This window comes from Streptomyces sp. NBC_01334, from assembly GCF_035983595.1.
GTDB classification, from domain to species: Bacteria; Actinomycetota; Actinomycetes; order Streptomycetales; family Streptomycetaceae; genus Streptomyces; species Streptomyces coriariae.
Map to the genome: position 1 here is coordinate 5,829,128 of NZ_CP130718.1, position 53,050 is coordinate 5,882,177.

Here is a 53,050-nt window from a genome sequence, read left to right on the forward strand (position 1 = left end):
GACGCCCGCACCGGCCACCGTCCCCGCCGGGCCCGACGGGCCGAGGGGGAGCGCGAGCACGAGCGCGGTGGCGAGGTCATTCCGCTTCCCTATGTCGAACTGCTGCGCCCTCCCTCCGCATGGACGCGCGTGGAGGAACGCGGTGAACGGGAACGTTCGGTGGCGGACGGAACCCCGGTGCCGTCGCCTGCCCCGGCAGGGCAGACGGACGGGAGCGAGCAGGCTCCTTACGGCGACCCGGGCACGGCCAACGTTGTCGGGACGACGAGCCCGACCGGCCCGACGAGCGCGAGCAGCCCGGCCAGGGGGTCGCACGAGGAGGACCGGGACGTCGAGGACGAGGCCGACGGTGCGGGCGAGGCCGGTGGGGCCGAGGCCGGCTCCGGCGCCGAGGGGGACATCCTGCTCTCCGCCCGTGAGGTGCGGGGGAAGCGCGTCATGCCCTCCGAACGGCGGCCGGTGGTCCGGCGCAACGGCCGGCCGAGCGTCCCCCCGCTGGCCCTGCCCGGCGAGAGCGGAGCCACCGGACGGGAGAGGGCGCGCAGGCCGGACGGCGCCGGGACCGCGGAACGGCCACCGCGGGAGCGGCCCGAACGGACTGAGCAGTCCGAGGAGCCCGAGGAGCCCGAGCAGCCCGCTCAGCCCGCTCAGCCCGCTCAGCCCGAGCGGGCTGAGCAGACGGACGACGTCGAGCGGTCGCAACCGGTCGAGCCGGTCGACGAGCCGGTCGAGCCGCAGGGCGTGCGCGACGAACCCCGGCCCCGGCTGCTTTCGGACAGAGCCCGGGACCTCGCGGACGAACTGGAGGGCCGGGCCGGCGGCCGGCGCCGGGACGAGCAGAACGGCCCGTCGGGCTCCCGCTGAGCGGAGCCGACGGGCACGCCGTGACCGACCGTCCGGCGGGTGACCGGGCGACCGGGGTAGCCGGGTGACCGGGCGGATCAGCCGAAGAAGCGGGCCAGTTGGAACGCCGACGGCGCCTCGTCCGGCCCGGGTCCCCGTGACCCGTCCGCCGTGGAAACCGCCCCCGGGGCGGACCGCCCGACGCCCCCGGAACGCGCGCCGGCTTCCTCGTACCCCGCGTGCACCCCGTGGTCCTCCTGCTCCTCGTACGCGTCGCCCGCGCCGTGGGTGCCGTCCGCGGCCGGTTCCGTCGGACGCGGCACCGGAGCCGGGGCGTCCGGCTGGTCCCCCTCCTCCGAGTTGACGCAGGCGAACATCCAGTTGGCGGCCGCCAGATGGTCCACGACGGCGGCCAGCAGATGGTCGGTCACCGACCACTCGGCCGCCTCGCCGTGCAGTTCGCGGTTCAGCGCGCTGTCGCGCGGCAACTGCTTGACGAGCACCGCGAGCCGCCGCGCGGAGAGGCGCTCACGGTGCCAGTCGAGCAGATCGATCCCGTAATAGCGGAGCAGGTCCGCTTCGAGGGCCTCGGCGTGTTCGTCGACGAACCCGACGAGGCTCAGCCTTCCCCCAGGCCGAGCCCGGTCTCCTTGCCGTAGGCCTCCAGGATCGCTGCGATGTCCTGCATGGTGACCTCGTGCCGCTCGAAGCGGGCGAACTGCTGCTCGCCCATGAGCAGCCCGAGCAGCCCGTCCACGTCGTTGTCGTCGAGCTCGCGCAGCGCCTTCGCGGTGGCGCGGGTCAGCTCCGTGGGCAGGGTGAAGCTCTCGTCGTCCAGCTCGAACGACCAGGTGCGGCCGAGGGCTTCGAGGCGCTGGGCGCGGGCGGCGTTGACGTCGAATCGGGCCATGGCGATGGGTGCTCCTTGGGTCCTTGGGTCTGTTGCCTTGGGGTTTGGGTCTTTGGCCTTGGGGCTGTGGAAAGGCGGTGCGGGTCCGGGGCGGGGCGGGTCGGCCGGTGCCGGCCGACCCGCCCCGCCCCGGTGGGTCAGGACGCCGCGTACGCGGCGTCCTTCATCACGAAGCTGGCCAGCGCCGAACCGTCGGCGGCGGCCATCGCCGTGTAGGTGATGCCGAGCTGGGCCGCCGACTTGCGGGCCAGCTTGATGTCGTCCGCCGCCGTGACCTGGCCGCGCGGAACACCGAAGCGGTAGGTCACCGTGGCGCCGTCGGAGGCGCGGACGTCCGTGAACTCCAGGCCGAGGGCGCGCACGTCGGCGTACGGGCGGTCGGCGATCTCGTACTTGTAGACACCGGTCGAGCCGGTGACCGCCTCGACCGCGCCGCCGCCCATGAAGAACGGCAGCGTGTCCTCGTTGAACTGCATCAGCGAGAACTTCAGGGTCAGGTCGCGGTCCGAGTACACGAAGTGCACCGGGCTCACGGCCTGCCACACGTCGACCGGCTCCAGCTTGTCCTTCTTGCTGAAGGTGACGCCCTCACCGGAGGTGAAGCCGAGGTTCTTCCAACCGGTGGCCCAGTCGGTGGACGGGTCGGTGGAGAAGGTCGTCGGAACCTTGGTGTCGGCGGCGGCGACGTAGAGCCGGCCGACACCTGCGATGCGGATCTCGGAGGAGTTGGTTCCTGCCATGGATGGGTCTCCTTACAGAGGGGTGTGACGGGGTGTGGAGTGGTGCGGTGTTGCTGGGTGCCGTCGCCCGGTGGACAAGCGCTCCGGGTACGGCGAAGGCCCCGCCGTACGGACGGCGGGGCCTTCGGTCGGTGGGGCGCGGAGCGGGAACCGCCCGCGCGGGGTGTGTCGGCGGATGGCCGGCGGATGTCTCGGTGGACGTCTCAGTGGACGTCCAGGAACACCTTGACCACGCCGACGTAGCGGTTGGCCGCGGAGTAGAGGTAGTCGGGCAGCCAGCGCGGGCCGTCCTGCTCCTCCACCTCGGTGATGAGGTTCGTGCCGTACCGGTTGCCGGCCGCGGCCAGCAGCGCGCGGCGGGCGGAGTTGGCCAGGACGTGCGCGGCCTGTTTGGTCGGGCCGTACACCTCCAGCTCGATCAGGGGCTGGTCGACGTGCAGCTCGCCGATCCAGGCGCCGCCGCGCCGGTTGACGAGGACGGCGGCGGTCGTGCCGTCGAAGTTCGCGGGCGGTTCGACGGCGACGAGCGCCGTGGAGAGCGCCGAGTCGGCCTCCAGGATGTCGACGACCAGGGCCTCGACGTCCGGGAAGGCGCTCGGTGGGGTGGGTGTGGTCATGCCGGGTCACCTCGCCGTGAAGAAGGGGAAGTCGCCGGGCGGGCGCCGCGCGGGGGCGGGGAAGGGGAGGCGCGCGGCGCCTCGGCCCGGCGTACGGCGGCGGGTGCGGCCCGCTGGGGGCTCGCGGGCACAGCTCCGCCGCTGCACCAACTGTGACAGACGAGCGTGCGCGCACGCAACTAAAACGGCGAGAGAGATGGGAAAGGAGATACGGGAGGGGCGGGAGCGCAGGCCAGGAGGGGGGAGAGGGGCGGGAGGGAGAGCGGGGAGAGAAGGAGGAGAGGGGAGAGTCGGAGGGGGAGAGCAGGCATAAGGGGGAGAGCGGGCGTAACCCGAAACGCGGGCGAGCCGTAACGCCCTCGACCGGAGCTCCCGTCGGCCCACGGGTGCCCCTTGATCGGATCCGGCACGGCCTCGTAACAGGTACGCGGTGCGGCCGGTAGACGTGCGACCGGTACGGCATGCGACCGGTATGGCATACGACCGCTGGTTCGGCTCGCTGGTTCGGTTCGGTCAGTCGGCGGTGGGTGCGGCCGCGGCCGTCTCCACCAGGACGCGCCGGTCCTCACGCACCTGCGCCACGCCGGCCTCGGCCTCGCTCGGCAGGAACTGCTCCACCACCCGGACGAACATCTCCCGCCGGTCGGCGGGCACGCCCAGCAGGTCGGCTACCTCCTCCAGCGTGGGGCGGCGGCCGAAATCCGCGCTGGGCGCGGGCGAGGCCAGGTAGTCGTGCGGGTCGGCCAGCTCCTCCGCGGTCAGTCGGCCGGAGCGGATGAGCATGTCGCGGACCGGCACCCCGAGCACGCGGGCGAGCCTGCGGGTGGTCTCGAGGTCCGGCATGCTCTGCCGCTGGAGCAGACGGGTGACCGCGGCACGGTGCACGCCGGCTTCGTCCGCGATTCTCGACTTGCCGCCGCCGCGTGGACTGTCGATGTCGTAGCCGCGTTCGCGCATGAGGTCTTCGACCCACGCGGCGAATGCGTCCAAGCCCTGGTTGGTCATGTCTTTCTCTCTTCCTTCGGGGGTGGGCAAGAGTTTAGCTTGCTTGCGCGCGCGGAATTACGTGCTCTCGAGCAAGCACTGAGGAAAGTTTGTGCGGTTCGTGGAGATTCGAGGGACGCCGCGAGCCCTGGCCGCTCTGAATTTCGTTGCGGGCGCGCACGCAATCTGTAAGTCTGGAGGGCGTTCACCCAGTACGGCTCGTTCCCGAACCCAGGGGGGTCCCATGTCCACGCCCGAAACGAGTTCCTGCCCATCAGCCCCCGGTTGGCAGTCCGCGGCCGCCTGTACCGGGCTCTCCCCGCGGGTCGTCTTCTCCAAGAAGGCCAAGGTCGCCGCCCCCGCGCTCCGGGCCTGCGCCGGCTGCCGCGTGCGGCGGGCCTGCGAGCAGGCGGTGGCACCGGCCGACAACTGGTTCGACGGCGTCTGCGGTGGCCGTCTCTGGCGCTCCGGCCGCCCGGTCCCCGTGCCCGCGCATCTCCTCCCGCCGGCTCCGGCTCCGGCCGCCGGCCTCGCCCACCTCCCGGCCCAGGGAGGCACCCGTGGCTGACGGCTGCCAGGACCGCCCCACCGCCCAGGCCGCGCTCTGGATCGGCACCCTCCTCCAGCAGTTCCCCGAGCTGTCCACGGAACTGGTCCCCGGCCGCACGACCTCCGCCCACCGCCCCGCCGCGTCGACGCCCCCCGCCGATCTCGGCGCCCGCCTGCGCGAGGAGCGCGAGGAGCAGCTGCTGCTCCAGCAGCGGCACGGCCTCGTGGCGCCCGGCCACGGCGCGGCCCCGCTCCGCCTGCATGTCTCCGACGCCATCCGTGACATCACCGACGGCGTGCTCGAACTGGAGGAGGCGGTACGCGACCGGCTCGGACTGCCCCGTCCGCGCCGCGCCTCCGTGCCCGAGCGGCTGCGTCGGATCGCGTCCCTCCTCGACCGCGTGGCCGCCGACACCGTCCTGGCCGCGCATGTACGCGACGAGACCCGCCGGATGGCCCGCCGCTGCGCCCGCGCGCTGGGCGACACCGAGACCGTCGTACGGGTCGCCGGCCGCTGCCCCTGGTGCGACTCCGTCTCCCTGCGCGCGTTCCCCGACCGCGCGGCCGTCCTCTGCGTCAATCCGGCCTGCCGCTGCCCGGAACCGGACTGCGGCTGCCACGACGACCCCGCCTACCGGCACACCTGGGACGAGGGGGAGTGGGCGCGCGCATGAGCACCGCCGACCGACGCACCGCCGACCGACGCACCGCGGATCGAAGCACCGCCGGGCGACCGACCCTGATTCCCGGCCCTCTCGCGGCCCAGGAGGTCGGTGTGGCCCCCGCCACCATTCGCAAGTGGGTCCAGCTGGGGCATCTCGAGCCGGCCGGCAAGGCGGGGCGGGCCCAGCTGTTCCGGCTGGAGGACGTGTTCGCCGCCGAACGCGCCACCCGCCGGGCCCGGTGACCTCCGGCCCCTTCACCACACCGGATCACCGTGCCGGGGCAGTGCACGGATCACCGCACCGGGTCTACGGAATGCCCAACTCGAAGATCACGTAGTGCGCGTACCACCCCGACGCGAGGGCCGCCGTCCCGAAGAACACCGCCAGGCTCGGCCACTTCAGCCGGCTCAGTGCCGCCGCCGGGGCCAGCAGCAGCGGGAAGACCGGCAGCAGGTAGCGCCCCGTGTTGCCGAACATCTGCTGGGTGCCCAGCACGGTGATCACGCTCGCCAGGGTGTACGCGACCAGCACCAGCGGCGGCTTCTTGCGGAGCATCAGCGCGATCAGGAAGGGCAGCGCCAGCACCAGTTGGACGCCGAGGAGGTCGGGGACCGAGAACGCGAACAGGTAGTTGTGGCGACCGATCGCCGTGTTGCCCAGCACGTCGAGGGTGTAGGAGCCGAAGTCGAAGTAGTGCGCCCAGCCCTCGCGCTGGAGCGTGAAGTACGCGGTGAGGTCGCCCATGCTGAGGCCGACCCAGGTGATGTAGGTGAGCAGGCCGAGCGGCGCGGCGAACATGGCGTACAGGGGTCCCGAGATCCCGTGCTCGCGCCTGCTCTCCCGCCGGGCCAGGGCGACGATCGCGGCCAGTCCGACCGCGCCGATGAGCGCGGCGGAGGTCGGCCGGTTGAGCCCGGCCACGAAGGCGAGCAGCCCCGCCGCGACCCACCGTCGCTTCATCACGCAGTAGCAGCACCAGGCGGCGATGGCGACGAAGAGCGACTCCGAGTAGACCGCCCACTCCACGCCCGCGCCGGGTGCCACCGCCCACAGCCCGGCCGCGATCGTGCCCGCGCGCACCCCGGCGAGCGTCGAGACCACGGCGTAGATGCCGGCGGCCGCGACGAAGGAGGCGAGCACCGAGACCAGGATCCCGGAGCCGTACAGCCCCAGCCCGGTGATCTCGGAGACACCCCGGATCAGGCCCGGGTAGAGCGGGAAGAAGGCGACCGAGTTCTGCTTGACGGTGAACAGCCCGCCCGGGGCGAGCTGCTCCAGCGGGCGCGGGTCGTACCCCTTCTCGGCGACCTGGAGGTACCACCAGCCGTCCCAGGTGGCCAGGACGTCCCACCAGTGGGCGCCGCCGCCGAAACGCGGGTTCTTCTTCTGGTATTCGTCGGCCGACTCCAGGAGCCAGGCGAACACGGTCAGGCCCACGAGCTTCGTGACGCCGTAGAGGAGCAGCGGAGCGAGGTACGGTCGTACACCGTCCGGCAGGGTGAGGCGGCGCGGTCTCCGCGAGCGCTCCTCCGGCCCGTCGGGCACGGCGGGGCCCGTCGCCGTGTCGCTGGAAGCCGTGCTCATCGCTGGGGTCCCCCCTCGACCGATCGCCGGACACCAGGGGCGGCACCGCTGTCCGGATGATCGTGAAGTGTGGTCATAAGAGTGTGGTCATAAGATCGCAACAGAGTCGCACATGTGCGCCACAGGTTGGGGGAGGACGGGTGACCGAAGCGCCGAACACCACGGCCACGGCGACCGTCTTGTCGGTCGTCATACCCATGTACAACGAGGAAGAGGTTCTGCCCGCGCTGGTCAGCCGGTTGCGCCCGGTCCTGGCGGAGCTCGGCGTCGGCTACGAGGTCGTCGCGGTCGACGACGGGAGCACCGACCGCACGGCCGAGCTGCTGGCCGCCTTCCGGCTCGGCTGGCCGGAACTGCGGGTCATCGGCCTGCGCCGCAACTCCGGCCACCAGGCCGCCCTCACCGCGGGCCTGGACCGGGCGCACGGCGCGTACGTCGTCAGTATCGACGCCGACCTCCAGGACCCGCCCGAGAAGATTCCCGAGATGCTCGCGCTGGCCCGCACCGAGGGCCTCGACATCGTCTACGGCATCCGTGCCGACCGGGCCAGCGACACCGGCTTCAAGCGGTGGACGGCGGGCCTGTACTACCGGCTCGTCCGCCGGCTCGCCGGACCGTCGGTGCCGGCCCAGGCCGGTGACTTCCGGCTGCTGAGCCGGGCCGCGGTGGACGCCTTGAAGGCCCTGCCGGACCAGCAGCGGGTCTACCGCCTTCTCGTGCCCTGGCTGGGCTTTCCCAGCGGCGAGGTCCGCTACGAGCGCGCCCCGCGGCCGGCGGGCCAGAGCAAGTACCCCCTCGGCCGGATGATCCGGCTGGCCGTCGACAGCGTCACGGGCTTCTCGGCGGCGCCCCTGCGCATCGCCACCTGGCTGGGCGGCTTCGCGTTCCTGGTCTGCCTGGCCCTGATGGTCTACACCCTGAGCGCCCACGCCTTCCAGCACACCGTCCCCGGCTGGACGTCCCTCTTCATCGGCGTGCTGTTCATCGGCGCGGTCCAGCTGGTGTGCGTGGGCCTGCTGGGCGAGTACGTCGGCCGCATCTACACGGCCGTGCAGAACCGTCCGACGTACTTCATCGGTCACGACACGGCGGCGGGCGCCGCGAAGGGGCCGTTCCGGGCCGGCGGCGACCCGACCGTGCCGTCCCCGGCGTCGCCCCCGGGAGGTTCCGCGGACTCTGCGGGGCCGGTATCACAGGGGCTGGGGCGGCGCTCGTAAACGTCCGGCGTGTCGGGGGCGGGGCTTCTGTTTTGACCGGAGTGAATGCGCTAGGTACGCTCAGACCTTGTGCCTGGGGTGTGCCCTGGCCCTCGTGCGTGTCTTCAACCGCACACGGGGCCTAGCTAGCGGCCACCGTGATCTGCGCCTCTTCCTGCCTCGCGGCGGAAGTCCGCCGGATCCGACACACCCGACCGCGTGGGTCGGCGAAGTTCCAGGTTAGCTTCACCATTCGGCACACAGAAACCGGAGAAGTAGTGCCTACGATCCAGCAGCTGGTCCGGAAGGGCCGGCAGGACAAGGTCGAGAAGAACAAGACGCCCGCACTCGAGGGTTCGCCCCAGCGTCGCGGCGTCTGCACGCGTGTGTTCACGACCACCCCGAAGAAGCCGAACTCGGCCCTGCGTAAGGTCGCGCGTGTGCGTCTGACCAGCGGTATCGAGGTCACTGCTTACATTCCGGGTGAGGGACACAACCTGCAGGAGCACTCCATCGTGCTCGTGCGTGGTGGCCGTGTGAAGGACCTGCCCGGTGTTCGCTACAAGATCATCCGCGGTTCGCTTGACACCCAGGGTGTCAAGAACCGCAAGCAGGCCCGCAGCCGCTACGGCGCCAAGAAGGAGAAGTAAACAATGCCTCGTAAGGGCCCTGCCCCGAAGCGCCCGGTCATCATCGACCCGGTCTACGGTTCTCCTCTTGTCACGTCGCTCATCAACAAGGTGCTGCTGAACGGCAAGCGCTCCACCGCCGAGCGCATCGTCTACGGCGCCATGGAGGGCCTGCGCGAGAAGACCGGCAACGACCCGGTCATCACGCTGAAGCGCGCTCTCGAGAACATCAAGCCGACCATCGAGGTCAAGTCCCGCCGTGTCGGTGGCGCGACCTACCAGGTCCCGATCGAGGTCAAGCCGGGTCGCGCGAGCACCCTGGCGCTGCGCTGGCTCGTCGGTTACTCCCGCGCCCGTCGCGAGAAGACCATGACCGAGCGCCTCCTCAACGAGCTTCTCGACGCGTCCAACGGCCTCGGCGCCGCTGTGAAGAAGCGCGAGGACACCCACAAGATGGCCGAGTCCAACAAGGCCTTCGCGCACTACCGCTGGTAGTCGCTACCCACATCGAGACCGAGAGAAGACGAAAGCCTTATGGCTACCACTTCACTTGACCTGGCCAAGGTCCGCAACATCGGGATCATGGCCCACATCGACGCGGGCAAGACGACCACCACCGAGCGGATCCTGTTCTACACCGGCGTCTCCTACAAGATCGGTGAGGTCCACGACGGCGCCGCCACGATGGACTGGATGGAGCAGGAGCAGGAGCGTGGCATCACGATCACCTCTGCTGCCACCACCTGTCACTGGCCGCTTGCCGATGTCGACCACACCATCAACATCATCGACACCCCGGGCCACGTCGACTTCACCGTCGAGGTGGAGCGTTCGCTGCGCGTGCTCGACGGTGCCGTGACGGTGTTCGACGGCGTCGCGGGTGTCGAGCCCCAGTCCGAGACCGTTTGGCGTCAGGCGGACCGCTACGGCGTCCCGCGTATCTGCTTCGTCAACAAGCTCGACCGGACCGGTGCCGAGTTCCACCGCTGTGTCGACATGATCAGCAGCCGCCTCGGCGCGCAGCCGATCGTCATGCAGCTGCCGATCGGTGCCGAGGCCGACTTCAAGGGCGTCGTCGACCTGGTCACGATGAAGGCCTTCGTGTGGTCCGCCGAGGCGGAGAAGGGCGAGATGTACGACGTCGTCGACATCCCGGCCACCCACACCGAGGCTGCCGAGGAGTACCGCGGCAAGCTCGTCGAGACCGTCGCCGAGAACGACGACGAGATCATGGAGCTGTACCTGGAGGGCCAGGAGCCTTCCGTGGAGCAGCTGTACGCCGCGATCCGTCGCATCACCATCGCGTCCGGCAAGTCCAACGACACCACGGTCACCCCGGTGTTCTGTGGCACCGCGTTCAAGAACAAGGGCGTTCAGCCCCTGCTCGACGCGGTCGTGCGCTACCTCCCCTCCCCCCTGGACGTCGAGGCCATCGAGGGCCACGACGTCAAGGACCCGGAGGAGATCGTCAAGCGCAAGCCGTCCGACGACGAGCCGCTGTCGGCGCTGGCGTTCAAGATCATGAGCGACCCGCACCTCGGCAAGCTCACCTTCGTCCGGGTTTACTCGGGCCGCCTGGAGTCCGGCACCGCCGTGCTGAACTCCGTCAAGGGCAAGAAGGAGCGCATCGGCAAGATCTACCGCATGCACGCGAACAAGCGTGAGGAGATCGCGTCGGTCGGCGCCGGCGACATCGTCGCCGTCATGGGTCTGAAGCAGACCACGACCGGCGAGACGCTGTGCGACGACAAGCAGCCCGTGATCCTGGAGTCCATGGACTTCCCGGCTCCGGTCATCCAGGTCGCCATCGAGCCCAAGTCGAAGGGCGACCAGGAGAAGCTGGGCATCGCGATCCAGCGCCTGGCCGAAGAGGACCCGTCGTTCCAGGTCCACTCGGACGAGGAGACCGGCCAGACCATCATCGGTGGCATGGGCGAGCTGCACCTCGAGGTGCTGGTCGACCGTATGCGCCGTGAGTTCAAGGTCGAGGCCAACGTCGGCAAGCCGCAGGTCGCCTACCGCGAGACCATCCGCAAGGCGGTCGACCGGGTCGACTACACGCACAAGAAGCAGACTGGCGGTACCGGCCAGTTCGCGAAGGTGCAGATCGCGATCGAGCCGATCGAGGGCGGCGACGCCTCGTACGAGTTCGTGAACAAGGTGACCGGTGGTCGTATCCCGAAGGAGTACATCCCTTCGGTCGACGCCGGTGCGCAGGAGGCCATGCAGTTCGGCATCCTCGCCGGTTACGAGATGACCGGCGTGCGCGTGATCCTGCTCGACGGTGGCTACCACGAGGTGGACTCCTCCGAGCTCGCGTTCAAGATCGCCGGTTCGCAGGCCTTCAAGGAGGCCGCGCGCAAGGCCAGCCCCGTGCTGCTCGAGCCGATGATGGCCGTCGAGGTCACCACGCCCGAGGACTACATGGGCGAGGTCATCGGCGACATCAACTCCCGCCGTGGTCAGATCCAGGCCATGGAGGAGCGGGCCGGTGCCCGCGTCGTCAAGGGCCTGGTGCCCCTGTCGGAGATGTTCGGCTACGTCGGCGACCTCCGCAGCAAGACGTCGGGTCGCGCAAGCTACTCGATGCAGTTCGACTCCTACGCCGAGGTTCCGCGGAACGTCGCCGAGGAGATCATCGCGAAGGCCAAGGGCGAGTAACACACTCGGTTTACACGCCGTAGGCTTGACTCCGGAGCCTCAAGGGGCAAACAACCGCATCCCCGGATGTTTGCCCCCTGGACCCGGGCTTTCCAGCAAAGATCACCTGGCGCCGATGAAGCAAGGCGTTCCAGAACCACTCCCAGGAGGACCCCCGTGGCGAAGGCGAAGTTCGAGCGGACTAAGCCGCACGTCAACATCGGCACCATCGGTCACATCGACCACGGTAAGACGACCCTCACGGCCGCCATTACCAAGGTGCTGCACGACGCGTACCCCGACCTGAACGAGGCCTCGGCCTTCGACCAGATCGACAAGGCTCCCGAGGAGCGTCAGCGCGGTATCACGATCTCGATCGCGCACGTCGAGTACCAGACGGAGACGCGTCACTACGCGCACGTCGACTGCCCGGGTCACGCGGACTACATCAAGAACATGATCACCGGTGCCGCCCAGATGGACGGTGCGATCCTGGTCGTGGCCGCCACCGACGGCCCGATGCCGCAGACCAAGGAGCACGTGCTCCTGGCCCGCCAGGTCGGCGTTCCCTACATCGTCGTCGCCCTGAACAAGGCCGACATGGTGGACGACGAGGAGATCCTGGAGCTCGTCGAGCTCGAGGTCCGTGAGCTCCTCTCCGAGTACGAGTTCCCGGGCGACGACCTGCCGGTCGTCAAGGTCTCGGCGCTCAAGGCGCTCGAGGGCGACGCCGAGTGGGGTCAGTCGGTTCTCGACCTCATGGCTGCCGTCGACGAGGCGATCCCGACCCCCGAGCGTGACGTCGACAAGCCGTTCCTCATGCCCGTCGAGGACGTCTTCACGATCACCGGTCGCGGTACGGTCGTCACCGGCCGTATCGAGCGTGGTGTCCTGAAGGTCAACGAGACCGTTGACATCATCGGCATCAAGCAGGAGAAGACCACCACCACGGTCACCGGCATCGAGATGTTCCGCAAGCTGCTCGACGAGGGCCAGGCGGGCGAGAACGTCGGTCTGCTCCTCCGTGGCATCAAGCGCGAGGACGTCGAGCGCGGCCAGGTCATCATCAAGCCGGGTTCGGTCACGCCGCACACCGACTTCGAGGCCCAGGCCTACATCCTGTCCAAGGACGAGGGTGGCCGCCACACGCCGTTCTTCAACAACTACCGTCCGCAGTTCTACTTCCGTACGACGGACGTGACGGGCGTTGTGACCCTCCCCGAGGGCACCGAGATGGTGATGCCGGGTGACAACACCGAGATGAAGGTGGAGCTCATCCAGCCCATCGCCATGGAAGAGGGCCTGAAGTTCGCCATCCGTGAGGGTGGTCGCACGGTGGGCGCCGGCCAGGTCACCAAGATCACCAAGTAGTTCTTGCTGATCGATCTGGTAGCTCCAGCCTGAGCTGAGCACCTGAGAGGGCCCGTACGACTTCGGTCGTACGGGCCCTTTCGCGTGCTGTTGTCGCCTCAGTGGCTCAGTTCCGGTCGCCGGCCTTGTCGACGACGACGGTGGCGACACGGGTGGCCGTGCCGAGAACCGTCCCCTTCGCCACGAACGGTCCTCCGGAGGCCTTGCCTCCCACGTAGTAGCTCACTCCGGCCACCCAGCGGACACCGCGGTAGGCGAAGGTGTGCGGGTCGAGCATTACCTGCATGCTGTTGCGCTCCCAGGCGTAGTCACGGAAGTTGCCGTCGACACCGATCGCCAGGACCTCCCGTCCCGCGCCGTCGGTCGCCCTGACCGGCTCGGTCGCCCCCTCCAGGCCCGTGATGATCCGGTGGATCGTCCGAGCCTTGTCGGGAGGGACGGCGGAGGCTCCCGAGAGCACCTCGACCACCTCGTCGAAATCGCGCTGGGCCTGGGTCAGCCGCCAGGCGCTGGTGTTGCGGGTGGGGACGGACTTCCTGAGGATCGACCTCAGCGCGGCGTCGGGGTCGTCGGGCAAGGAGGCCAGCAGGGCGTCCGTTTCCCGGGGCGCGAGCATCGTCCTCGACGACGGTCTGCTGGGGTCGTCCCACACCGACACGTCGTCCGGATCGCCGGTGTTCTGGATCGGCGCGGCCGTGGACAGACCGTCGTAGCGGATCCAGCGGCTCGAGTCGATCGACGTCCTCGTCGCCGTGTTCGTCTTCGTGTCGCACGGTCGCTTTCCGACCGGTGACAGCTGGAGCCCGCCGGCCTCGCTGTACACGAAGGTACTCATGCCCACGTCGCAGACCATGTCCAACCGCACCTGGTGGAACACCCACGAGGTCGGCCGGGGGGTCGCCGTCGGAACCGGCTGCGTGGGTGTCCTGTCGTCCTCGTGGAGTGTCAGGGTGGAGAGGAGCGCCGCTGCCGTCACCGCCGCGACCGCTCCGGCCGCCTTGAGCTTCCATCCGGCCCTTCCGTGCCGGGGTCGTCCCTCGATCTCGTCCAGCAGCCGCCGACGGGCCGGGGCGAGCCGGGCGAGGTCGGGCACGGGGGCGTCGGCGCGCAGCTGCCGGACCGCTGTCATCTCGTCCATCGCCGGTTCAGCCATGGCCGATCACCTCCGGGGAGTCGCGTACGAACGTGGGGTCGACGTCACCGAGTGCGCGGCGGACCTTTCTGCGGGCCCGGTTGAGGCGCGACCGCACCGTGCCCACCGGGATGGACAGCGCCTCGGCGACCTCCTGATAGCCGAGGTCGGCCCAGGCCACCAGCAGCAGGACGTCCCGGTCGCCGCGCGAGAGACCGGCCAGCGCGCCCGCCAGGCGGCCCTGCGCGGCCTGCGCGGTGACCCGGCTGTCGCTGCGGTCGGTCCAGGAGTCGGCCACCGGGTCGCGGCCCGTGCGGGCCAGGGCCCTGAGCGCCCGCACCTCGGTACGGCGCTGTTTGCCGATCAGGTTGGCGGCGATTCCGTAGAGCCAGGGCCGTGCGCCGACGCGTGCGACGCCGTAGCGCCCCCGTGCTCGGAACGCGGCCAGGAAGGTCTCGGCGGTGATGTCCTCGGCCGCGTCCTCACCCAGCCGGCGGGCCGCGTACCGGTGGATCACCGCCGCGTGCCGGTGGTAGATCTCCCCGAACAGCTCGGGTCGGGTCAGGGAGTCGGCGATGACGGAGGCGTCCTCGTCATGTCTGCCAGGGGGCTGTTCACGCGGTCTCCGTGTCTGCCGTCGGTCGGATGCACCCGTTGTTACCCGCAGCCCTCGAACGGGTTCACGGTGACCGACCTCACGTCCGGGCGCGGAAAGGCCCGTACTCGACCGGGTGAGCGTTTGACCTACGTCACGTCCGGGGTATTGTCTCCGGCTCGATTGGCGGAGGCAGTGCCCCATATGGCAGACTGTCGGAGTTGCTCGGTCGAGTGTTGATGTTGCGCGCCTCCCGCCGGGAGGACCGAAAGCGAGTCCCACAGTACTCGTCGCCCTAACTGCCTGTTGGCAGCGCTGGGGCGGACGTACGGGAATCTTTCGGGAAGTGTCAATAGAGCGCCGACCAGGCACCCGGTGGACCTTTCGTCCCCGGCTTGCGGTTCCGGAAGGGCCGTGCTTTCCCAGCAGGGATGTTCGAACAAGGGGCATCTGTGTCGGCGAGAGCGCGACACACCCGACCGCGTGGGTCGGAGAAACGAAGTAAACGGACCATCTGGTTCCAGAGCGTTAGAAGAGACAGGACTACTGAGTAGCCATGGCGGGACAGAAGATCCGCATCCGGCTCAAGGCCTACGACCACGAGGTCATCGACTCCTCGGCGAAGAAGATCGTCGAGACGGTGACCCGCACTGGTGCGTCGGTCGCGGGCCCGGTGCCGCTGCCCACTGAGAAGAACGTGTACTGCGTCATCAAGTCGCCGCACAAGTACAAGGACTCGCGCGAGCACTTCGAGATGCGCACGCACAAGCGCCTGATCGACATTCTCGACCCGACTCCCAAGACCGTTGACTCTCTGATGCGACTCGACCTCCCGGCCGGTGTCGACATCGAGATCAAGCTTTAGGGGCCGGTGATCTGAAGAATGGCTAAGCAGATCAAGGGCATCCTGGGCGAGAAGCTCGGCATGACGCAGGTGTGGGACGAGAACAACCGTGTTGTTCCCGTCACCGTCGTCAAGGCCAGCCCCAACGTCGTGACCCAGGTCCGTACGAACGACAGTGACGGCTACGAGTCCGTCCAGATCGCCTTCGGCGAGATCGACCCGCGCAAGGTGAACAAGCCCCTCAAGGGTCACTTCGCCAAGGCCGACGTCACCCCCCGTCGCCACCTCGTCGAGATCCGCACCGCGGACGCCTCCGAGTACACGCTGGGCCAGGAGATCACCGCTGAGGTGTTCGAGGCCGGCGTGAAGGTCGACGTGACCGGCAAGAGCAAGGGCAAGGGCTTCGCCGGTGTCATGAAGCGTCACAACTTCAAGGGCCTCGGCGCCGGACACGGCACCCAGCGCAAGCACCGCTCGCCCGGTTCCATCGGTGGCTGCGCCACCCCGGGCCGCGTGTTCAAGGGCCTCCGCATGGCGGGTCGCATGGGCAACGAGCGTGTCACCACCCAGAACCTGACCGTCCACGCCGTTGACGCGGAGAAGGGTCTGCTGCTCATCAAGGGCGCTGTCCCCGGTCCGAACGGCGGCCTCGTCCTGGTCCGCACTGCGGCCAAGGGGGCCTGAGGTACCGATGAGCACTGTTGACATCCTTTCGCCTGCAGGCGAGAAGACCGGAAGCGTCGAGCTCCCCGCGGAGATCTTCGGCGTGGAGAAGATCAGCATCCCGCTGATCCACCAGGTCGTCGTCGCGCAGAACGCGGCTGCCCGCCAGGGCACGCACAAGACCAAGCGCCGCGGTGAAGTCCGCGGTGGCGGTAAGAAGCCTTACCGTCAGAAGGGCACCGGCCGCGCGCGCCAGGGCTCGACCCGCGCGCCGCAGTTCGCCGGCGGTGGCGTCGTCCACGGCCCGCAGCCGCGTGACTACTCGCAGCGGACCCCGAAGAAGATGAAGGCTGCCGCTCTGCGTCACGCCCTCACCGACCGGGCCCGCCACAACCGCATTCACGTCGTCACCGGCGTGATCGAGGGCGAGGCTCCCTCCACGAAGGCCGCTCGCACGCTGTTCGGCAAGATCTCGGAGCGCAAGAACCTGCTCCTGGTCGTCGACCGCGCCGACGAGGCCGCGTGGCTGTCCGCCCGCAACCTGCCCCAGGTGCACATCCTGGAGCCGGGCCAGCTGAACACGTACGACGTGATCGTCTCGGACGACGTGGTCTTCACCCAGGCCGCTCTCGAGTCCTTCGTCGCCGGCCCGCAGGCCAACGACACCGAAGGGAGTGACGCCTGATGGCTACGCGTCACCCGAGCATCGCCTCCAAGGCGGCCAAGGTCGCCAAGGCCGCGCGCGTCGCCAAGGCGAAGCGCCACGCCACCGAAGGCAAGAACACCGTCGTCACCGCGCCCAGCAAGGCGTTCACGGACCTCCGTGACGTGCTGCTGAAGCCGGTCGTGTCGGAGAAGAGCTACGCGCTCCTCGACGAGAACAAGTACACGTTCATCGTCGCCCCGAACGCCAACAAGACCCAGATCAAGCAGGCCGTCCAGGCGGTCTTCTCGGTCAAGGTCACCGGCGTCAACACGATCAACCGCATCGGCAAGCGCAAGCGCACGAAGACTGGTTTCGGTCAGCGTGCCGGCACGAAGCGCGCGATCGTGACCCTTGCCGAGGGCGACCGTATCGACATCTTCGGCGGTCCGACCGCCTGAGGGCGGTCCGGATCGTCCGATATCGGACGAGGACTGAATAATGGGAATCCGCAAGTACAAGCCGACTACGCCGGGCCGTCGTGGCTCCAGCGTCGCCGACTTCGTCGAGGTCACGCGGTCCACGCCGGAGAAGTCGCTGGTCCGCCCGCTGCACAGCAAGGGCGGCCGTAACAACGCCGGTCGTGTGACCGTTCGCCACCAGGGTGGCGGACACAAGCGCGCCTACCGAGTGATCGACTTCCGTCGTCACGACAAGGACGGCGTGCCGGCGAAGGTCGCGCACATCGAGTACGACCCCAACCGCACCGCGCGCATCGCGCTGCTGCACTATGCCGACGGCGAGAAGCGCTACATCCTCGCGCCGCGCAACCTGTCGCAGGGCGACCGCGTCGAGAACGGTCCCGGGGCCGACATCAAGCCGGGCAACAACCTGGCGCTCCGCAACATCCCGGTCGGTACCACGATCCACGCGATCGAGATCCGTCCCGGTGGCGGCGCCAAGTTCGCCCGCTCCGCCGGTGCCTCGGTGCAGCTGCTCGCGAAGGAGGGCACGATGGCCCACCTTCGTATGCCGTCCGGTGAGATCCGTCTGGTCGACCAGCGCTGCCGCGCCACGGTCGGCGAGGTCGGCAACGCCGAGCAGAGCAACATCAACTGGGGCAAGGCCGGCCGTAAGCGCTGGCTGGGCGTCCGCCCGACCGTTCGCGGTGTGGCGATGAACCCGGTTGACCACCCCCACGGTGGTGGTGAGGGCAAGACCTCCGGTGGTCGCCACCCGGTCAGCCCCTGGGGTCAGAAGGAGGGTCGTACTCGTTCGCCGAAGAAGGCTTCGAACAAGTACATCGTCCGCCGCCGCAAGACGAACAAGAAGCGCTAGGAGCGGGTTTAGATGCCGCGCAGTCTCAAGAAGGGGCCCTTCGTCGACGGACACCTCGTAAAGAAGGTGGACGCCCAGAACGAAGCCGGTTCCAAGAACGTCATCAAGACCTGGTCCCGTCGCTCGATGATCATCCCGGCCATGCTGGGTCACACGATCGCGGTGCACAACGGCAAGACCCACATTCCGGTGTTTGTCACCGAGTCGATGGTCGGCCACAAGCTCGGCGAGTTCTCGCCGACGCGCACCTTCCGGGGTCACGTCAAGGACGACCGGAAGTCGAAGCGCCGCTAACGCGGGGTGGAATGACCATGACAGACACTGGAAGGACAACCATGGAAGCCAGGGCCCAGGCGCGGTACATCCGCGTCACGCCCATGAAGGCCCGCCGGGTGGTGGACCTTATCCGTGGCATGGACGCCACGGAGGCTCAGGCGGTCCTGCGTTTCGCCCCGCAGGCCGCGAGCGTGCCGGTCGGCAAGGTGCTGGACAGCGCCATTGCCAACGCCGCGCACAACTACGACCACACTGACGCCGACAGCCTCTTCATTTCCGAGGCGTACGTCGACGAGGGTCCGACCCTGAAGCGGTTCCGTCCGCGTGCCCAGGGCCGTGCCTACCGGATCCGCAAGCGGACCAGCCACATCACCGTGGTCGTCAGCAGTAAGGAAGGAACCCGGTAATGGGCCAGAAGGTTAACCCGCATGGGTTCCGGCTCGGCATCACCACGGACTTCAAGTCCCGTTGGTACGCCGACAAGTCTTACAAGGAGTACGTCGGCGAGGACGTCGCCATCCGTCGGATGATGACGTCCGGCATGGAGCGCGCCGGTATCTCGAAGGTGGAGATCGAGCGCACCCGTGACCGGGTCCGCGTCGACATCCACACCGCGCGTCCGGGCATCGTCATCGGCCGCCGCGGCGCCGAGGCCGACCGTATTCGTGGCGACCTGGAGAAGCTGACCAAGAAGCAGGTCCAGCTGAACATCCTCGAGGTCAAGAACCCCGAGGTCGACGCTCAGCTGGTGGCTCAGGCCGTCGCCGAGCAGCTCTCCTCCCGCGTCTCCTTCCGTCGCGCCATGCGTAAGAGCATGCAGTCGGCGATGAAGGCGGGCGCCAAGGGCATCAAGATCCAGTGCGGTGGCCGCCTCGGTGGCGCCGAGATGTCCCGCTCGGAGTTCTACCGCGAGGGCCGTGTGCCCCTGCACACGCTCCGCGCGAACGTGGACTACGGCTTCTTCGAGGCCAAGACGACCTTCGGCCGCATCGGCGTGAAGGTCTGGATCTACAAGGGCGATGTCAAGAACATCGCCGAGGTCCGCGCCGAGAACGCTGCTGCCCGCGCCGGCAACCGCCCGGCCCGTGGCGGCGCTGACCGCCCGGCCCGTGGTGGCCGCGGTGGCGAGCGTGGCGGTCGCGGTCGCAAGCCGCAGCAGGCTCCCGCTGCCGAGGCCCCCAAGGCCGACGCTCCGGCTGCCGCTCCGGCTGAGAGCACCGGAACGGAGGCCTGACCGACATGCTGATCCCCCGTAGGGTCAAGCACCGCAAGCAGCACCACCCGAAGCGCCGTGGTCAGGCCAAGGGCGGTACGACGGTCTCGTTCGGCGAGTACGGCATTCAGGCCCTCACGCCGGCGTACGTGACCAACCGCCAGATCGAGGCGGCCCGTATCGCGATGACCCGCCACATCAAGCGTGGTGGCAAGGTCTGGATCAACATCTACCCGGACCGCCCGCTCACGAAGAAGCCTGCCGAGACCCGCATGGGTTCCGGTAAGGGTTCTCCCGAGTGGTGGATCGCGAACGTGCACCCGGGTCGGGTCATGTTCGAGCTGTCCTACCCCAACGAGAAGATCGCCCGTGAGGCCCTCACTCGCGCAGCCCACAAGCTGCCGATGAAGTGCCGGATCGTCAAGCGCGAGGCAGGTGAAGCGTGATGTCGGCCGGTACCAAGGCGTCCGAGCTGCGCGAACTGGGTGACGAGGAGCTTCTCAACAAGCTCCGCGAAGCCAAGGAAGAGCTGTTCAACCTCCGCTTCCAGGCGGCGACGGGTCAGCTCGAGAACCACGGTCGGCTGAAGGCCGTCCGCAAGGACATCGCGCGGATCTACACCCTGATGCGTGAGCGCGAGCTGGGCATCGAGACGGTGGAGAGCGCCTGATGAGCGAGAGCAACGTGACTGAGAACACCCCCGAGGCGCGCGGTTTCCGCAAGACCCGTGAGGGTCTGGTCGTCAGCGACAAGATGGACAAGACCGTCGTCGTCGCCGTCGAGGACCGTGTGAAGCACGCGCTGTACGGCAAGGTCATCCGCCGTACGAACAAGCTCAAGGCTCACGACGAGCAGAACGCCGCGGGCGTCGGCGACCGTGTCCTCCTCGCGGAGACCCGGCCGCTGTCCGCCACGAAGCGCTGGCGCGTCGTCGAGATCCTCGAGAAGGCCAAGTAGGTAGTTCCCGCAAGGGAATTCCAGTAAGTCGGCCTGCGGGGCATCCCTCGCAGGACAGTTCCGCCAGGCTCCGCAGGGGTCCTCTCACGAGGCCCCTGCGGGGAACCGGCAGACACACAGGAGATAGACGTGATCCAGCAGGAGTCGCGACTGCGCGTCGCCGACAACACTGGTGCGAAGGAAATCCTTTGCATCCGTGTGCTCGGTGGCTCCGGTCGCCGCTACGCGGGCATCGGCGACGTCATCGTCGCCACCGTCAAGGACGCGATCCCCGGCGGTAACGTGAAGAAGGGTGACGTCATCAAGGCGGTCATCGTTCGCACCGTCAAGGAGCGTCGCCGTCCGGACGGCTCGTACATCCGCTTCGACGAGAACGCCGCTGTCATTCTGAAGAACGACGGCGACCCTCGTGGCACCCGTATCTTCGGCCCGGTCGGCCGGGAGCTGCGCGAGAAGAAGTTCATGAAGATCATCTCGCTGGCTCCGGAGGTGCTGTAAGCATGAAGATCAAGAAGGGCGACCTGGTTCAGGTCATCACCGGTAAGGACAAGGGCAAGCAGGGCAAGGTCATCGCGGCCTTCCCCCGTGAGGACCGCGTCCTGGTCGAGGGTGTCAACCGGGTCAAGAAGCACACCAAGGCCGGCCCGACCGCAAAGGGTTCGCAGGCCGGCGGCATCGTCACGACCGAGGCGCCTGTCCACGTCTCCAACGTCCAGCTGGTCGTTGAGAAGGACGGCAACAAGGTCGTCACGCGTGTGGGTTACCGCTTCGACGACGAGGGCAACAAGATCCGCGTTGCCAAGCGGACGGGTGAGGACATCTGATGGCTACCACCACCACTCCGCGTCTCAAGACGAAGTACCGCGAGGAGATCGCGGGCAAGCTGCGTGAGGAGTTCTCCTACGAGAACGTCATGCAGATCCCCGGCCTCGTCAAGATCGTGGTCAACATGGGTGTCGGTGACGCCGCCCGTGACTCGAAGCTCATGGACGGTGCCGTCCGTGACCTGACCACCATCACCGGTCAGAAGCCGGCCATCACCAAGGCCCGCAAGTCCATCGCGCAGTTCAAGCTGCGTGAGGGTCAGCCGATCGGTGCCCACGTCACGCTTCGTGGCGACCGCATGTGGGAGTTCCTGGACCGCACCCTGTCGCTCGCGCTTCCGCGCATCCGCGACTTCCGTGGTCTGTCCCCCAAGCAGTTCGACGGCCGTGGCAACTACACCTTCGGTCTCACGGAGCAGGTCATGTTCCACGAGATCGACCAGGACAAGATCGACCGTGTCCGGGGTATGGACATCACCGTGGTCACCACGGCGACCAACGACGCTGAGGGCCGTGCGCTCCTTCGTCACCTCGGCTTCCCCTTCAAGGAGGCGTGAGCGAGATGGCGAAGAAGGCTCTGATCGCAAAGGCTGCTCGTAAGCCTAAGTTCGCTGTGCGGGCGTACAACCGCTGCCAGCGTTGCGGCCGTCCCCACTCCGTGTACCGCAAGTTCGGCCTCTGCCGTGTGTGCCTTCGTGAGATGGCTCACCGCGGCGAGCTGCCGGGCGTGACCAAGAGCTCCTGGTAAACCCCCTTTTTAGGGGTTCCAGAGGCTCTCGGTAAGCAATGGGCGTGTCAGGTGCCCACCTCTTCATGGCTTAGGCTTGGAGGGTTGGGCACCTGATGGTCGCCCGTACGACTTACTACGCCGTAGGTCCACCGCGCCGCACCCGCCCCGTCTCGGATCGGGGAGAGGGATGGCGCACCAGGAAACCCCGGCGAGAGAGGCCACAGGCCAATTCATGACCATGACTGATCCGATCGCAGACATGCTGACGCGTCTGCGGAACGCGAACTCGGCGTACCACGATTCCGTGACGATGCCGGCGTCCAAGATCAAGTCTCACATCGCGGAGATCCTCCAGCAGGAGGGCTTCATCACGGGCTGGAAGGTCGAGGACGCCGAGGTCGGCAAGGACCTCACCCTCGAGCTCAAGTTCGGCCCGAACCGCGAGCGCTCCATTGCGGGCATCAAGCGGATCTCCAAGCCCGGTCTCCGGGTTTACGCGAAGTCCACCTCCCTGCCCAAGGTGCTGGGCGGCCTCGGCGTGGCGATCATCTCCACGTCGCACGGTCTCCTCACCGACAAGCAGGCCGGCAAGAAGGGCGTAGGCGGAGAAGTTCTCGCCTACGTCTGGTAGCGGAAGGGAACGGAGGAAACAGCTATGTCGCGCATTGGCAAGCTCCCCATCACGGTTCCCGCCGGCGTGGACGTCACCATCGACGGCCAGACGGTTGCGGTCAAGGGCCCCAAGGGCTCGCTGACCCACACCGTCGCTGCGCCGATCGAGATCGCCAAGGGTGAGGACGGCGTTCTGAACGTCACCCGCCCCAACGACGAGCGTCAGAGCAAGGCCCTGCACGGCCTGTCCCGCACGCTGGTGGCGAACATGATCACCGGCGTGACCCAGGGTTACGTGAAGAAGCTCGAGATCAGTGGTGTCGGTTACCGCGTGACCGCGAAGGGCTCGAACCTCGAGTTCGCGCTCGGTTACAGCCACCCGATCACCGTCGAGGCCCCCGAGGGAATCTCCTTCAAGGTCGAGAACCCCACCCGGTTCTCGGTCGAGGGCATCGACAAGCAGAAGGTCGGCGAGGTTGCGGCCAACATCCGCAAGCTGCGCAAGCCCGACCCGTACAAGGCCAAGGGTGTCAAGTACGAGGGCGAAGTCATCCGCCGCAAGGTCGGAAAGGCGGGTAAGTAAGCCATGGCATACGGACAGAAGATCCTCAAGGGCGACGCTTACAAGCGTGCCGCGATCAAGCGTCGCCACATCCGGATCCGTAAGCACATCTCGGGTACGGCTGAGCGTCCGCGCCTGGTCGTGACACGCTCGAACCGCCACATCGTGGCTCAGGTCATCGACGACATCAAGGGTCACACCCTGGCGTCGGCGTCGACCCTGGACACGACGATCCGCGGCGGCGAGGGCGACAAGTCCGCGCAGGCCAAGTCGGTCGGCGCCCTGGTCGCCGAGCGCGCCAAGGCCGCCGGTGTCGAGGCTGTCGTATTCGACCGTGGTGGCAACCAGTACGCCGGGCGCATCGCCGCCCTGGCGGACGCCGCCCGCGAAGCCGGACTCAAGTTCTGAGTCGCCCGTCGCGCTAGCGACCTAGGTCGCTGCGTAGCTAGCGGAAAAAGAGAGAGGTAATCCAATGGCTGGACCCCAGCGCCGCGGAAGCGGTGCCGGTGGCGGCGAGCGGCGGGACCGGAAGGGCCGTGACGGCGGCGCTGCTGCCGCCGAGAAGACCGCGTACGTTGAGCGCGTCGTCGCGATCAACCGTGTCGCCAAGGTTGTGAAGGGTGGTCGTCGCTTCAGCTTCACTGCGCTCGTCGTAGTGGGCGATGGCGATGGCACCGTGGGTGTCGGTTACGGCAAGGCCAAGGAGGTGCCGGCCGCCATCGCCAAGGGTGTTGAGGAGGCCAAGAAGCACTTCTTCAAGGTCCCCCGTATCCAGGGCACCATCCCGCACCCGATCACGGGCGAGAAGGCCGCGGGCGTCGTCCTGCTCAAGCCTGCTTCCCCCGGTACCGGCGTTATCGCCGGTGGCCCGGTGCGTGCCGTGCTCGAGTGCGCCGGCGTTCACGACATCCTGTCGAAGTCGCTCGGCTCGTCGAACGCGATCAACATCGTGCACGCGACCGTGGAGGCCCTGAAGGGCCTGCAGCGTCCCGAGGAGATCGCGGCTCGCCGTGGTCTGCCCCTCGAGGACGTCGCTCCCGCGGCTCTGCTTCGTGCGCGTGCCGGGGCTGGTGCGTAATGGCTCGCCTCAAGATCACGCAGACGAAGTCGTACATCGGCAGCAAGCAGAACCACCGCGACACTCTGCGTTCGCTCGGGCTCAAGCGCCTGAACGACGTGGTCGTCAAGGAGGACCGCCCCGAGTTCCGCGGAATGGTGCACACCGTCCGCCACCTCGTGACGGTTGAGGAGGTCGACTGATCATGGCGGAGAGCAACCCGCTCAAGATCCACAACCTCCGTCCCGCCCCGGGCGCCAAGACCGCCAAGACCCGTGTCGGTCGTGGTGAGGCGTCGAAGGGTAAGACGGCCGGTCGTGGTACCAAGGGCACGAAGGCCCGTTACCAGGTTCCGGAGCGCTTCGAGGGTGGGCAGATGCCCCTCCACATGCGTCTTCCGAAGCTCAAGGGCTTCAAGAACCCGTTCAAGACCGAGTTCCAGGTCGTGAACCTCGACAAGCTGGCGGCGCTGTACCCCGAGGGTGGCGAGGTCACCGTCGAGGGCCTCGTCGCCAAGGGCGCCGTTCGCAAGAACAGCCTCGTCAAGGTCCTCGGCCAGGGCGAGATCTCCGTGGCGCTCCAGGTGACGGTCGACGCCGTCTCCGGGTCCGCCAAGGAGAAGATCACCGCCGCCGGCGGTACCGTCACCGAGCTCGTCTGAACATCACAGGCGTCTCGATGACTTGAGCGATCCCGACCGGGGATACCCCACATTTGGGGTATCCCCGGTTGGTCGTTCCTACGGCGGCACTCTCGCCGGTAAGGTGACCTGCGCTGCCCACTTTCACAAGATGCTTCCCATGGGGCACCTTGAGCGGCAGTCGACCGTTACACATGTCGTTGTCGTTGTCGTTGTTCTTATTGGACCCTCAAGACCGTCACCCTTGACGCAGATGCGCGGGGGTCGCAGGAGGCACCGTGCTCACCGCGTTCGCCCGGGCGTTCAGGACGCCCGACCTGCGCAAGAAGCTGCTCTTCACGCTCGCCATCATCGTGATCTACCGGCTCGGAACGCATATTCCGATTCCCGGTGTCGACTACACGTCCGTTCAGCGGTGTGTGGACGAGGCGTCCGGCAACCAGGGCCTCTTCGGTCTGGTGAACATGTTCAGCGGCGGCGCGCTGCTCCAGATCACCATCTTCGCGCTGGGCATCATGCCGTACATCACCGCGAGCATCATCCTTCAGCTGCTGACCGTGGTGATCCCGCGTCTGGAAGCCCTCAAGAAGGAGGGCCAGGCCGGCACCGCGAAGATCACGCAGTACACCCGCTACCTCACGGTGGCGCTCGCCATTCTTCAGGGCACCGGCCTGGTGGCCACCGCCCGCAGCGGCGCCCTGTTCTCCGGTTGCACGGTCGCCTCGAGCATCGTCCCGGACCGCGCGATCTTCACCACCATCGTCATGGTCATCTGCATGACCGCCGGTACGGCCATGGTCATGTGGCTCGGTGAGCTCATCACCGACCGCGGTATCGGCAACGGCATGTCGATCCTCATGTTCATCTCGATCGCCGCGACCTTCCCCTCGGCCCTGTGGGCCATCAAGAAGCAGGGCACGCTCGCGGGCGGCTGGATCGAGTTCGGCACCGTCATCCTGGTCGGCCTGGTCATGGTCGGTCTGGTGGTCTTCGTCGAGCAGGCCCAGCGCCGTATCCCCGTGCAGTACGCGAAGCGCATGATCGGCCGCCGGTCCTACGGCGGTACCTCGACGTACATCCCGCTGAAGGTGAACCAGGCCGGTGTGATCCCGGTCATCTTCGCCTCGTCGCTGCTCTACATCCCGGCTCTCGTCGCCCAGTTCTCCAGCGGAACGTCCACCTGGAAGACCTGGATCGAGACCAACCTGACCAAGGGTGACCACCCGATCTACATCAGCATGTACTTCCTGCTGATCGTTTTCTTCGCGTTCTTCTACGTGGCTATCTCCTTCAACCCCGAGGAAGTAGCCGACAACATGAAGAAGTATGGTGGCTTCATCCCGGGCATCCGGGCTGGCCGACCGACCGCTGAGTACCTCTCCTACGTACTCAACCGGATCACCTGGCCGGGTTCGCTGTATCTGGGTCTGATCGCTCTTGTACCGACGATGGCGTTGGTTGGCTTCGGGGCAAGCCAGAACTTCCCGTTCGGTGGTACCAGCATCCTGATCATCGTGGGTGTCGGTCTCGAGACGGTGAAGCAAATCGAGAGCCAGCTCCAGCAGCGCAATTACGAAGGGTTCCTCCGCTGATGCGTATCGTCCTCGTCGGGCCGCCGGGCGCCGGAAAGGGAACGCAGGCCACACGTCTGGCCGAGAAGCTCCGCGTTCCGCACATCTCCACGGGCGACCTGTTCCGCGCCAACATCAGCCAGCAGACGGAGCTCGGGAAACTCGCGAAGTCCTACATGGACGCCGGCAACCTTGTCCCCGACGAGGTCACCATCGCCATGGCCAAGGACCGCATGGAGCAGCCGGACGCCGAGCGCGGCTTCCTGCTGGACGGTTTCCCGCGCAACGTCTCGCAGGCCGAGGCGCTGGACGAGCTCCTCACCATCGAGGGCATCAAGCTGGACGCGGTACTGGACCTGGAGGCCCCGGAGGAGGAGGTCGTCAAGCGGATCGCCGGTCGGCGCATCTGCCGTAACGACTCCTCGCACGTCTTCCACGTGACGTACAAGAAGGCCGCCAAGGAAGGCGTCTGTGACGTCTGCGGCGGCGAGCTGTACCAGCGGGACGACGACTCCGAGGAGACGGTCCGCACGCGGCTCGAGGTCTACCACACGCAGACCGAGCCGATCATCGACTACTACAAGTCGCAGGGCCTGGTCGTGACGATCGAGGCCATGGGACCGGTGGAAGAGGTCACCGCCCGTGCGCTGGCCGCACTGAAGCGTGAGGGCGACGACCAGTAGTCGTCGCTCCCCGTACGGCCGTGGAGTCCTTCGGGACACCACGGCCGTACTGTTGTGTGCATACGTAACCCGACCGACCTGAGTGACGGAGAGCGCAGGCCCCCCATGGTGCAGATCAAGAGCCCCGAGCAGATCGCCAAGATGCGTGAGGCGGGGCTGGTCGTCGCCGCCATCCACGCGGCCACGCGCGAAGCGGCGGTGCCGGGGGCGACGACGAAGGACCTGGACGACGTCGCCCGCAAGGTCCTGGCGGAGAACGGCGCGAAGTCGAACTTCCTCGGCTACGGCGGCTTCCCCGCGACGATCTGCACCTCGGTGAACGACGTGGTGGTGCACGGCATCCCCTCCGACGAGGTCGTCCTCAAGGACGGCGACATCATCTCCATCGACTGCGGCGCGATCGTCGACGGCTGGCACGGTGACGCGGCGTACACGGCGTTCGTCGGCTCGGGGCACGCTCCGGAGCTGATCGAGCTCTCCCGGGTCACCGAGGAGTCGATGTGGGCCGGCATCGCCGCCATGAAGACGGGCGGCCGGCTCGTCGACGTCTCCCGCGCGATCGAGACGTACATCCGGCGTCAGCCGAAGCCGGGCGGCGGGCGCTACGGCATCGTCGAGGACTACGGCGGCCACGGCATCGGCACCGAGATGCACATGGACCCCCATCTGCTGAACTACGTCGACCGCAGGCGGGGCAAGGGGCCGAAGCTGGTCCCCGGCTTCTGCCTGGCCATCGAGCCGATGGTGTCCCTGGGCACCCCGCGGACCGAGGTGCTCGAGGACGACTGGACGGTCATCACGACCGACGGGACCTGGTCCTCGCACTGGGAGCACTCGGTGGCGTTGACGGAGGCGGGTCCGCTGGTGTTGACGGCTGTCGACGGTGGTAAGGCGAAGCTGGCGGAGCACGGGGTCGTGGCGGCGCCGGACCCCCTCGCCTGAGGTTCCCCTCCCGGGGCGCGCTGTGGGGTTTCTCGCCCCCGCCGCCCCCGTCCTTACCCGTCCCTGGGGGGCGCGCCCCCAGACCCCCCCTCTCGGCCTGGACGGCCTCGTCCTCGAACGCCGGACGGGCTGAAGGCACGTCGGGTCGGGCTGGGATGCCGGGTGGGGCCGGGGCTTCGCTTAAGGATCTCCTCTGTGGGGCAGACTTCAGGATTCGTGTTTCCGCGGGGCCTGACGTAGACTGACTCGTCGGCTCTCGTGCACCCGCATGTCTGCATGCACCCTTAGGGGAAACGCAGGGGAGTCGATCAAGGTAGTCGATTCGAAGGGCGAAGCGTGGCCAAGAAGCAAGGTGCCATCGAGATCGAGGGCACTGTCGTCGAGTCTCTTCCGAACGCCATGTTCAAGGTCGAGCTCCAGAACGGCCACCAGGTCCTGGCACACATCAGCGGCAAGATGCGTATGCACTACATCCGTATCCTCCCTGACGACCGGGTCGTGGTGGAGCTGTCTCCGTACGACCTGACGCGTGGCCGGATCGTCTACCGCTACAAGTAGATCTTGCCCAAGGTCTTCGTGCGCCCGGTCGGGCGTTCGGGGCTGTCGGCAACTGACCCGGAGAACCTCACCCAATGAAGGTCAAGCCGAGCGTCAAGAAGATCTGCGACAAGTGCAGGGTGATCCGCCGTCACGGTCGGGTCATGGTCATTTGCGAGAACCCGCGCCACAAGCAGCGCCAGGGCTGATCGCTTACAGATCACACCCTCTGCATCGATATCGCAGAGACTTCGCGCGACGCGAGCTGAATTTGTTCATACGCAGATCCCAGGCGGGTTCTCCCTCCTGATACCCCCGGCTCGGAGGCCGGGGACCCATTCGTACCTAATCCTCGGTCGCTCAATGAGTGACATGAGGAGGCCGGCGGATGGGAGTCGGTTCTGCGGAAGACCTCCGAAGATCAACTGGAGCCATTGAATGGCACGCGTTTCCGGTGTCGACATCCCGCGCGAAAAGCGTGTGGAGGTCGCCCTCACCTACGTGTTCGGCATCGGCCGGACCCTCTCCCAGGAGACGCTGGCAGCGACCGGCGTCGACCCGAACACCCGCGTTCGCGACCTCTCCGAGGAGCAGCTCGTCGCGATCCGCGAGTACGTGGACGCCAACATCAAGACCGAGGGTGACCTTCGTCGCGAGATCCAGGCCGACATCCGCCGCAAGGTCGAGATCGGTTGCTACCAGGGTCTCCGTCACCGTCGTGGTCTGCCTGTCCGCGGTCAGCGCACCAGCACGAACGCTCGTACCCGCAAGGGCCCGCGTCGCGCCATCGCCGGCAAGAAGAAGCCGGGCAAGAAGTAGTCCTCAGCGGGACAACGCTTCATCAGCGGTCTTCGCTGTAGGACCGACCACCTCCCCGTAGGAGTTTGTAGATGCCCCCCAAGGGTCGTCAGGGCGCTGCCAAGAAGGTGCGCCGCAAGGAAAAGAAGAACGTCGCGCACGGCCAGGCGCACATCAAGAGCACGTTCAACAACACGATCGTGTCCATCACGGACCCGGCCGGAAACGTGATCTCGTGGGCCTCCGCCGGCCACGTCGGTTTCAAGGGCTCGCGCAAGTCCACGCCGTTCGCCGCGCAGATGGCCGCCGAGTCGGCTGCCCGTCGCGCGCAGGAGCACGGCATGCGCAAGGTCGACGTCTTCGTCAAGGGCCCGGGCGCCGGTCGTGAGACCGCCATCCGTTCCCTGCAGGCGACGGGCCTCGAGGTCGGCTCCATCCAGGACGTCACCCCGACTCCGCACAACGGCTGCCGTCCGCCCAAGCGTCGCCGCGTCTGACGCACGGTTGTCTCAGGTTTGACCGGGGTCCGGGCGGTACGTCTCCTCGGAGGCGTGCCGCCCGTACCCTTGCATTAACAGCAGGGCGTCAAATAGCGGGCGTCCATGACTGAAGGATCGCAACATGCTGATTGCTCAGCGTCCCTCGTTGACCGAAGAGGTCGTCGACGAGTTCCGCTCCCGGTTCGTGATCGAGCCGCTGGAGCCGGGCTTCGGTTACACCCTCGGCAACTCCCTCCGCCGGACCCTCCTGTCCTCGATCCCGGGTGCGGCGGTCACGTCCATCCGTATCGACGGCGTGCTGCACGAGTTCACCACCGTGCCGGGCGTCAAGGAGGACGTCACCGACCTGATCCTCAACATCAAGCAGCTGGTCGTCTCCTCGGAGCACGACGAGCCGGTCGTGATGTACCTGCGCAAGCAGGGCCCGGGTCTGGTCACCGCCGCCGACATCGCGCCCCCGGCCGGTGTCGAGGTGCACAACCCCGACCTCGTCCTCGCCACGCTCAACGGCAAGGGCAAGCTGGAGATGGAGCTGACCGTCGAGCGCGGTCGCGGTTACGTCTCCGCCGTGCAGAACAAGCAGCTCGGTCAGGAGATCGGGCGCGTCCCGGTCGACTCGATCTACTCGCCGGTTCTCAAGGTCACGTACAAGGTCGAGGCCACGCGTGTCGAGCAGCGCACCGACTTCGACAAGCTGATCGTCGACGTCGAGACCAAGCAGGCGATGCGTCCCCGTGACGCCATGGCCTCCGCCGGCAAGACGCTGGTCGAGCTGTTCGGTCTCGCCCGCGAGCTGAACATCGACGCCGAGGGCATCGACATGGGCCCGTCCCCCACGGACGCCGCCCTCGCCGCTGATCTCGCCCTGCCGATCGAGGAGCTCGAGCTCACCGTCCGGTCGTACAACTGCCTCAAGCGTGAGGGCATCCACTCCGTGGGTGAGCTCGTCGCCCGCTCCGAGGCCGACCTGCTGGACATCCGCAACTTCGGTGCGAAGTCCATCGACGAGGTCAAGGCGAAGCTGGCCGGCATGGGCCTCGCGCTCAAGGACAGCCCGCCCGGATTCGACCCCACCGCAGCGGCGGACGCGTTCGGCGCGGACGACGACGCGGACGCGGGATTCGTGGAGACCGAGCAGTACTAGTCGCTCCGCGAATCGGCCGGATGTGGGCTGCGGGACCGTCTTGGCTGGTCGCGCAGCTCCCCGCGCCGCTTCCAGGCCCCTTCGGGGGTCTGGATCTTCGACAGACAACCGTCTGCTCGGATACTGACCCCGGTACCTGATACGGCCGGGGCAGACACCTAGGAGAAAGACCATGCCGAAGCCCACCAAGGGTGCCCGTCTGGGCGGCAGCGCCGCGCACGAGAAGCTGCTCCTCGCGAACCTCGCGAAGTCGCTGTTCGAGCACGGCCGCATCACCACCACCGAGGCGAAGGCGCGCAAGCTGCGTCCGTACGCCGAGCGTCTGGTCACCAAGGCGAAGAAGGGCGACCTTCACAACCGTCGTCAGGTGCTCCAGGTGATCACGGACAAGAGCATCGTGCACACGCTCTTCACCGAGATCGGCCCGCGCTACGAGAACCGCCCGGGTGGCTACACCCGCATCACCAAGATCGGTAACCGTCGTGGCGACAACGCGCCCATGGCTGTCATCGAGCTGGTCGAGGCGCTGACCGTCGCGCAGCAGGCCACTGGTGAGGCCGAGGCCGCCACCAAGCGTGCGGTCAAGGAAGACAGCCTCAAGAAGGACGAGGCCGTCGAGGACGCCAAGCCCGCCGACGAGGCTGCGGCCGAGGAGTCCAAGGACGCCTGAGGCATCGCTTCGCAGTGGACGGGTCCGCCCTTCGGGGCGGGCCCGTTCCGCGTTTCCGCGGTCGTTTTCGGAGGGCCTCCGGAGGCGTCTCCGAAGGTCGCAGGCTTGAGAGGATCCAGGAGTGAGTGACGAAGTACAGCCCGGGTTCGTACGGGTGCGGATGGACCTCTCGTACGACGGGAGCGGGTTCTCCGGGTGGGCCAAGCAGGCCGGCGGGCGGCGGACCGTGCAGGGGGAGATCGAGGACGCCCTGCGGACCGTGACCCGGTCGAGGGAGACCACGTACGAGCTGACCGTGGCCGGGCGGACGGACGCCGGTGTGCACGCGCGCGGGCAGGTGGCGCACGTCGACCTGCCGGAGGACCTCTGGGCCGAGCACCGGGAGAAGCTGCTCAAGCGGCTCGCCGGGCGGCTCGCCAAGGATGTGCGGATCTGGTCCCTGGACGAGGCGCCCGCCGGGTTCAACGCGCGGTTCTCGGCGATCTGGCGGCGCTACGCGTACCGGGTCACCGACAACCCGGGGGGTGTCGACCCCCTGCTGCGCAGCCATGTCCTCTGGCACGACTGGCCGCTCGACGTCGACGCCATGAACGAGGCCGCCCGGCGGCTGCTCGGCGAGCACGACTTCGCGGCCTACTGCAAGCGGCGTGAGGGGGCGACGACCATTCGCACGCTCCAGGAGCTGAGCCTGGTGCGCGGCGAGGACGGGGTCGTCACCGCGACCGTCCGGGCCGACGCCTTCTGCCACAACATGGTGCGTTCGCTGATCGGGGCGCTGCTGTTCGTCGGCGACGGGCACCGGGGGCCGGAGTGGCCCGGGAAGGTGCTGGCCGCGGGCGTGCGGGACTCGGCCGTGCATGTCGTGCGGCCGCACGGGCTGACGCTGGAGGAGGTCGGCTACCCGGCCGACGAGCTGCTCGCCGCACGCAACAAGGAGGCGCGCAACAGGCGGACGCTGCCCGGGGCCGGGTGCTGCTGACCTGCCGGCCCCGCGTCGGCGTCCGCGGTCAGTTCGCGGCCGCCGCCGACGCCTGGGCCTCGCCGCGCTGGCGGATCCGCTGGAAGGTGAACTCCGCGAGGTCGTCGCCCGCGGCGAAGACGGCCGTGTCCTTCGTGGTCACGTCCTTGCCGTCCGTGAAGCCGGTGATGGTGAAGTAGGCGTACCGGCCGTAGGAGTTGGTCGTCGAGCGGCAGATCGCGCCGTCGCAGAAGGTCTTGACGTCCCCGCCGGTGAGGGCCTTGACGATGCTCTGCTTGTCGGCCTGGCTCTTGACCTTGAGGGCCTGCGCCTCGGTGTCGAAGACCGCCACACCGACCGTGACCGCGATGTTGCCCTTGGTGTAGGTGATGCGCATGAGGCGAGTGCAGTCATTGGTGGTGAGCACCTTGGGCAGGGTGCCCTGGACACCCGTGGTGCAGGTGGTGCTGTCGGCCTTGGGGCCCTTCTTGTACACGGCCGAGCCCATGGTCAGCTGGGTGCCGGGGAAGAGCAGGTCGGGGCCGTTGGGGGCGGTGTCCTTGGCCTTGCTGGCGACGAACTCCTTCGGGTCCAGCGGAGGCGGTGCGCTGGTCGGCGCGAAGGAGGGCGTGGTGGACGCGCTCGGCAGGTCGGTCGCGGGCAGCGAGGAGGTCGGCTTGTTCGCCTCGTCGCTGCCGTTCGCCGACACCACGGCCATGGCCACGGCGGTGCCGATGGCGAGCGTGGCGAGCGCGCCGCCGCCTATGAAGAACAGTCGACGGCGTTTGTTGCGCGTCTCGGACGCCTCCGCGAGCGCGGCCCAGTCCGGGGTCCGGCCGTCATCGCCGCTGGTCCACGGCTGCTGGGAGTTCGGTTTCCACGGATCCCACTGGGACTGAGGTCCCCCCTGCCCATAGCTCATGGGCCGCATCTTAGACGGGGAGCGGGGGATGCTGTTCCGCCTCAACCTGCGCTGAAGTCCCCGGTGTTCCCGGCGCGAGTGCGGGCAAACGTGACATCTCCGGGTGGTTGGTGCGGCATATTCGCAGGCCGGGACCTGTAGTGTGGCGCAGGCCACTCCGGAAGGGGGTTTCCGGCGGCGGGTTCCGGTCAGGCTGACATGCTCACGTGTGATCGGATGGCAGGCCCGTTTTGACCCGGCCCCCGAGACGCGGGTATCCTGCATCTTCGTTGTGTATTGGCTTGCTCTTCTCACGGGACGGGCCCTTACACCGGTCCACCGGGCCGATGACCAGCGACCAGCACGCGGTTTGCGTCACCGCAGTGCGGTCTGGGCTGTCGTGATCGTCTTCGGTGACCTTGTCAGGACCAATTCACTGAAGAAGCGAAGGCTACGAACCGTGCGTACGTACAGCCCCAAGCCCGGCGATGTGACGCGCCAGTGGCACGTCATCGACGCTCAGGACATCGTCCTGGGCCGTCTCGCCACCACTGCCGCGTCCCTCCTCCGGGGCAAGCACAAGCCGATCTACGCGCCCCACGTCGACACCGGTGACTTCGTCATCATCATCAACGCCGACAAGGTGCACCTCTCCGGCAACAAGCGGACCCAGAAGATGGCGTACCGCCACTCCGGGTACCCGGGCGGTCTGCGCTCCGTGCGCTACGACGACCTCCTCGCGAACAACCCCGAGAAGGCCGTCGAGAAGGCCGTCAAGGGCATGCTCCCCAAGAACACGCTGGGCCGTCAGATGCTGTCGAAGCTGAAGGTCTACAAGGGTGACGTGCACCCGCACGCGGCTCAGCAGCCCGTGCCGTTCGAGATCACCCAGGTCGCGCAGTAATTCCGGCCACACCCCTAGCTGAAAAGAACTGAGGAGAACCGTGGCCGAGACCACTGCCGAGCAGCCGCTCGAAGAGACCGAGCTCGTCGACATCGAGAGCTACACCACCGAGTCCGAGGTCCCCGTCGAGGGTGAGTACACCTCGGAGTCCCTCGCCTCCCGCTTCGGCGAGCCCCAGCCGGCCGCCGGCCTGGGTCGCCGCAAGAACGCCATCGCCCGCGTCCGGATCGTTCCGGGCACCGGCAAGTGGAAGATCAACGGTCGCACCCTCGAGGACTACTTCCCGAACAAGGTGCACCAGCAGGAAGTCAACGAGCCCTTCAAGGTGCTCGAGCTCGAAGGCCGCTACGACGTCATCGCCCGTATCTCGGGTGGCGGTGTCTCCGGTCAGGCCGGTGCGCTCCGTCTCGGTGTCGCCCGTGCGCTGAACGAGGCCGACGTCGACAACAACCGTGGCGCCCTCAAGAAGGCCGGCTTCCTCACGCGTGACGACCGCGCGGTCGAGCGCAAGAAGGCCGGTCTCAAGAAGGCCCGCAAGGCCCCGCAGTACAGCAAGCGCTAAGCTTCGCTGCCTGCTCGTACGTATTCCGGGTCGGACCCGCGCGGTTCGCTCGTACGTACTCCGAACGCCCCGGCGGCACGCCACAGTGTCGCCGGGGCGTTCGTTTTCTCGCAGCCGTGGGCGTATAACGGCACAAGGTGCTCAAAGGCTTGTGTGATCGGATGTTCAGGGCATCCAATGCCTGGATGCGGAGCCGCCGTCGACCGACTGGTCGGTCGATCGTCCGACGCACCCGCACGGCTTTTGAAACTGACGCTTCCTCAGGAGGACAAGTGGGACGACTCTTCGGCACGGACGGCGTGCGCGGTGTCGCCAACGCGGATCTGACGGCGGAGATGGCGCTCGGCCTGTCCGTCGCGGCGGCGCATGTGCTGGCCGAGGCGGGCACGTTCGAGGGCCACCGGCCGGTGGCAGTCGTCGGACGGGACCCGCGCGCGTCCGGGGAGTTCCTGGAGGCCGCCGTGGTGGCCGGTCTGGCGAGCGCCGGCGTGGACGTGCTGAAGGTCGGCGTGCTGCCGACGCCCGCAGTCGCCTATCTCACCGGTGTGCTGGGCGCCGACCTCGGTGTGATGCTCTCCGCCAGCCACAACGCCATGCCCGACAACGGCATCAAGTTCTTCGCCCGCGGCGGCCACAAGCTGGCCGACGAGCTCGAGGGCAGGATCGAGTCCGTCTACGAGGAGCACCGCACCGGTGCGCCCTGGAGCCGGCCGACCGGCAGCGGCGTCGGACGCGTGCGCTCGTACGACGAAGGCTTCGACCGCTACGTCGCGCACCTCATCGCCGTGCTTCCCAACCGGCTGGACGGGCTGAAGATCGTCCTCGACGAGGCGCACGGCGCCGCCGCCCGGGTGTCGCCGGAGGCGTTCACGCGGGCCGGCGCGGAGATCGTGACCATCGGAGCCGAGCCGGACGGGCTCAACATCAACGACGGGTGCGGGTCCACGCACCTGGACAAGCTGAAGGCCGCGGTCATCGAGCACGGGGCCGCCCTCGGCATCGCGCACGACGGAGACGCCGACCGGTGCCTGGCCGTGGACCACACGGGTGACGAGGTCGACGGCGACCAGATTCTCGCGGTGCTCGCGCTGGCCATGCGGGAACACGGAGCGCTGCGGTCCGACACCGTTGTCGCGACCGTCATGTCGAACCTCGGCTTCAAGCTGGCCATGGAGCGGGAGGGGATCCAGCTCGTGCAGGCCGCCGTCGGCGACCGGTATGTGCTGGAGGAGATGAAGGAGCACGGGTACGCGCTCGGGGGCGAGCAGTCCGGGCACGTGATCATCCTCGACCACGCGACGACCGGTGACGGGACGCTGACGGGGCTGATGCTGGCGGCTCGGATCGCCGAGAGCGGGCGTTCGCTGCGGGAGCTGGCCTCGGTGATGGAGCGGTTGCCGCAGGTGCTGATCAATGTGCCCGACGTCGACAGGTCACGGGTCGGGGACTCTGCCGAGCTGGCGACTGCCGTCGGGGAGGCGGAGCGGGAACTCGGCGCCACCGGGCGGGTGTTGCTGCGGCCTTCCGGGACCGAGCCGCTCGTGCGCGTGATGGTCGAGGCCGCGGATATCGACCAGGCCCGGTCTGTTGCCGGGCGGCTGGCCGATGTCGTGAAGTCGGCGCTGGGTTAAGCGGCGGGGCCGGTTTTTCGGGGCGGGTTCGGGGTTCTGTGTGTTGCGGGCTGCGGCTGCGTCGTGGCTTGTCGCGCAGTTCCCCGCGCCCCTGAAGGCCTTGTGGCCAGCGGTGCTGACTCGTTCCGCCGGGCCTCTGGAGGCTCTGTGTCGGGGTGGTGTCGACCCTGTTCCGTCGGGCCTCGGAAGGCCCTGTGGCTGGGTGGTGTCGACCCGTTCCGTCGGGCTCCTGGCAGCAGGGGCCCGCGCTAGCCCGCGTTGCCCCGTTGCCGTTGTCTGGCCCAGAGGTACTTCTGGGCCAGCAGGGTCAGGGTGCCTGCCAGGATGATGCCCAGGAGGTTCAGCAGGAGTTGTTCTGTCGAGCCCCGGGTCTGCGCCATGTCGCCGAAGCTGAGGGCCACGGCGGCGTTGGCGGCTGCCGGGACCGTCGTGACCGAGATGGCCACGCCCACCAGGGCGCCGGACTTCGCCGAGGTCAGGGAGAGGGTGCCGGCGGCGCCCGCCAGGACGGCCACGATGAAGGAGAAGGCGTCGGGGGCGTAGACGAAGCCGGTCTGGGGGCGGTCGGCCTCCAGTTGTTCCTTGCTGAACAGGTCGATCGCGTCCATGAAGAGGCTGAAGCCCACCGTCGCCGCCATCGCCACCGCGAAGCCGACCAGCAGGGCGATCAGTGAGCGCAGGGCCAGGCGGGGAGCGCGCTGCACGATCGACGTGCAGACGCCGGCCAGGGGGCCGAACTCCGGGCCCACGGCCATCGCGCCCACGATCAGGACCGCGTTGTCGAGCACCACACCGCAGGCCGCGATCATCGTGGCGAGCGTGATGAACGCGAGGTAGGTGACCGAGAGGGTCGACTCCTCGTGGGTGGCGTCCGTGAGGTGCTCCCACAGGACCGCGTCGGCGCCCTCGCCCGGTGCCTCCGCCTCGGCCTTGTCGGCGCGCAGCGAGAGCGACAGGTCGATGTTCTCCACGGCGATCGAACCGGTCTGGTCCAGGCCCAACTCCTGTAGCCCGGTGAGGAGTTCGTCGCCCGCCTCGCGTGCCACGTCGCACATCACGACATCGCCGGCCGGGTTGCGGGCCGCCCCCGGCACCACCACGAGGTGGGTGGTGCCGACGGTGTTCTCGATCAGGGCGACCACGTCGTCGGTTCTGCCCGACGGGGTGATCAGACGCAGGTGCAGCATGGAGGCAGGGTAGCCGTCAGAGTTTTCGCAGGCTCAGGCGCTGGACCTTGTGATCCTGGCCCTTGCGGACGATCAGGGTGGCCCGGCCCCGGGTGGGCGCGATGTTCTCCACCAGGTTGGGCTTGTTGATGGTGCGCCAGAGGGTGCGGGCGTAGTCGACGGCCTCGTCCTCGGAGACCTGGGTGTACTTCCTGAAGTACGAGTCCGGCTTCTGGAAGGCCGTCTGACGGAGTTTCCGGAACCGGTTGAGGTACCAGCGCTCGATGTCCTCGGCGCTCGCGTCGACGTACACGCTGAAGTCGAAGTAGTCGGCGAGACCGACGCGGGTGCGGCCGTCCTTGCCGGGCAGGGCGGGCTGAAGGACGTTCAGGCCCTCGACGATGAGGATGTCGGGGCGCCGGACGGTGAGCTTGCGGTCCGGGACGATGTCGTAGATCAGGTGGGAGTAGACGGGCGCGGTGACCTCGCCCTTGCCCGCCTTGATGTCGGCCACGAAGCGGGTCAGCGCGCGGCGGTCGTAGGACTCGGGAAAGCCCTTGCGGGACATCAGGCCGCGGGCCTCCAGTTCCCTGGTGGGGAGCAGGAAGCCGTCCGTGGTGACCAGCTCCACGCGCGGGTGCTCGGGCCAGCGGGACAGCAGGGCCTGGAGGAGCCGGGCGACGGTCGACTTGCCGACCGCCACCGAGCCCGCGACGCCTATCACGAACGGGGTGCCGGACTGGGAGCCCTGTTCGCCGAGGAAGGTGTTCAGGGCGCCGCGCAGGCCGTCGGTGGCGCCCACGTAGAGGTTGAGCAGGCGCGACAGCGGCAGGTAGATGTCACGCACCTCGTCGAGGTCGATGACGTCACCGAGGCCGCGCAGCTTCTCGACCTCCTCGGCGGTCAGCGGCAGCGGAGTCTTCTCGCGCAGCGCGCTCCACTCGGATCGGGTGAGGTCGACGAAGGGAGTCGCCTCCGGCCTGTGCCGGTGGGCGCTCCGGGGCATCGGGGAGACCGGAGAGATCACAGTCCATTGTTAACGGAGTTTGAACAGGATGGTGGGTGGGGTCCGTCACGCCCGGCCGAGGGGGCGTACAGCCGTGGGAATTTCCGAAATCGGGCACGCGGAGGCCCTTTCCGGGCGGGATTCGGTCGTAGGCTGCCGCGCATGTGCGGAATCGTGGGATACGTGGGGTCTCAGTCGGCGCTAGAGGTCGTGATGGCCGGGCTGAGGCGGCTGGAGTACCGGGGCTACGACTCGGCGGGGATCGCCGTGCTGGCGGACGGAGGGCTGGCCGCCGCGAGAAAGGCGGGCAAGCTCGTCAATCTGGAGAAGGAGCTCGCGGCCCGGCCACTGCCGACCGGGACGACGGGCATCGGGCACACCCGGTGGGCCACGCACGGCGGGCCGACGGACGCCAACGCGCATCCGCATCTGGACAACGCCGGGCGGGTCGCCGTCGTGCACAACGGGATCATCGAGAACTTCGCCGTACTGCGGGCCGAACTGGCCGAGCGAGGGCACGAGCTGTTCTCCGAGACCGACACCGAGGTCGTGGCTCATCTGCTCGCCGAGGAGTTCTCGGTGACGGCCGACCTCGCCGAGGCCATGCGGCTGGTGTGCCGGCGGCTGGAGGGGGCGTTCACGCTGGTCGCGGCGCATGCCGACGAGCCGGGCGTGGTGGTCGGCGCGCGGCGGAACTCGCCGCTCGTGGTGGGCGTCGGGGAGGGCGAGGCCTTTCTCGCCTCGGACGTCGCCGCGTTCATCGCGCACACCCGGTCGGCGATCGAGCTGGGTCAGGACCAGGTCGTCGAGCTGCGGCGGGACGGTGTGACGGTGACCGGCTTCGACGGTCGGCCGGCGGAGGTCCGGTCGTACCACGTCGACTGGGACGCGTCGGCCGCGGAGAAGGGCGGCTACGACTACTTCATGCTCAAGGAGATCGCCGAGCAGCCCAAGGCCGTCGCCGACACCCTGCTCGGCCGCATCGACGCCTCCGGCGCGCTGTCGCTCGACGAGGTGCGGATCCCGGCCTCCGAGCTGCGGGAGGTCGACAAGGTCGTCATCGTCGCGTGCGGTACGGCCTTCCACGCGGGCCTGATCGCCAAGTACGCCATCGAGCACTGGACCCGGATCCCGTGCGAGGTGGAGCTGGCCAGCGAGTTCCGCTACCGGGACCCGATCCTCGACTCGCGGTCCCTGGTCATCGCCATCTCCCAGTCCGGGGAGACGATGGACACGCTCATGGCGCTGCGGCACGCGCGGGAGCAGGGGTCCAAGGTGCTGGCGATCTGCAACACCAACGGGTCGACGATCCCCCGGGAGTCGGACGCGGTGCTGTACACGCACGCCGGACCGGAGGTGGCCGTCGCCTCGACCAAGGCGTTCCTGACGCAGTTGGTGGCCTGCTATCTCGTCGCGCTGTATCTGGGTCAGGTGCGCGGCACCAAGTGGGGCGACGAGATCCGGGCCGTCATCCGGGACCTCGCGCAGATCTCCGGTGCGGTCGAGCGGGTCCTGGAGACCATGGGGCCGGTGCGGGAGCTGGCCCGGTCCCTCGCCCACAAGGACACCGTGCTGTTCCTCGGGCGACACGTCGGGTATCCCGTCGCGCTGGAGGGCGCCCTGAAGCTGAAGGAGCTCGCCTACATGCACGCGGAGGGGTTCGCGGCGGGTGAGCTGAAGCACGGGCCGATCGCGCTGATCGAGGAGGATCTGCCGGTCGTCGTGGTGGTGCCGTCGCCGCGGGGGCGGTCCGTCCTGCACGACAAGATCGTTTCCAACATCCAGGAGATCCGGGCCCGGGGGGCGCGGACGATCGTGATCGCGGAGGAGGGGGACGAGGCGGTGGTGCCGTACGCCGACCATCTCGTGCGGATCCCGGTCACGCCGGTGCTGTTGTCGCCGCTGGTCGCGACGGTTCCGTTGCAGGTGTTCGCGTGCGAGCTGGCGACGGCGCGGGGCAACGAGGTGGATCAGCCTCGGAACCTGGCGAAGTCGGTGACGGTGGAGTGAGGCGGTTCTGAGCGGGGGCGCCTGAGGGGGCGGGGGTTCTCGCCGCGCGCGGGTGCGCCGTGGCTGGTCGCGCCCACGCGGCGGAGCCGCAGATCGACAGGGCCCCGCGCCCCTGGGGGCTGGACCGTCTGCGACGGCCCTCTGCCCCCAGGGGCGCTTGTCAGCTCCGGACGCGTTGCCTTCTGGCCGCGTAGATCTTCCAGGTGGCGAAGGCGAGGGGGAGTTCCAGGATCCAGATGCCCGTCACCGCGTCCCACTCCGGGGCGCTGGCCGAGGCCTCGTCGGCCGTGATGATCCCGCACAGCAATCCCCATGCCGCCGCGAGCAGGCCGACCAGCCAGAGCGCGACGGTCCAGCCCACCGTGGAGCGGCCGTTGCCGGCGGACCGCGGGCCGGAGGTCCGCTTGCGCGGCTGGGGGATGTGATCGGGCTCGCGCGCGGGCATCCGCACCACTGCCCGGGCGGGTACGGCCGCGTCCAGCGCGGCTGTGCGTTCCGGCGTCACCCCTCGGTACAGGGTGGGCTCCACGGTGACCGAGAAGCCGTCGTGGCCGGTCAGGGTGCGGGCGCCGTCGGGGCGGGCGGTCATTGCCGCGCAGGCGTCGTAGCGGACGGTGACCGGTCCCCTCGGGGTCAGCAGGCTCACCCCCTCGGCGCCGATGACCAGGGTGACCTCCTCGTCCTCCAGGGACTGGTGGCGGGTGCCGGTCACGGCGGCCTGCGAGTGCTGCGGGGCGAGGGTGAGGCCCGCCCAGTCGACGCCCCGGCCCGGTACCTGGAGGAGCGCGTTGTCCCAGGTCTCCCGGGCGACCTCGCGCAGGTCGTCCGTGGTCACCGCGTTCAGCTCGGTCCGGTGCTGCTCGGGGGTGAGGATCCGGTGCCCGAGCAGCAGGCTCAGCGCGTACGAGGGGAGCGCGGCCGCCGCGAGGTCGGGGGTGTCGTACATCTTGAGGAGCTTGGCGCGGGCGGAGTCCAGTTCGGACTGCTCGATGCGGCCCGCGCGCAGCCGGGCGAGGGTGTCGACGAAGCCGCCGACGACCGCGTCCTGCTTCTGCGGGAGGGAGTCCGCGTACGCGGTGAGGGTGGCGAAGTCGGCGTCGCGCGGGGCGTAGTCGGCCTCCGCGGAGTAGGAGTAGCCGCCCTCCTGGCGCAGGTCCTGGAAGAGGGCCCGGCCGAGGACGTCCGCGAAGACGCTGCCCGCGGTGGAGCGGCGGAGCACCGAGGTGAGGACGACATGGCCGTCGTCACCGCTGATGAACGCGGGGGTCCTGGGCAGGGCGCTGGTCGCGGCCGGAGCGGGGAAGCGGGTGCCCTGCGGGAGCGTGAGGTCCAGGCCGTCGGGGACCCGGTCGCTGGTGATCCACAGCACCGCGTTGTCCCTGGTGAAGCGGGTCTCGGCCCAGTGGCGCACCTGGTCCGGGGTCAGGCTCCAGGTACCGAGCTCGTTGTAGCTGGACAGGCCGTAGCCCTGGGCGCCGTACCGCCACAGCGGCATCTGGTGCTGGGGGCCGCTGCCCCGGCCGGCCGCCTCGGTGCGCAGGATCTCCTTCTCGGTCTCCAGCCGCTCCATCGGCAGGTCCCGCAGTCCCGCGCACACGCTGTTGAGGTACTTGACGACCTCCTCCTCGCTGCCGGTGACGTGGAAGAGGGTGTACGCGTTCGCCGTCGCGCCGTTGTAGTGCAGATCGGACAGGCCGAGGCGGTGCAGGGCGAGGTGTTCGACGAGGTGGGTGAGGCCGGCGGTGGCCAGGGTCTCGTCGGCGCGGCCCACCCGGAAGAAGAGGCCGGCGGTGATCTCGTTGCCGGAGGCGGGGGCGTAGAGGGTGGGGATGTGCTGCGTGGTGGTGTGCGAGACGAGGCCGGCGAGGGCGGCGAGATCGTCGTGCGCGTGCAGGTCGGTGCTCATCGGGTGCCGCCTCCTCGGGATTCCAGCGCGGCCTTGCGGGACTTGAGGAACGAGGACTTCTTGTCGGGCACGTAGTGCCACGGGGACTCGGTCGCGCGGTCGCCGATGAAGGCGAAGTGCGGGGCCGCGTACTCCCAGTGGTTGCCGAGCGAGAAGGCGAACGCGAACGCGTTGTGCGCGCCGAGCGAGTTCCAGTCGGGCCGGTGGGCCGGGTGCAGCACGGAGACCTGGGCGGCGTTGCGCAGGTCGTCGCGGACCGACAGGCCGCGCATGTAGGCCGCGTCCTCGCCGCTGTCCAGGTCGAGCCAGCGCTCGATGTGCGCGAGGGCGACCAGGGCGCCGGAGGTCGAGCCGTCGGGCGCCGCGGTCGCGCATTCGCGGGCGAAGCCGTGCGCCGCCTCCCAGGAGCCGCTCCACTTCGGGCACAGCTGCTGGAGCAGCTGGACCTGTGCGTGGTACTGGTGCGGGTGGTGGGCGGACAGGCGGTCGTAGCGGCGGCGCGCCTCGGCCTGCCCCAGCTGGAGACCGCGCGCGGTCATCAGCCGGGCGGTCCAGGCGGGGGCGTACGAGGGGTGCTCGGCGCAGATCTCGATCAGCAGCTGCTCGGCCCTGCGCAGCCAGTCGTGGAACTGGGTGAACTGGTCCCGTGAGACGTGCTGGGCGCGGGCGCCGCTGCGGATGTCCCAGCCGATGTAGACGTACCTCTCGGCCAGCAGTGTGCGCGGCAGCGGGTCGTCGGGCGATTCCGCCGCCGCCCGCTCCAGGAAGTTCTCGACGCCGGGGATGTCGGCGAGGAGGCCGACGGCGGAGGAGAGCTTGTCGACCGAGTCGAGGCCCGCGAACCAGGCCCGCACCGTCGGCCAGTGTCCGGCCTGCGCGGCGGTGCGCATCGGGATCAGCTCGGGTGTGTTGTCGTACGGGTCGAAGGTCGGTCCCCAACTGCTCGTGGGTCCGCCGCCGGCCATGCCGTTGGTGGTGCTGGTCATTCCTCCGCCCCCTGGCGTCACTGTCCGCGGCACGCGGGCTGGCCCCCCAGGGCGTGCGGCGGTGAAATCCTGCTCTTCGACTGACGTGATCAAGTCGCCGCAGGCTAGCAGCAGGCTGCGACAGTCCGGCCGTAGGGTGCTCGGCATGAGCATCATCGGGGTCGGTATCGACGTGGCCGAGATCGAGCGGTTCGCGGCGTCCATGGAGCGGACGCCCGGGCTGGCCCAGCGGCTCTTCCTGGAGAGCGAGCTGCTGCTGCCGAGCGGGGAGCGGCGTGGGACCGCCTCGCTGGCGGCCCGGTTCGCCGCGAAGGAGGCTCTCGCCAAGGCGCTGGGGGCACCGCCCGGGCTGCTGTGGACGGACGCGGAGGTGTACGTCGAGGACAGCGGGCGGCCTCGGCTGCGGGTGCAGGGGAGTGTCGCGGCGCGGGCGGCCGAACTGGGAGTGCGGAGCTGGCATGTGTCGCTGAGTCACGACGCGGGCGTCGCCTCGGCGGTGGTGGTGGCCGAAGGCTGAGCCGCAGGGCGCACCGCAGGGGACACCGCACGGTGAACCGAAGGATGCACCGCAGGGTGAGCCGACGGCGTGCGGTGGCGGGGGAGTCCGGGGGAGACTCGACCGTATGCGTACTGCCTACCGCGTCGAGACCGTCCGTCGTGCCGAGCGGGAGCTGATGGCCAGGGTCCCGGAAGGGGCCCTCATGCAGCGGGCCGCCGCCGGGCTCGCCGCCGCCTGTGCCGACCTGCTGGGGCGGGTGTACGGGCGGCGGGTCGTGCTGCTGGTCGGCAGCGGCGACAACGGGGGTGACGCCCTGTACGCCGGCGCCCGGCTCGCCCGACGGGGGGCGGGCGTGACCGCGGTGCTGCTCGCGCCCGAGCGGACGCACGCCGGAGGGCTCGCGGCCCTGCGGCGGGCGGGCGGGCACACGGTCGCGCCGGCCGGCGCCGAAGCGGTCGTCCGGCGGGCCGACCTCGTGCTCGACGGCATCGTCGGGATCGGCGGGAAGGGCGGACTGAGGCCGGAGGCGGCCTCGCTGGCCGCGATCGTCGCCGAGGCCCGGGCCGTCGTCGTCGCCGTCGACCTGCCCAGCGGTGTCGACGCCGACACCGGCGAGGTGCACGGGAGCGCGATCCGTGCCGACCTCACCGTCACGTTCGGCACGCACAAGCCGGGGCTGCTCGTCGATCCGGCGCGGGAGTACGCCGGGTCGGTGCGGCTCGTCGACATCGGGCTCGGGGGCGAGTTGCCCGCCGAGCCCGAGCTGGCGGCCCTTCAGCACGCGGACGTGGCCGCCCTGCTGCCCGTGCCCGGCGGCGAGAGCGACAAGTACCGGCGGGGCGTCGTCGGGATCGCCGCCGGCTCCGCCCGGTATCCGGGGGCCGCCGTGCTGGCCGTCGCGGGGGCGCTGCGGGGCGGGGCGGGGGCCGTGCGGTACGTGGGGCCGGCCGGGGACGCGGTCGTCGCGCGGTTCCCCGAGACGCTCGTGTCCGACCAGGGGCCCCGGCAGGCCGGGCGGGTGCAGGCCTGGGTCGTCGGGCCGGGCGCCGGGGACGACGCCAAGACGGTGGCGGAGGTGCTGTCCGCCGAGGTGCCGGTGCTGATCGACGCCGACGGGCTGCGCCTCGCGGACGCCGACGCGGTGCGCGGGCGGACCGCGCCGACGCTGATGACACCGCATGCGGGGGAGGCGGCCGCGCTGCTGGGGGTCGCGCGGGAGGAGGTGGAGGGGGCCCGGCTGCGTTCCGCGCGGGAGCTGGCGGCCCGCTACCGGGCGACCGTGTTGCTGAAGGGGTCGACGACGCTGGTCGCGGACGCGGGTGGTGCGGGGACGGTGCGGGTGAACGCTACGGGGACGGCATGGCTGGCCACGGCCGGGAGCGGGGATGTGCTGTCGGGGCTTGCGGGGTCGTTGCTGGCGGCGGGGCTGAGTGCGTTGGACGCGGGGAGTGTGGGGGCCTATCTGCACGGGCTGGCGGGGCGGTTCGCCGCGGACGGGGCGCCGGTGGGGGCGCAGGACGTGGCTGCGGCGGTTGCGGGGGCCTGGCGGGACGTGCGGCGGTAGGGGGCCGGGGGTTCTCTCGCCCCCCCCCAGCCCCTTTCCTTCCCGTCCCTGGCGGCTGCCGCCCCCAGCCCCCCGCTTTCGGCCTGGGCGGCCTCGCCCTCACACGCCGGACGGGCTGGGAGTCCCCCCGCTGAAAGGGTGACGCTGCCGCGCGGCAGCCCTGGGCGCCTCGGATCGCGCGCTTGTCTGATCGGATGTTCAGCACACGGACCGTGGCCCTGCTTCTTGCTGCCGTCGCGCTTCTTCCCCTTGGCACGCCTGCTCGCGCCGCTCCTCCTCCGGCACCTCCGTCCTGGGAGATCGACACGCCCGACCAGGTGCTCGCGCCGCGTGTGTACACGCCCACCGCCGCCGAGGACGCCGTCGAGCCGCGGGACGCGGTGGACGGGACGTACGCGCTCGTCGAGTACGTGCCGCTGGACGAGGTGATGACCCGGGTGGCGTGCAGCAAGCGGGCCGGGCCCTACCAGCGGGCGGTCGAGCGGTGGCTGAAGCTGACCGTGGACGGGAAGCAGTCCGCCGCCGACTGCAAGGCGATCCGGGCGTTCCAGCGGCAGCAGGGGATCGAGCCCGCGATCGGGTTCGCCGGGCCCGTCACCTGGGCGCGGATGCAGCTCGTCGCCGCGAGGAAGAACCCCAACGCCCGGAAGAAGTGTCCGGTGCGGACCCGTCGGGTCGCCTGCGTCGATCTCGACCGGCAACTGACCTGGGTGCAGAAGGGGACGAAGGTCGTCTTCGGACCCGTGTCGATGCGCAGCGGACGGGCCGTGTACCCGACCCGCAAGGGGTGGCACACCGTCTACTGGCGGCACAAGAACCACGTCTCCACGCTGTACAACGCCCCCATGCCGTACGCGCAGTTCTTCGACGGCGGCCAGGCCTTCCACGCCGTCTACGACAGCATCCACACCACCATCGGCTCCATGGGCTGCGTCAATCTCACCGTCGGTGACGCGCGCAGGCTGTGGAGCGTGCTGAAGAAGGGCGACCGGGTCTACGTGTGGGGGCACCGGCCCGATACTTAGGGGGCTGTCCGGGCCCTCTGAGACACTGGGCGCGATGAGTGAGACTGCCAAGCCGCCCGCCACCCCGTCGCGCGCCCGTGCCGAGATCGACCTGGCCGCGCTGCGGGCCAACGTGCGTACGTTGCGCGCCAAGGCGCCGGGCGCGGAGTTCATGGCCGTGGTGAAGGCCGACGGGTACGGGCACGGGGCCGCCCCCTGCGCCCGCGCCGCGGTCGCGGCCGGCGCCGGCTGGGTGGGCACCGCCACGCCCGAGGAGGCGCTGGCGCTGCGCGCGGACGGCGGGCTGCCGGCGGACGTCAGGATCATGTGCTGGCTGTGGACGCCGGGCGGGCCCTGGCGGGAGGCGGTCGAGGCCGGCCTCGACGTGTCGGTGAGCGGGCTCTGGGCCCTGCGGGAGGCAGTCGAGGGGGCCCGGGCCGCCGGGCGGGCCGCCCGCGTGCAGCTCAAGGCCGACACCGGGCTCGGGCGCAACGGCTGTCAGCCCGCCGACTGGCCCGAGCTGGTGGGCGAGGCGCTGCGGGCCGAGGGCGAGGGGCTGCTCCGGGTCACCGGGCTGTGGTCGCACTTCGCCTGCGCCGACGAGCCCGGGCATCCCTCCGTCGCGCCCCAGCTCGACCGTTTCCACGAGATGGTGGCGTACGCCGAACGGCAGGGCGTGCGGCCCGAGGTGCGGCACATCGCCAACTCCCCGGCCACGCTCACGCTCCCGGAGACCCACTTCGACCTGGTCCGACCGGGCATCGCGATGTACGGCCTGTCGCCGAGCCCCGAGCTGGGCTCCGCCGCCGACTTCGGGCTGCGCCCGGTGATGACCCTCGCGGCCTCGCTGGCCCTGGTGAAGCACGTCCCGGGCGGCCACGGCGTGAGCTACGGCCACCACTACGTCACCCCGGGCGAGACCACCCTGGGCCTGGTCCCCCTCGGCTATGCGGACGGTGTTCCCCGGCACGCCTCCGGGAGCGGTCCGGTGCTGGTGGCCGGCAAGTGGCGGACGGCGGCCGGCCGGATCGCCATGGACCAGTTCGTCGTCGACCTCGGCGGCGACGAGCCCGGCCCCGGCGCGGAGGCGGTCCTCTTCGGACCCGGCGACCGCGGCGAACCCACGGCGCAGGACTGGGCCCAGGCGGCCGGGACCATCGGGTACGAGATCGTCACGCGCATCGGATCGCGCGTACCCCGCGTCTATGTGAATGAGTGACCAAGACGGGTAACCCGCAGTCAGTACACGGGCATCGGCCAAAGAGGAGCGGTACGTGAGCGAGAGCAGCGCGGAGGTGGTGGCGAGCGCCGCCTCGGCGGTCGTTGCCGCCTCCGCCACGGGGGCGGGCGGGGGGTGGCGCCGGGCGACCGGCATCGCCGGCGCCGCGATAGGCGTGATCGCCGCGGGCGCCGCGGCGGGCGTCGCCCTGGAGCGGATGACCGTCGGCCGCGGCATGCGGGCGAAGGCCCGGCTGGCCCTCGACTCGACGGGGCCGTACGGCGGCCTGCGCGGCACTCCCGGCAAGGCGTACGCCGAGGACGGCACCGAGCTGTACTACGAGGTCGACGACGTCGAGCCGCAGGGCGGACCGGCGAACCGGCGGCGCAGGCTCTTCGGGCGCAAGGCCCCGCTCCCCGTCACCGTGGTCTTCAGCCACGGCTACTGCCTCAACCAGGACTCCTGGCACTTCCAGCGGGCGGCCCTGCGGGGCGTCGTACGGACCGTGCACTGGGACCAGCGCAGTCACGGCCGGTCCGGGCGCGGCGACGCCCAGATACGGGACGGCGAGCCGGTCACCATCGATCAGCTGGGGCGCGACCTGCGGGCCGTGATCGACGCGGCCGTGCCGGAGGGGCCGATCGTGCTCGTCGGCCACTCCATGGGCGGGATGACGGTGATGGCCCTGGCCGCGCTGTACCCCGAGCTGATCCGCGAGCGGGTCGTCGCCACCGCATTCGTCGGTACGTCCTCGGGGCGGCTCGGCGAGGTCAACTTCGGGCTGCCGGTCGCGGGCGTGAACGCGGTGCGGCGGGTGCTGCCGGGAGTGCTGAAGGCACTGGGACAGCAGGCGGCCCTGGTGGAGAAGGGGCGGCGGGCCACCGCCGATCTCTTCGCCGGGATCATCAAGCGGTACTCGTTCGCGTCGCGGGACGTGGACCCGGCGGTGGCGCGGTTCGCCGAGCGGATGATCGAGGGCACGCCGATCGACGTGGTCGCCGAGTTCTACCCGGCGTTCACGGATCACGACAAGACCGAGGCGCTGGCCTGTTTCACCGACATGCCGGTGCTGGTGCTCGCCGGGATCGGGGACCTGGTCACGCCGAGCGAGCACAGCGAGGCGATCGCCGACCTGCTGCCGGACGCCGAGCTGGTCCTCGTCCCCGACGCCGGGCATCTCGTGATGCTGGAACACCCGGAAGTGGTCACCGACCGCCTCGCCGACCTGCTCACCCGCGCGGGTGCCGTGCCCGCAGGAGCTACCGTGAACGGCTATGGAAGCACCAGCAGCAGCGCACAACCCGGCTGAGCCCGGATCTCTCGGAAACCGCGTCGAGATCGTCGTCAACTCCCCCGAGCAGATGGGTGAGCTGGGCCGTCGTCTCGCCGAGCTGTTGCGCGCGGGTGATCTCGTGATGCTCAGCGGGGAACTCGGCGCGGGCAAGACGACGCTCACCCGCGGGCTCGGTGCGGGGCTCGGGGTCCGGGGTGCCGTCACCTCCCCGACGTTCGTGATCGCCCGCGTGCACCCCTCCCTCGGGGAGGGTCCGCCGCTCGTCCACGTCGACGCGTACCGCCTGGGCGGCGGGCTCGACGAGATGGAGGACCTCGACCTCGACGTGTCGCTGCCCGCTTCGGTGATCGTCGTGGAGTGGGGCGAGGGCAAGGTCGAGGAACTGACCGACGACCGGCTCCAGGTCCTCATCCACCGTGCCGTCGGCGACACCACGGACGAGGTGCGGCACGTGACGGTGACGGGGCTCGGCGAGCGCTGGGCCTCGGCGGACCTCGGCGTGCTGTCGGTCTGACCGACGGGCGGTCGCCCTGATCGGCGTGCGGTCGGCCGGACGGGTGGCGCGGGGCCGGGCGCCGGTGGGGCTCACGCCGCCTTGGGACGCTCCACCGGCTGCTCCGTGAGTGCCGGGTCGGGCAGCCGCGGCGGCGTCGAGACGGCTTCCGCGGCCGCGCACGAGGCCAGCAGATCACGCATGGACACACCGGCGAGCGTGAACGGCCGCGACGGCCGGCCCTTGGGCTCGGTGACCGACATGGACGCCTCCTGAGGTTCGGGGGCGGACGTAGTTAGGTAGACCTAACTACGAAGTTGATACCATGTGACCACGCACCGGACACCCGACGCAACATTTTGCCGACGTCTCGTCGGAACGTTCACGGGATACTCGGGCGCCGCACCCCGGGCCCGAGTCCGGGCCACGCCTACGGGATCACGACGACGGCCTGTCCGATCGTCGCGAAGTCCCACATCGCGTCGCCGTCCGCGACGGTCTGCCGGATGCCGCCCGTCTTCATCGTCGGGTCGGGCTCGGGCAGCGAGCCGTCCAGCGCCGCGCTGAAGCCGATCGTCACGTCGTTCGCGGTGGTGAAGCGCACGACGTGCTCGATGGGGGTGCCGTCGGTGCCGGTGACCGCGGCCGCGCGGGAGGTGACGGCGTACGTGCCCGGGAGCGGGTCCACACTGCCGGGGGCGACCTCGAACGTGCGCTTGACCCCGCCGTCCGCCCCGACCAGCCACACCCGGTCGTCGTCCAGCGAGTACACCACCCGCGTGCCGAGGCCGGAGTCGGCCGGCAGCGCGGCGGGACGGTCCTTGTCCCGAGGTGCCTTCGCCGCGTTCGCGGGGGCGCCGCTGCGCTGCGGCCGGGTCAGGTCGGCGGGTGCGCTCGCCGACGCCTGGAACGTGAGGAACGCGACCGTCGCCAGGGCCGCCGAGGTGAGCCCGGCCACGAAAGTCGAGCTGTTGCTTGGCATCGACGACCACCCAGTCTGTCCCGTACGTCACGTTTCGCGGTGACGTTAGCAGTCGTCACGCCTCCGACCGGTGCGGCCATGTCCGGGGCACGGGAGCCGTAGGCTGTTTGCGTGCTCTTGCTCGCTCTGGATACCGCCACCCCCGCCGTCACCGTCGCGCTGCACGACGGCACGGACGTCATCGCCTCCTCGAGCCAGGTGGACGCGCGCCGGCACGGCGAGCTGCTGCTGCCGGCCGTCGACCGGCTGCTCGCCGGGGCCGGGCGCAGTCTCGACGCCGTCACCGGGATCGTCGTCGGCGTCGGCCCCGGCCCGTACACGGGACTGAGAGTCGGTCTGATGACCGCCGACACCTTCGGGCTCGCGCTCGGCGTCCCGGTGCACGGTCTGTGCACGCTCGACGGCCTCGCCTACGCGTCCGACCTCGACGGCCCCTTCGTCGTGGCGACCGACGCCCGCCGCAAGGAGGTCTACTGGGCGCGTTACGACAACTCCCGGACCCGGGTCTCGGGCCCCGCGGTGGACCGGCCCGCCGACATCGCCGACGAGGTGGCCGGGCTGCCGTCCGTCGGCGCGGGCGCGCTGCTGTACCCGGACACCTTCCCCGAGGCGCACGAGCCCGAGCACGTCTCGGCCGCCGCCCTCGCCTCGCTCGCCGCCGAGCGGCTCGTCCGGGGCGAGGAGCTGCCGGCCCCCCGCCCGCTGTACCTGCGCCGGCCGGACGCCCAGGTGCCGAAGAACTACAAGGTGGTCACCCCCAAGTGACCGAAGCCGCCAACCCCACCGGACGGCCCGTGCTGCGTGAGATGCGCTGGTGGGACATCGAACCCGTGCTGGAGCTGGAGAAGGACCTCTTCCCCGAGGACGCCTGGTCACGGGGCATGTTCTGGTCCGACCTGGCCCATGCCCGCGGCCCCGAGGCGACCCGGCGCTATCTCGTCGCGGTCGACACCACGGCCGAAGGCGAGCGGATCGTCGGGTACGCGGGGCTGGCCGCGGCCGGAGACCTCGCCGACGTCCAGACCATCGCCGTCGCCCGCGGCCACTGGGGCACCGGGCTCGGCGGCCGCCTGCTGACGGAGCTGCTGCGCGCGGCGACCGCCTTCGAGTGCGCCGAGGTCATGCTGGAGTGCCGGATCGACAACGTGCGCGCCCAGAAGCTCTACGAACGCTTCGGCTTCGAGGCCATCGGCTTCCGGCGCGGCTACTACCAGCCGGGGAACGTGGACGCCCTGGTGATGCGGCTGACCGATCCATCGACATCAGTACCGACTCCGGTACAAGGGACACAGGAAACCGAGAACAATGGCTGACGAACCCCTGGTTCTGGGGATCGAGACCTCCTGCGACGAGACCGGCGTGGGCGTCGTGCGCGGCACGACCCTGCTGGCGGACGCGATCGCCTCCAGCGTCGACGAGCACGCCCGTTTCGGCGGGGTCGTGCCGGAGGTGGCGTCCCGGGCCCACCTCGAGGCGATGGTCCCGACCATCGAGCGGGCGCTGAAGGAAGCGGGGGTGAGCCCGAAGGACCTCGACGGCATCGCGGTCACGGCCGGTCCCGGTCTCGCCGGCGCCCTGCTGGTCGGCGTCTCGGCGGCGAAGGCGTACGCCTACGCCCTCGGCAAGCCCCTCTACGGGGTGAACCACCTCGCCTCCCACATCTGCGTGGACCAGCTGGAGCACGGCGCGCTGCCCGAGCCGACGATGGCGCTGCTGGTGTCCGGCGGCCACTCGTCCCTGCTGCTGTCCAGCGACATCACCTCCGACGTCCGTCCGATGGGCGCGACCATCGACGACGCGGCGGGCGAGGCCTTCGACAAGATCGCCCGGGTGCTGAACCTGGGCTTCCCGGGCGGCCCGGTCATCGACCGCTACGCGCGCGAGGGCGACCCCTCGGCGATCGCGTTCCCGCGCGGCCTGACCGGCCGGCGCGACCCGGTGTACGACTTCTCCTTCTCCGGGCTGAAGACGTCGGTCGCGCGCTGGATCGAGGCGAAGCGGGCGGCGGGCGAGGAGGTCCCGGTCCGTGACGTGGCGGCCTCCTTCCAGGAGGCGGTCGTGGACGTCCTGACCCGCAAGGCCGTACGGGCCTGCAAGGACGAGGGCGTCGACCACCTGATGATCGGCGGCGGCGTGGCCGCGAACACCCGGCTGCGGGCCCTGGCCAAGGAGCGCTGCGAGGCCGCCGGCATCCGGCTGCGCGTCCCGCGCGCCAAGCTGTGCACGGACAACGGCGCGATGGTGGCGGCCCTGGGCGCGGAGATGGTGGCCCGGGGACGCGCCGCGTCCGACTGGGACCTGTCGGC

Annotated in this window: 68 protein-coding genes (2 of these 68 cut by a window edge); 53 read left to right on the top strand and 15 right to left on the bottom strand. The window is 69.4% G+C overall.

All coding sequences use genetic code 11. From position 1 onward, the window contains the following. On the top strand, positions 1-864 hold the 3' portion of the coding sequence (locus OG736_RS26230; protein WP_327184603.1) for a hypothetical protein. Its footprint begins 309 nt before the window's first position; only the last 864 of its 1,173 coding nucleotides appear in the window; the start codon falls outside the window, past its left edge; the stop codon is at positions 862-864. A 77-nt stretch (positions 865-941) separates the two neighbouring features. Here OG736_RS26230 and OG736_RS47320 read toward each other — a convergent pair whose 3' ends face one another. The 5 genes from OG736_RS47320 to OG736_RS26255 all read right to left on the bottom strand — a co-directional run bounded on the left by OG736_RS47320 (position 942) and on the right by OG736_RS26255 (position 4,115). Further along, positions 942-1,346, bottom strand: a complete 405-nt coding sequence (locus OG736_RS47320; RefSeq protein WP_442817077.1) for a hypothetical protein — start codon at positions 1,344-1,346, stop codon at positions 942-944. Between the two features lie 116 nt (positions 1,347-1,462). Then, on the bottom strand, positions 1,463-1,753 hold the full coding sequence (locus OG736_RS26240; protein ID WP_054238774.1) for a hypothetical protein: 291 nt from the start codon (positions 1,751-1,753) through the stop codon (positions 1,463-1,465). A 137-nt stretch (positions 1,754-1,890) separates the two neighbouring features. Then, entirely contained in the window at positions 1,891-2,493 is a 603-nt protein-coding gene (locus OG736_RS26245) for a phage tail tube protein (RefSeq protein ID WP_020132649.1), read from the bottom strand. 203 nt (positions 2,494-2,696) lie between these two features. Next, a complete protein-coding gene (locus OG736_RS26250; protein WP_327184604.1) occupies positions 2,697-3,110 on the bottom strand; it encodes a phage tail termination protein in 414 nt (137 codons plus the stop codon). Positions 3,111-3,623: 513 nt separating this feature from the next. Beyond that, positions 3,624-4,115 (bottom strand): helix-turn-helix domain-containing protein, encoded by a 492-nt coding sequence (locus OG736_RS26255; RefSeq protein WP_327184605.1) that lies wholly within the window; start codon positions 4,113-4,115, stop codon positions 3,624-3,626. Between the two features lie 223 nt (positions 4,116-4,338). Here OG736_RS26255 and OG736_RS26260 point away from each other — a divergent pair, with 223 nt between their 5' ends. From OG736_RS26260 to OG736_RS26270, 3 genes are read left to right on the top strand one after another with little or no spacing between them, the layout of a single operon-like run. Then, positions 4,339-4,662, top strand: a complete 324-nt coding sequence (locus tag OG736_RS26260) for a WhiB family transcriptional regulator (protein ID WP_327184606.1) — start codon at positions 4,339-4,341, stop codon at positions 4,660-4,662. Next, entirely contained in the window at positions 4,655-5,317 is a 663-nt protein-coding gene (locus OG736_RS26265) for a hypothetical protein (RefSeq protein WP_327184607.1), read from the top strand. The genes OG736_RS26260 and OG736_RS26265 overlap by 8 nt, the downstream gene beginning before the upstream one ends. Next, positions 5,314-5,550 (top strand): MerR family transcriptional regulator, encoded by a 237-nt coding sequence (locus OG736_RS26270; RefSeq protein WP_327184608.1) that lies wholly within the window; start codon positions 5,314-5,316, stop codon positions 5,548-5,550. Before OG736_RS26265 ends, OG736_RS26270 begins: the two co-directional genes overlap by 4 nt. Before the next feature lie 64 nt (positions 5,551-5,614). Here OG736_RS26270 and OG736_RS26275 read toward each other — a convergent pair whose 3' ends face one another. Continuing rightward, on the bottom strand, positions 5,615-6,892 hold the full coding sequence (locus OG736_RS26275; protein ID WP_327184609.1) for a putative hexosyltransferase: 1,278 nt from the start codon (positions 6,890-6,892) through the stop codon (positions 5,615-5,617). Positions 6,893-7,032: 140 nt separating this feature from the next. Here OG736_RS26275 and OG736_RS26280 point away from each other — a divergent pair, with 140 nt between their 5' ends. The 5 genes from OG736_RS26280 to tuf all read left to right on the top strand — a co-directional run bounded on the left by OG736_RS26280 (position 7,033) and on the right by tuf (position 12,728). Beyond that, positions 7,033-8,109 (top strand): glycosyltransferase family 2 protein, encoded by a 1,077-nt coding sequence (locus tag OG736_RS26280; protein ID WP_327184610.1) that lies wholly within the window; start codon positions 7,033-7,035, stop codon positions 8,107-8,109. Between the two features lie 257 nt (positions 8,110-8,366). After that, positions 8,367-8,738 (top strand): 30S ribosomal protein S12, encoded by a 372-nt coding sequence (gene rpsL, locus OG736_RS26285; RefSeq protein WP_003948652.1) that lies wholly within the window; start codon positions 8,367-8,369, stop codon positions 8,736-8,738. Positions 8,739-8,741: 3 nt separating this feature from the next. Continuing rightward, positions 8,742-9,212, top strand: coding sequence for a 30S ribosomal protein S7 (gene rpsG, locus OG736_RS26290; protein WP_020132641.1), 471 nt, complete (start codon positions 8,742-8,744; stop codon positions 9,210-9,212). A 39-nt stretch (positions 9,213-9,251) separates the two neighbouring features. Further along, complete coding sequence (fusA, locus tag OG736_RS26295; protein WP_020132640.1) at positions 9,252-11,378, top strand: elongation factor G; 2,127 nt, start codon at positions 9,252-9,254, stop codon at positions 11,376-11,378. A 156-nt stretch (positions 11,379-11,534) separates the two neighbouring features. Then, positions 11,535-12,728 carry an elongation factor Tu gene (tuf, locus tag OG736_RS26300; RefSeq protein ID WP_020132639.1) on the top strand — a complete coding sequence of 398 codons (1,194 nt, stop codon included), beginning with the start codon at positions 11,535-11,537 and terminating at the stop codon, positions 12,726-12,728. A gap of 106 nt (positions 12,729-12,834) precedes the next feature. Here tuf and OG736_RS26305 read toward each other — a convergent pair whose 3' ends face one another. Next, positions 12,835-13,881 carry a hypothetical protein gene (locus OG736_RS26305; protein ID WP_327184611.1) on the bottom strand — a complete coding sequence of 349 codons (1,047 nt, stop codon included), beginning with the start codon at positions 13,879-13,881 and terminating at the stop codon, positions 12,835-12,837. Beyond that, positions 13,874-14,437 carry an RNA polymerase sigma factor gene (locus OG736_RS26310; RefSeq protein WP_327187716.1) on the bottom strand — a complete coding sequence of 188 codons (564 nt, stop codon included), beginning with the start codon at positions 14,435-14,437 and terminating at the stop codon, positions 13,874-13,876. Before OG736_RS26310 ends, OG736_RS26305 begins: the two co-directional genes overlap by 8 nt. Positions 14,438-15,011: 574 nt before the next feature. On the opposite strand from OG736_RS26310, the gene rpsJ reads away from it, so the two are divergent. The 31 genes from rpsJ to truA all read left to right on the top strand — a co-directional run bounded on the left by rpsJ (position 15,012) and on the right by truA (position 32,638). Beyond that, positions 15,012-15,320, top strand: a complete 309-nt coding sequence (gene rpsJ, locus OG736_RS26315; RefSeq protein ID WP_003948644.1) for a 30S ribosomal protein S10 — start codon at positions 15,012-15,014, stop codon at positions 15,318-15,320. An 18-nt stretch (positions 15,321-15,338) separates the two neighbouring features. Then, entirely contained in the window at positions 15,339-15,983 is a 645-nt protein-coding gene (gene rplC / locus OG736_RS26320; protein ID WP_020132636.1) for a 50S ribosomal protein L3, read from the top strand. Between the two features lie 7 nt (positions 15,984-15,990). Then, positions 15,991-16,647, top strand: a complete 657-nt coding sequence (gene rplD, locus OG736_RS26325; RefSeq protein WP_020132635.1) for a 50S ribosomal protein L4 — start codon at positions 15,991-15,993, stop codon at positions 16,645-16,647. Further along, positions 16,647-17,066 (top strand): 50S ribosomal protein L23, encoded by a 420-nt coding sequence (gene rplW, locus OG736_RS26330; RefSeq protein ID WP_020132634.1) that lies wholly within the window; start codon positions 16,647-16,649, stop codon positions 17,064-17,066. The genes rplD and rplW overlap by 1 nt, the downstream gene beginning before the upstream one ends. A gap of 40 nt (positions 17,067-17,106) precedes the next feature. Beyond that, positions 17,107-17,943 carry a 50S ribosomal protein L2 gene (gene rplB, locus OG736_RS26335; protein WP_020132633.1) on the top strand — a complete coding sequence of 279 codons (837 nt, stop codon included), beginning with the start codon at positions 17,107-17,109 and terminating at the stop codon, positions 17,941-17,943. A 12-nt stretch (positions 17,944-17,955) separates the two neighbouring features. Beyond that, entirely contained in the window at positions 17,956-18,237 is a 282-nt protein-coding gene (rpsS, locus tag OG736_RS26340) for a 30S ribosomal protein S19 (RefSeq protein WP_020132632.1), read from the top strand. Positions 18,238-18,278: 41 nt separating this feature from the next. Next, the gene (gene rplV / locus OG736_RS26345) at positions 18,279-18,626 is read left to right on the top strand and encodes a 50S ribosomal protein L22 (RefSeq protein WP_003974262.1); all 348 of its coding nucleotides are present in this window, start codon (positions 18,279-18,281) and stop codon (positions 18,624-18,626) included. Then, a complete protein-coding gene (gene rpsC, locus OG736_RS26350) occupies positions 18,626-19,453 on the top strand; it encodes a 30S ribosomal protein S3 (protein ID WP_020132630.1) in 828 nt (275 codons plus the stop codon). Before rplV ends, rpsC begins: the two co-directional genes overlap by 1 nt. Before the next feature lie 5 nt (positions 19,454-19,458). After that, positions 19,459-19,878 (top strand): 50S ribosomal protein L16, encoded by a 420-nt coding sequence (rplP, locus tag OG736_RS26355; RefSeq protein ID WP_006140905.1) that lies wholly within the window; start codon positions 19,459-19,461, stop codon positions 19,876-19,878. Further along, positions 19,878-20,102 carry a 50S ribosomal protein L29 gene (gene rpmC / locus OG736_RS26360; RefSeq protein ID WP_005481220.1) on the top strand — a complete coding sequence of 75 codons (225 nt, stop codon included), beginning with the start codon at positions 19,878-19,880 and terminating at the stop codon, positions 20,100-20,102. Before rplP ends, rpmC begins: the two co-directional genes overlap by 1 nt. Further along, positions 20,102-20,389 carry a 30S ribosomal protein S17 gene (rpsQ, locus tag OG736_RS26365; protein WP_020132629.1) on the top strand — a complete coding sequence of 96 codons (288 nt, stop codon included), beginning with the start codon at positions 20,102-20,104 and terminating at the stop codon, positions 20,387-20,389. Before rpmC ends, rpsQ begins: the two co-directional genes overlap by 1 nt. A gap of 129 nt (positions 20,390-20,518) precedes the next feature. Beyond that, positions 20,519-20,887 carry a 50S ribosomal protein L14 gene (gene rplN / locus OG736_RS26370; RefSeq protein ID WP_003992364.1) on the top strand — a complete coding sequence of 123 codons (369 nt, stop codon included), beginning with the start codon at positions 20,519-20,521 and terminating at the stop codon, positions 20,885-20,887. 2 nt (positions 20,888-20,889) lie between these two features. Beyond that, the gene (rplX, locus tag OG736_RS26375; RefSeq protein WP_006376030.1) at positions 20,890-21,213 is read left to right on the top strand and encodes a 50S ribosomal protein L24; all 324 of its coding nucleotides are present in this window, start codon (positions 20,890-20,892) and stop codon (positions 21,211-21,213) included. Further along, on the top strand, positions 21,213-21,770 hold the full coding sequence (gene rplE, locus OG736_RS26380) for a 50S ribosomal protein L5 (protein ID WP_020132628.1): 558 nt from the start codon (positions 21,213-21,215) through the stop codon (positions 21,768-21,770). The genes rplX and rplE overlap by 1 nt, the downstream gene beginning before the upstream one ends. 5 nt (positions 21,771-21,775) lie before the next feature. Continuing rightward, complete coding sequence (locus tag OG736_RS26385; RefSeq protein WP_030890724.1) at positions 21,776-21,961, top strand: type Z 30S ribosomal protein S14; 186 nt, start codon at positions 21,776-21,778, stop codon at positions 21,959-21,961. 214 nt (positions 21,962-22,175) lie between these two features. Next, a complete protein-coding gene (gene rpsH, locus OG736_RS26390) occupies positions 22,176-22,574 on the top strand; it encodes a 30S ribosomal protein S8 (protein WP_028807312.1) in 399 nt (132 codons plus the stop codon). 24 nt (positions 22,575-22,598) lie between these two features. After that, positions 22,599-23,138: a 50S ribosomal protein L6 gene (gene rplF, locus OG736_RS26395; RefSeq protein ID WP_327184612.1), complete on the top strand. Its 540-nt coding sequence runs from the start codon at positions 22,599-22,601 to the stop codon at positions 23,136-23,138. Positions 23,139-23,141: 3 nt separating this feature from the next. Further along, positions 23,142-23,525 carry a 50S ribosomal protein L18 gene (gene rplR / locus OG736_RS26400; RefSeq protein ID WP_020132625.1) on the top strand — a complete coding sequence of 128 codons (384 nt, stop codon included), beginning with the start codon at positions 23,142-23,144 and terminating at the stop codon, positions 23,523-23,525. Between the two features lie 64 nt (positions 23,526-23,589). Continuing rightward, positions 23,590-24,195 (top strand): 30S ribosomal protein S5, encoded by a 606-nt coding sequence (gene rpsE / locus OG736_RS26405; RefSeq protein ID WP_020132624.1) that lies wholly within the window; start codon positions 23,590-23,592, stop codon positions 24,193-24,195. Further along, the gene (rpmD, locus tag OG736_RS26410) at positions 24,195-24,377 is read left to right on the top strand and encodes a 50S ribosomal protein L30 (protein WP_005313525.1); all 183 of its coding nucleotides are present in this window, start codon (positions 24,195-24,197) and stop codon (positions 24,375-24,377) included. The genes rpsE and rpmD overlap by 1 nt, the downstream gene beginning before the upstream one ends. A 2-nt stretch (positions 24,378-24,379) precedes the next feature. Next, positions 24,380-24,835: a 50S ribosomal protein L15 gene (rplO, locus tag OG736_RS26415; protein ID WP_327184613.1), complete on the top strand. Its 456-nt coding sequence runs from the start codon at positions 24,380-24,382 to the stop codon at positions 24,833-24,835. 257 nt (positions 24,836-25,092) lie between these two features. After that, entirely contained in the window at positions 25,093-26,406 is a 1,314-nt protein-coding gene (gene secY / locus OG736_RS26420; RefSeq protein ID WP_020132622.1) for a preprotein translocase subunit SecY, read from the top strand. Further along, entirely contained in the window at positions 26,406-27,068 is a 663-nt protein-coding gene (locus OG736_RS26425) for an adenylate kinase (protein WP_171398931.1), read from the top strand. The genes secY and OG736_RS26425 overlap by 1 nt, the downstream gene beginning before the upstream one ends. 105 nt (positions 27,069-27,173) lie before the next feature. Continuing rightward, entirely contained in the window at positions 27,174-28,010 is an 837-nt protein-coding gene (gene map / locus OG736_RS26430; protein WP_310432201.1) for a type I methionyl aminopeptidase, read from the top strand. A 336-nt stretch (positions 28,011-28,346) separates the two neighbouring features. Further along, positions 28,347-28,568, top strand: a complete 222-nt coding sequence (gene infA / locus OG736_RS26435; protein WP_003948620.1) for a translation initiation factor IF-1 — start codon at positions 28,347-28,349, stop codon at positions 28,566-28,568. Positions 28,569-28,642: 74 nt separating this feature from the next. Next, positions 28,643-28,756, top strand: a complete 114-nt coding sequence (rpmJ, locus tag OG736_RS26440; protein WP_003998809.1) for a 50S ribosomal protein L36 — start codon at positions 28,643-28,645, stop codon at positions 28,754-28,756. Positions 28,757-28,985: 229 nt separating this feature from the next. After that, entirely contained in the window at positions 28,986-29,366 is a 381-nt protein-coding gene (rpsM, locus tag OG736_RS26445) for a 30S ribosomal protein S13 (RefSeq protein ID WP_020132619.1), read from the top strand. 71 nt (positions 29,367-29,437) lie between these two features. Continuing rightward, positions 29,438-29,842 (top strand): 30S ribosomal protein S11, encoded by a 405-nt coding sequence (rpsK, locus tag OG736_RS26450; RefSeq protein ID WP_010354218.1) that lies wholly within the window; start codon positions 29,438-29,440, stop codon positions 29,840-29,842. Positions 29,843-29,966: 124 nt separating this feature from the next. Continuing rightward, the gene (locus OG736_RS26455; protein ID WP_081553201.1) at positions 29,967-30,989 is read left to right on the top strand and encodes a DNA-directed RNA polymerase subunit alpha; all 1,023 of its coding nucleotides are present in this window, start codon (positions 29,967-29,969) and stop codon (positions 30,987-30,989) included. Positions 30,990-31,161: 172 nt separating this feature from the next. Further along, the gene (gene rplQ, locus OG736_RS26460; RefSeq protein WP_020132192.1) at positions 31,162-31,659 is read left to right on the top strand and encodes a 50S ribosomal protein L17; all 498 of its coding nucleotides are present in this window, start codon (positions 31,162-31,164) and stop codon (positions 31,657-31,659) included. A 121-nt stretch (positions 31,660-31,780) separates the two neighbouring features. Then, the gene (gene truA, locus OG736_RS26465) at positions 31,781-32,638 is read left to right on the top strand and encodes a tRNA pseudouridine(38-40) synthase TruA (protein ID WP_327184614.1); all 858 of its coding nucleotides are present in this window, start codon (positions 31,781-31,783) and stop codon (positions 32,636-32,638) included. A gap of 28 nt (positions 32,639-32,666) precedes the next feature. On the opposite strand, the gene OG736_RS26470 is transcribed toward truA, so the two are convergent. Beyond that, complete coding sequence (locus tag OG736_RS26470) at positions 32,667-33,539, bottom strand: hypothetical protein (RefSeq protein ID WP_327184615.1); 873 nt, start codon at positions 33,537-33,539, stop codon at positions 32,667-32,669. 439 nt (positions 33,540-33,978) lie between these two features. On the opposite strand from OG736_RS26470, the gene rplM reads away from it, so the two are divergent. The 3 genes from rplM (at position 33,979) to glmM (ending at position 36,615) form a co-directional block, all read left to right on the top strand. Then, a complete protein-coding gene (gene rplM / locus OG736_RS26475; protein WP_020132189.1) occupies positions 33,979-34,422 on the top strand; it encodes a 50S ribosomal protein L13 in 444 nt (147 codons plus the stop codon). 40 nt (positions 34,423-34,462) lie between these two features. After that, positions 34,463-34,984: a 30S ribosomal protein S9 gene (gene rpsI / locus OG736_RS26480; RefSeq protein WP_081553202.1), complete on the top strand. Its 522-nt coding sequence runs from the start codon at positions 34,463-34,465 to the stop codon at positions 34,982-34,984. A gap of 272 nt (positions 34,985-35,256) precedes the next feature. Continuing rightward, entirely contained in the window at positions 35,257-36,615 is a 1,359-nt protein-coding gene (gene glmM, locus OG736_RS26485) for a phosphoglucosamine mutase (protein WP_327184616.1), read from the top strand. A gap of 248 nt (positions 36,616-36,863) precedes the next feature. Here glmM and OG736_RS26490 read toward each other — a convergent pair whose 3' ends face one another. After that, positions 36,864-37,802, bottom strand: coding sequence for a DUF389 domain-containing protein (locus tag OG736_RS26490; RefSeq protein ID WP_327184617.1), 939 nt, complete (start codon positions 37,800-37,802; stop codon positions 36,864-36,866). A gap of 16 nt (positions 37,803-37,818) precedes the next feature. Next, a complete protein-coding gene (gene coaA, locus OG736_RS26495; protein WP_200839773.1) occupies positions 37,819-38,787 on the bottom strand; it encodes a type I pantothenate kinase in 969 nt (322 codons plus the stop codon). A 162-nt stretch (positions 38,788-38,949) separates the two neighbouring features. Between coaA and glmS the strand changes: the two genes are divergently transcribed. Further along, a complete protein-coding gene (gene glmS / locus OG736_RS26500; RefSeq protein WP_327184618.1) occupies positions 38,950-40,797 on the top strand; it encodes a glutamine--fructose-6-phosphate transaminase (isomerizing) in 1,848 nt (615 codons plus the stop codon). Between the two features lie 160 nt (positions 40,798-40,957). On the opposite strand, the gene OG736_RS26505 is transcribed toward glmS, so the two are convergent. Further along, positions 40,958-42,703: a M16 family metallopeptidase gene (locus tag OG736_RS26505; protein ID WP_327184619.1), complete on the bottom strand. Its 1,746-nt coding sequence runs from the start codon at positions 42,701-42,703 to the stop codon at positions 40,958-40,960. Continuing rightward, positions 42,700-43,689: a hypothetical protein gene (locus tag OG736_RS26510; RefSeq protein ID WP_327184620.1), complete on the bottom strand. Its 990-nt coding sequence runs from the start codon at positions 43,687-43,689 to the stop codon at positions 42,700-42,702. The genes OG736_RS26505 and OG736_RS26510 overlap by 4 nt, the downstream gene beginning before the upstream one ends. 145 nt (positions 43,690-43,834) lie before the next feature. On the opposite strand from OG736_RS26510, the gene OG736_RS26515 reads away from it, so the two are divergent. From OG736_RS26515 to tsaE, 6 genes are all read left to right on the top strand, one after another. Next, complete coding sequence (locus OG736_RS26515) at positions 43,835-44,206, top strand: holo-ACP synthase (protein ID WP_327184621.1); 372 nt, start codon at positions 43,835-43,837, stop codon at positions 44,204-44,206. 106 nt (positions 44,207-44,312) lie between these two features. Then, entirely contained in the window at positions 44,313-45,752 is a 1,440-nt protein-coding gene (locus tag OG736_RS26520; protein WP_327184622.1) for an NAD(P)H-hydrate dehydratase, read from the top strand. A gap of 194 nt (positions 45,753-45,946) precedes the next feature. After that, positions 45,947-46,777, top strand: coding sequence for a L,D-transpeptidase family protein (locus OG736_RS26525; RefSeq protein ID WP_327184623.1), 831 nt, complete (start codon positions 45,947-45,949; stop codon positions 46,775-46,777). A gap of 34 nt (positions 46,778-46,811) precedes the next feature. After that, positions 46,812-47,975: an alanine racemase gene (alr, locus tag OG736_RS26530; RefSeq protein WP_327184624.1), complete on the top strand. Its 1,164-nt coding sequence runs from the start codon at positions 46,812-46,814 to the stop codon at positions 47,973-47,975. Between the two features lie 55 nt (positions 47,976-48,030). Continuing rightward, positions 48,031-49,284 (top strand): alpha/beta fold hydrolase, encoded by a 1,254-nt coding sequence (locus tag OG736_RS26535; protein ID WP_327184625.1) that lies wholly within the window; start codon positions 48,031-48,033, stop codon positions 49,282-49,284. Further along, entirely contained in the window at positions 49,250-49,783 is a 534-nt protein-coding gene (tsaE, locus tag OG736_RS26540) for a tRNA (adenosine(37)-N6)-threonylcarbamoyltransferase complex ATPase subunit type 1 TsaE (RefSeq protein WP_327184626.1), read from the top strand. The genes OG736_RS26535 and tsaE overlap by 35 nt, the downstream gene beginning before the upstream one ends. 71 nt (positions 49,784-49,854) lie before the next feature. Here the strand turns inward: tsaE and OG736_RS26545 are convergent, their stop codons facing one another. Together OG736_RS26545 and OG736_RS26550 are read right to left on the bottom strand one after the other, a co-directional pair. Beyond that, positions 49,855-50,025 carry a hypothetical protein gene (locus tag OG736_RS26545; protein WP_327184627.1) on the bottom strand — a complete coding sequence of 57 codons (171 nt, stop codon included), beginning with the start codon at positions 50,023-50,025 and terminating at the stop codon, positions 49,855-49,857. Positions 50,026-50,192: 167 nt separating this feature from the next. Then, positions 50,193-50,744, bottom strand: coding sequence for a hypothetical protein (locus tag OG736_RS26550; protein WP_327184628.1), 552 nt, complete (start codon positions 50,742-50,744; stop codon positions 50,193-50,195). 111 nt (positions 50,745-50,855) lie between these two features. On the opposite strand from OG736_RS26550, the gene tsaB reads away from it, so the two are divergent. The 3 genes in view from tsaB to tsaD are tightly spaced (at most 41 nt apart) and all read left to right on the top strand, a layout consistent with a single transcriptional unit that may run on beyond the window. Further along, complete coding sequence (gene tsaB, locus OG736_RS26555) at positions 50,856-51,509, top strand: tRNA (adenosine(37)-N6)-threonylcarbamoyltransferase complex dimerization subunit type 1 TsaB (RefSeq protein ID WP_327184629.1); 654 nt, start codon at positions 50,856-50,858, stop codon at positions 51,507-51,509. Positions 51,510-51,550: 41 nt separating this feature from the next. Then, positions 51,551-52,057 (top strand): ribosomal protein S18-alanine N-acetyltransferase, encoded by a 507-nt coding sequence (gene rimI, locus OG736_RS26560; RefSeq protein WP_327187717.1) that lies wholly within the window; start codon positions 51,551-51,553, stop codon positions 52,055-52,057. After that, a protein-coding gene (gene tsaD / locus OG736_RS26565; RefSeq protein WP_327184630.1) for a tRNA (adenosine(37)-N6)-threonylcarbamoyltransferase complex transferase subunit TsaD crosses the window boundary here: on the top strand, positions 52,050-53,050 show its 5' portion. The gene runs 103 nt beyond the window's last position; the window shows 1,001 of its 1,104 coding nt (coding positions 1-1,001); the start codon lies at positions 52,050-52,052; its stop codon lies beyond the right edge, outside the window. Before rimI ends, tsaD begins: the two co-directional genes overlap by 8 nt.

Bases quoted from the DNA above. Each gene is read 5' to 3' on its own strand.
- OG736_RS26240 (WP_054238774.1), bottom strand. From the start codon at position 1,753: ATGGCCCGATTCGACGTCAACGCCGCCCGCGCCCAGCGCCTCGAAGCC.
- OG736_RS26245 (WP_020132649.1), bottom strand. From the start codon at position 2,493: ATGGCAGGAACCAACTCCTCCGAGATCCGCATCGCAGGTGTCGGCCGG.
- OG736_RS26250 (WP_327184604.1), bottom strand. From the start codon at position 3,110: ATGACCACACCCACCCCACCGAGCGCCTTCCCGGACGTCGAGGCCCTG.
- OG736_RS26255 (WP_327184605.1), bottom strand. From the start codon at position 4,115: ATGACCAACCAGGGCTTGGACGCATTCGCCGCGTGGGTCGAAGACCTC.
- OG736_RS26260 (WP_327184606.1), top strand. From the start codon at position 4,339: ATGTCCACGCCCGAAACGAGTTCCTGCCCATCAGCCCCCGGTTGGCAG.
- OG736_RS26270 (WP_327184608.1), top strand. From the start codon at position 5,314: ATGAGCACCGCCGACCGACGCACCGCCGACCGACGCACCGCGGATCGA.
- OG736_RS26275 (WP_327184609.1), bottom strand. From the start codon at position 6,892: ATGAGCACGGCTTCCAGCGACACGGCGACGGGCCCCGCCGTGCCCGAC.
- rpsG (WP_020132641.1), top strand. From the start codon at position 8,742: ATGCCTCGTAAGGGCCCTGCCCCGAAGCGCCCGGTCATCATCGACCCG.
- fusA (WP_020132640.1), top strand. From the start codon at position 9,252: ATGGCTACCACTTCACTTGACCTGGCCAAGGTCCGCAACATCGGGATC.
- OG736_RS26305 (WP_327184611.1), bottom strand. From the start codon at position 13,881: ATGGCTGAACCGGCGATGGACGAGATGACAGCGGTCCGGCAGCTGCGC.
- rpsJ (WP_003948644.1), top strand. From the start codon at position 15,012: ATGGCGGGACAGAAGATCCGCATCCGGCTCAAGGCCTACGACCACGAG.
- rplC (WP_020132636.1), top strand. From the start codon at position 15,339: ATGGCTAAGCAGATCAAGGGCATCCTGGGCGAGAAGCTCGGCATGACG.
- rplD (WP_020132635.1), top strand. From the start codon at position 15,991: ATGAGCACTGTTGACATCCTTTCGCCTGCAGGCGAGAAGACCGGAAGC.
- rplW (WP_020132634.1), top strand. From the start codon at position 16,647: ATGGCTACGCGTCACCCGAGCATCGCCTCCAAGGCGGCCAAGGTCGCC.
- rplB (WP_020132633.1), top strand. From the start codon at position 17,107: ATGGGAATCCGCAAGTACAAGCCGACTACGCCGGGCCGTCGTGGCTCC.
- rpsS (WP_020132632.1), top strand. From the start codon at position 17,956: ATGCCGCGCAGTCTCAAGAAGGGGCCCTTCGTCGACGGACACCTCGTA.
- rplV (WP_003974262.1), top strand. From the start codon at position 18,279: ATGGAAGCCAGGGCCCAGGCGCGGTACATCCGCGTCACGCCCATGAAG.
- rpsC (WP_020132630.1), top strand. From the start codon at position 18,626: ATGGGCCAGAAGGTTAACCCGCATGGGTTCCGGCTCGGCATCACCACG.
- rplP (WP_006140905.1), top strand. From the start codon at position 19,459: ATGCTGATCCCCCGTAGGGTCAAGCACCGCAAGCAGCACCACCCGAAG.
- rpmC (WP_005481220.1), top strand. From the start codon at position 19,878: ATGTCGGCCGGTACCAAGGCGTCCGAGCTGCGCGAACTGGGTGACGAG.
- rpsQ (WP_020132629.1), top strand. From the start codon at position 20,102: ATGAGCGAGAGCAACGTGACTGAGAACACCCCCGAGGCGCGCGGTTTC.
- rplX (WP_006376030.1), top strand. From the start codon at position 20,890: ATGAAGATCAAGAAGGGCGACCTGGTTCAGGTCATCACCGGTAAGGAC.
- rplE (WP_020132628.1), top strand. From the start codon at position 21,213: ATGGCTACCACCACCACTCCGCGTCTCAAGACGAAGTACCGCGAGGAG.
- OG736_RS26385 (WP_030890724.1), top strand. From the start codon at position 21,776: ATGGCGAAGAAGGCTCTGATCGCAAAGGCTGCTCGTAAGCCTAAGTTC.
- rpsH (WP_028807312.1), top strand. From the start codon at position 22,176: ATGACCATGACTGATCCGATCGCAGACATGCTGACGCGTCTGCGGAAC.
- rplF (WP_327184612.1), top strand. From the start codon at position 22,599: ATGTCGCGCATTGGCAAGCTCCCCATCACGGTTCCCGCCGGCGTGGAC.
- rplR (WP_020132625.1), top strand. From the start codon at position 23,142: ATGGCATACGGACAGAAGATCCTCAAGGGCGACGCTTACAAGCGTGCC.
- rpsE (WP_020132624.1), top strand. From the start codon at position 23,590: ATGGCTGGACCCCAGCGCCGCGGAAGCGGTGCCGGTGGCGGCGAGCGG.
- rpmD (WP_005313525.1), top strand. From the start codon at position 24,195: ATGGCTCGCCTCAAGATCACGCAGACGAAGTCGTACATCGGCAGCAAG.
- rplO (WP_327184613.1), top strand. From the start codon at position 24,380: ATGGCGGAGAGCAACCCGCTCAAGATCCACAACCTCCGTCCCGCCCCG.
- OG736_RS26425 (WP_171398931.1), top strand. From the start codon at position 26,406: ATGCGTATCGTCCTCGTCGGGCCGCCGGGCGCCGGAAAGGGAACGCAG.
- map (WP_310432201.1), top strand. From the start codon at position 27,174: ATGGTGCAGATCAAGAGCCCCGAGCAGATCGCCAAGATGCGTGAGGCG.
- rpmJ (WP_003998809.1), top strand. From the start codon at position 28,643: ATGAAGGTCAAGCCGAGCGTCAAGAAGATCTGCGACAAGTGCAGGGTG.
- rpsM (WP_020132619.1), top strand. From the start codon at position 28,986: ATGGCACGCGTTTCCGGTGTCGACATCCCGCGCGAAAAGCGTGTGGAG.
- rpsK (WP_010354218.1), top strand. From the start codon at position 29,438: ATGCCCCCCAAGGGTCGTCAGGGCGCTGCCAAGAAGGTGCGCCGCAAG.
- OG736_RS26455 (WP_081553201.1), top strand. From the start codon at position 29,967: ATGCTGATTGCTCAGCGTCCCTCGTTGACCGAAGAGGTCGTCGACGAG.
- rplQ (WP_020132192.1), top strand. From the start codon at position 31,162: ATGCCGAAGCCCACCAAGGGTGCCCGTCTGGGCGGCAGCGCCGCGCAC.
- OG736_RS26470 (WP_327184615.1), bottom strand. From the start codon at position 33,539: ATGAGCTATGGGCAGGGGGGACCTCAGTCCCAGTGGGATCCGTGGAAA.
- OG736_RS26490 (WP_327184617.1), bottom strand. From the start codon at position 37,802: ATGCTGCACCTGCGTCTGATCACCCCGTCGGGCAGAACCGACGACGTG.
- coaA (WP_200839773.1), bottom strand. From the start codon at position 38,787: ATGCCCCGGAGCGCCCACCGGCACAGGCCGGAGGCGACTCCCTTCGTC.
- glmS (WP_327184618.1), top strand. From the start codon at position 38,950: ATGTGCGGAATCGTGGGATACGTGGGGTCTCAGTCGGCGCTAGAGGTC.
- OG736_RS26505 (WP_327184619.1), bottom strand. From the start codon at position 42,703: ATGAGCACCGACCTGCACGCGCACGACGATCTCGCCGCCCTCGCCGGC.
- OG736_RS26510 (WP_327184620.1), bottom strand. From the start codon at position 43,689: ATGACCAGCACCACCAACGGCATGGCCGGCGGCGGACCCACGAGCAGT.
- OG736_RS26515 (WP_327184621.1), top strand. From the start codon at position 43,835: ATGAGCATCATCGGGGTCGGTATCGACGTGGCCGAGATCGAGCGGTTC.
- OG736_RS26520 (WP_327184622.1), top strand. From the start codon at position 44,313: ATGCGTACTGCCTACCGCGTCGAGACCGTCCGTCGTGCCGAGCGGGAG.
- OG736_RS26525 (WP_327184623.1), top strand. From the start codon at position 45,947: ATGTTCAGCACACGGACCGTGGCCCTGCTTCTTGCTGCCGTCGCGCTT.
- alr (WP_327184624.1), top strand. From the start codon at position 46,812: ATGAGTGAGACTGCCAAGCCGCCCGCCACCCCGTCGCGCGCCCGTGCC.
- tsaE (WP_327184626.1), top strand. From the start codon at position 49,250: ATGGAAGCACCAGCAGCAGCGCACAACCCGGCTGAGCCCGGATCTCTC.
- OG736_RS26545 (WP_327184627.1), bottom strand. From the start codon at position 50,025: ATGTCGGTCACCGAGCCCAAGGGCCGGCCGTCGCGGCCGTTCACGCTC.
- OG736_RS26550 (WP_327184628.1), bottom strand. From the start codon at position 50,744: ATGCCAAGCAACAGCTCGACTTTCGTGGCCGGGCTCACCTCGGCGGCC.
- rimI (WP_327187717.1), top strand. From the start codon at position 51,551: ATGCGCTGGTGGGACATCGAACCCGTGCTGGAGCTGGAGAAGGACCTC.